Below are 55,814 nucleotides of genomic sequence, written 5' to 3'. Positions count from 1 at the left end.
GCAACCGCGGCTGCCTGGCCGACGCCGTCTACCAGTTGGGCATCGCCCAGCAGGGTTCGGGCGAACCGGCCGCCGCGGCCGAGCGCTTCCTGGAGGCGGTCGGCCTGTTCCGGGCGCAGCAGCGCCCCTCGCTGGAGGGCCCGGCGCTGGCCCGACTGGCCGACTGCCGCACCGACCTGGGCAGCCCCGCCGCGGCGGTGGTCCTCGCCGAGCAGGCCCTCGACCTGGGCAGCACCCATGACCTGCGCTACTGCCAGGCGCTCGGCCAGGCCGCGCTGGGGCGCGCCCTGCTGATGCTGGGTCAGGAGTACCGGGCCGGAGGGTGCCTGGCCGAGGCGCTGCGGATCTACGAGGAGCTGAACTCGCCCGAGGCGGCGGGGGTGCGGGTCCTGCTGGCGGGAACCGGGGCCGGTCGGGAGAGCGGAGCGGGGGCGGTCGCCGGGGCCGATCAAGGCGGTCGGCTGACCTCGTTGATCGGATATTGATCAGAGTCCGCCAGAATGGCGGTCGTGCGGGAGAGTCCGCATCGGGTGAGTCAAACAAGGAGATGCGCCATGAGCACACCGGAGGAGTCAGCAGTTCCGGCCGACCAGGACCAGACCGCTGTGGAGTCCGTCGTCACCGACGCGGACGACACGGCAGCCGACGCCTCGGCCGACGACACCCAGCCGGATGGCACGTCCGACTCGGGCGGCTCCCCGATTCGTCCCGACCACGTCCGCACCCAGCCGTAAGGGAGAAGCGGCAGGGGGCGACCGAGACCGGGGGGAATCGGGAGCCGGGGGGAGTCCCGAAACCGGGGGGAACCGGGCCGGGGGGAAACCGGGGGGAGCGGGGGAGTGGGGGAGCGCCGGAAACGGCGTTCCCCCGCCGCCGTTTCCGGCGCTTGCGGCGCTTGCGGGGCGGGGGAACGGCTGGGGGGTGACTAGCCGCCGGAGGCGTCCTCGGTGGCGAGCGCCGGGGTGTCGGGGAGCGGCGACCGCAGTGGGAAGTGGCAGGCGGCGGTGTGGCCGGTGTCGAACAGGCGCAGGGCCGGTTCCTCCTGCGCGCAGCGGTCCTGGGCCAGCGGGCAGCGGGTGCGGAAGCGGCAGCCCGAGGGCGGGTCGATCGGGCTGGGCAGTTCGCCGCTGATCCCGGTGCCGCGCTTGGCCCGTTCCAGCGCCGGATCCGGCACCGGGACGGCCTTCAACAGCCCGGCGGTGTACGGGTGGGCGGCACGCAGGTGGATGTCGTCGGCGCTGCCGACCTCGACCATCCGGCCGAGGTACATGACGCCGATCCGGTCGGCGAGGTAGCGGACCACCGCCAGGTCGTGCGAGACCACCACGTAGGACAGGCCGTGCGCGGCCTGGAGCCGGTTCATCAGATTGAGCACCTGGGCCCGGACCGACACGTCCAGTGCGGAGACCGGTTCGTCGGCGACGATCAGCTGCGGGGTGAGCGCGAGCGCTCTGGCCAGGCCGATCCGCTGGCGCTGGCCGCCGGAGAACTCGTGCGGGTACAGCTCCGCGCCGCGCTCGGGCAGGCCGACCTCGGCCAGCAACTCGGCCACCCGGGCCTTCTGCTGACGGGCCGTGCCGATGCCCTGGATCTGCAGCGGCTCGCGCAGGATGCCGCCGACCCGCATCCGGGGGTCCAGCGAGGAGAACGGGTCCTGGAACATCATCTGCAGGTCGCGCCGCCGTCGGCGCAGCTCACGGCCGCGGAGTCGGCCGAGGTCGGCGCCGTCCAGGGCGACCGTGCCGGAGTCGGGCCGGTCCAGGCCGACCAGGAGCCGGCCGAGCGTCGTCTTGCCGCAGCCCGACTCGCCGACCAGCCCGAAGGTCTCGCCGGGGGCGAGGGTCAGCGAGACGCCGGAGAGGGCGTGCACCACGCGCCGGGCGCGGCCCGGCAGACGGGTGCCGGGGATCGGGAACTCGCGCACCAGGTTCCGTGCTTCGAGCAGCGGAGGCCGGTCGGGGACGGCGGTCGTCGGCAGCGGGTGCGGCGTCGGTGAAACCTTCGGCAGGGGGAGCGGGCGGGACTCCGGTCGGATCTTCGGCAGCGGCAGCACCTTCGGGCGGGGCACGGTCGCGGTGGCGTCCGGGGGCAGTGGGCCGCTGGTGGGATGCCAGCAGGCGTACCGGTGGCCGTCCGGGCCCTCGGGGCCGGTGAGCTCCGGTTCCTCCTCGCGGCAGCGGTCGGTGGCGTAGTCGCAGCGGGCGGCGAAGCGGCATCCGCCGGGCGGGTCGGTGAGGTCGGGGGGCAGGCCGGGGATGGTGCGGAGCTGCCGGTCCGGGTCCTGGTCCAGCCGGGGCACGGAGGCCAGCAGGCTCTGCGTGTAGGGGTGGCGCATGCCGCGGAACAGCCGGTCGGTGCCGGTGCTCTCGGCGATCCGGCCCGCGTACATGACGTTGACCCGGTCGGTGTGTCCGGCGGTGACCCCCATGTCATGGGTGATCAGGATCATCGCCATGCTCAGCCGGCTGCGCAGGTCGGCCAGCAGGGCGAGGATCTGCGCCTGGATGGTGACGTCCAGGGCGGTGGTGGGCTCGTCCGCGATCAGCACCCGGGGCTCGTTGGCGAGCGCCATGGCGATCAGCACCCGCTGGCGCAGGCCGCCGGAGAGCTGGTGCGGGTAGTCCCGCAGCCGCTCGCGCGGGTGCGGCAGGCCGACCAGCCCGAGCACCTCGGCGGCCCGTTCGGCCGCCTCGGCCCTGGTGCAGCCGCGGTGCAGCAGCACGGGTTCGGCGACCTGGTGGCCGATGGTCTTGGTCGGGTCGAGGGAGGTCATCGGGTCCTGGAACACCATCGCGATGTCGTTGCCGCGCACCCGGCGCAGTTCGCGCTCCGGCAGCCCGACCAGCTCGCGCCCGTCCAGCCGCACCGAGGACCCGCCGACCAGCGCCCCGCCCGGCGGCAGCAGCCCCAGCAGGGAGAGACCGGTCATCGACTTGCCGCAACCGGATTCGCCGACCAGGCCCAGGGTCTCGCCGGCCTCCAGGGTGAAGGACACGTCGTCCACGGCGCGGACGACGCCGCGGCGGGTGGTGATGTGGGTGGTGAGGTTGCTGACCTCAAGGAGCGGTGGCACGCGGGTCCTCGGTTCTGTTGCGGCAGGCGGGGGTGCGGCGACGGGGTGCGGCAGGCAGGCAGGCAGGTCGCGGCGGGGTGGGCGGGGTGCGGGTCGCGGCGGGTCAGGGGCGTCGCAGGCGGACGTCCAGCGCGTCGTGGACGGCGTCGCCGATGAGGTTGAAGGCGACCACGGTGGTGATCAGGATCGCCGCGGGCGGATACACCAGCCACCAGTAGCCGTCGTAGAGGGAGTTGAGCCCGGCGGAGAGCATGGTGCCCCAGTCGGCGTGCGGCGGCGGCAGCCCGAGCCCGAGGAAGCTGAGCGCGGACAGGGTGAGGATCGAGTCGGCGACGGTGAAGGTGCCGCTGACGATGATCACCCCGGCCGCGTTCGGCACCAGGTGCCGCAGCACGACGCGTCCGCCGGTGCCGCCCATCATCCGCGCCGCCTGGACGAACTCCCTGGTCCGCAGGCTGAGCACCTCCCCTCGGACCAGCCGCGCGGCGCCGAGCCAGGAGAGCAGCGACAGCAGCAGCACGATGCCCCAGAGCGTCGGCGCGAACATGCTGACCATGATCAGCAGCAGCACGATGCCGGGGACGGCGAGGAAGGTGTCGACGACCCGCATCATCACCGCGTCGACCAGGCCGCCGAGGTAGCCGGCCACCGCGCCGTAGAGGCTGCCGATGACGGTCGTGGTGACGGCCACCGCGAAGCCGAGTTCCAGCGAGGACCGCCCGCCGGTCATCAGCCGCCCCAGCACGTCGTAGCCGGAGGCGTCGGTGCCGAGTGGATGCCCGCCGCCGGGCGGGAGTTGGGCCAGGTCCAGCTGGACGGTGACCTGGTCGGTCCGGTAGAGCAGCGGCCCGACGAAGCAGAACGCGGCGATCACCGCGACCAGGCACAGCCCGACCAGCGCCCGCCGGTTCCGGAGCAGTGCCGTGACCAGCAGCCGTCCGGAGCCGGGTGGCGCCGGTGCCGGTGCGTCCAGAGGCTCGGCGTGCAGGGGTTCGACGGCCGCGGGCTCAACGTCCAGGGGGTCAACGACCCTGGCCTTGGCGGCCGTCGGGTCGAAGGTCGGGGGCTCAAGCGACATAGCGGATCCGGGGGTCGAGGAGGCTGTAGGCGATGTCGGCGAGCAGGCTGCCGACCACGGTGGCCACCCCGACCACCAGGGTCGACCCGAGCATGATCGGGTAGTCCTTGCTGGTGGCGGCCTGGTAGAAGAGCAGGCCCATGCCCGGGTAGTTGAACACCGACTCGGCGATCACCGCCCCGGCCACGATGCCCGGGGCCGACAGCCCCAGCACGGTGATCACCGGTAGCAGCGAGTTCCGCAGCACGTGCCGGCGCAGCACCAGCCGCTCCGGCAGCCCCTTGGCGCGGGCGACCTGCACGTACTCCTGGGCCAGGGTGCCGATCGCCGAGGACCGCATGTAGCGGCTGAAGCCGGCCACGCTGACCAGGGTCAGTGTGACCACCGGCAGCACCAGGGCGCGCGGGTCGGCCAGGATGCCGCCGACCGACTCCGCCTGCGGCGCCTGCGACGGCAGCAGGTGCAGCTGCACCGAGAAGACCGCGACCAGCAGCAGCGCGAAGAAGAAGTCCGGCATCGAGTACAGCACGAAGGAGACCACGGTGAAGGCGTGGTCCGCCGCCCGCCCGCGCCGTACCGCCTGGTAGATCCCCATCGGCAGCGCGACCGCGAGCGCGAGCAGGGTGGAGAGCCCCAGCAGCACGGCGTCCCGCGGCAGCCGCTGCGCGATCAGCGTGGACACCGGCTGGTTGAGCGAGTAGGAGGTGCCGAAATTGCCCTCGGCGGCCTGCTTCACGAAGCTCAGGAACTGCGCCGCCAACGGCCGGTCCAGGCCGTTGGCGGCGTTGAACACGGCGATCCGCTCGGCGGTGGCCCGGGTCCCGAGGGTGGCCCTCGCCGCGTCGCCGGGGACGAGGTGGATCAGGACGAAGGTCAGCACCATGACCCCGATCACCACCACCAGCGCCTCGCCGGTCCTGCGGAGCAGGTAGCCGGTCACGAGGTGTAGGCCCAGTCCTCGTAGTCCAGTCCGCCCGAGAACGGGTTGAGCGGGACGACGCCCTGCAGGTTCTTCCGGTAGACCAGGATGCCTTCGCGCAACGGCAGCCACAGCCAGGGGAGTTGACGGGCCGCGTAGTCCTCGTAGGCGGTGAACGCCTGGGCCGAGGAGCCGTACTCGGTGGCCTTGATCAGCTGGTCCATGGTCGGGTCGGAGTAGCCGCCGGAGTTGTTGTAGCCGCCGGTGTCGAAGAACCCGGTGCCGTTGGGGTAGAGCGGGTACGGGTCGTAGCCGAACTCAGCCAGCTGCCAGCCGCAGCCGGAGGCCGGGTGGGACTTCGCGGTGCAGGCGCCGATGGTGCTGATCAGCGTGTTGAACGGCTCGGACTTGAGGTTGACGGTGATGCCCGCCTGGGCTTCGGAGGACTTGATGGCGGCGTTCTGCTCGTCCGTGGTGGCACGGCCCGAGGAGTACACCAGGTTGAAGGTCAGCGCCTGTCCCGCGGCGATCCCGGCCCCGCACTGCGCGGCTCCGGTCCCCGGGCTCTGGCAGGTCGTCGCCCCGCCCGGCACCACCTTCCAACCGTGGGCCTGCAGCAGTGCCTTGGCCTTGGCCGGGTCGTACGGGTAGGGGCCGCCGGCCTTCTCCAGCGGCGAGGCCCAGGCCCCGCTGGCCTTGACCGGCACCGGGCCGTTGCCCGGGTCCGCGTAGCCGCTGTAGACCTTGGAGACGATCTGCGGCCGGTCGATCAGCTCCTCCATCGCCTGACGGATGTACAGCTGCTGGAGCAGCGGGCCGACTTGGGCGTTGTAGAGGTTGGGTTCGATCTCCGCGACGCCGGGAGTGGGCACGCTCGCGATGGCGTATCCGCTGGACTGCAGCGCCTGCGCCTGCTTGATGTCGTTCAGCGGCAGCGCGGCGAGGTCCAGCGAACCGCCCGAGCGCAGCGCGTTGATCTCCGGGGTGTCCGTGGTGAAGGGCGTGAAGACGACCTTGTCCAGGACCGGCCGCGGGGAGCCTGAGTAGCCGGAGTTGGGCACGTAGCTGTAGTAGCCGTTGCTGCGGAACTCGGAGAGCTTCCAGGGTCCGTCGACGACCTGCCACAGCGGGTCGGTGGTGAACTCGGTGGTCTTGGCGCCCTCCTTCTGCAGGTAGGAGTACACCGCCTTGGCACCCGCGGTGGTGGTGTCGTTGTCGCCGACCGCGCCGGTCGCCGAGGTCTTGTCCCAGGCGTGCTGGGGCAGCAGCGGGATGGTGCTGAGGACGTCGTCGGTGTAGAAGTCCGGGTTGTAGGCCCGGGTGAGGTCCAGCACCACGGTGTGGGCGTCCGGGGTGGAGACCTTGGCGACGTCCTCGGGGAAGAGCCCGACGAGGTGGGCATTCCAGTTGGCGGCGTTCGCCTTCAGCAGGTTGTAGACGAAGGTGAAGTCCCGGCTGGTGATCGGCTTTCCGTCGGACCAGTTCCAGTCCTTGAGGGTGATGGTGATCCGCTTGTCGCCGTTGGAGTAGGCCAGCGAGCTGTACAGGCTCTTGGCCTTGTTCACCACCGAGTCGGCGCCGTCGCCCGTGTACACCAGGAACGGCCACAGCGGCTGGGTGAGGTTGACGTTGTAGCCGTTCTGGTTGGTCGCCGGAGCCAGCGGGAAGATGAAGTCGGGCTGCGAGCCCACCTCGGCGATGGTGACCGTCCCGCCCTGCTTCACCGCGGCCTGGCTGGCACTGGCGCTCTCGCCGTTGCCTATCGCCCCGCCGCCACCCCCTCCACCGCCGGAGCAGCCGACGGCCACCAGGGTCAGGGCCGCCGCGCCCGCGGCGAGTCTCAGTCGTTGGATAACGCGCATGCCCGTCCTCGTCTTCCTCGTCCTCACAGCGTTGCGTGCCATGGACATGTCACGTCTGTTCGCAGGGGTCTACCCGCGACCGGCGCGGTCCACGCCACCTGGATCATTGATATCAGCGGCTGACGACCGCTCACAACGCTCTGAATATTGCAGGATTACGAAATGTTCGACAGGCGCATGGCCGACGAACTGACGGGGACGGCGCGGAAAGCCGCTCGCGGCTCGGGCTCAGCCCTGTGAATCCGGTCCGGCGGCACGCACCTGCTCGACCTTGCGCATCGCCTCGCGCAGGTCGCCGAGCCAGGTCTCCGCGCGTTCGCCGACCTGCCGGACGCACCACCCCAGGGCGTCGCTGCGGCTGCGTGCGACCCCGGCGTCGACCAGGGTGTCGAGCAGGGTGCGCTCGCTCTGCCGGAGCCGGGTCATCACCGGGACGGAGAGGGTGGTGAACATCTGCGTGGTGTCGCCGCAGACGACGCCCCAGGACACCTTGCGCCCGAAGCTGTGCTCGGCCTCGGAGGCGACGGCGATGCGGGCCTCCCTGCTGCGCTCGCGGAACGCCTTGATCCGACTGGCGACCGCCACGGCACGCTCGGTCTCGGACGCCTCGGGCACGGTCGCGGGGACGGCGATCCGGCCGATGACGGTGATCTCCTCCCGGTCGACGATGATCCCGGGGGCCTCCTCGAACAACCCGTCGGGCAGCCGCCCGGCGAACCAGCCCCGCAGCTTCTCGGTCAGCTCATCTCGTGTAGTCATGTATCGATGATTACATCATTACTAGAACTGGCCAAGGGTTTGTCCGCGGCTGGCCGACCCCGGTCAGGGTGTCGCGTCGGGGGTGGTGCCGGGGCGCGGCGATCATGGGAGGGCCGATCGGCCGCGGACCGCCGCCGGGGCGAGCGAAGGGGACCTTGCTGTGTGCCACTACTGCGGATGCCGGGAGATTCCGCTGATCAAGGAGTTCATCGCCGAGCACGACGCGGTGACCGACCTGGCCGGCGCCGCTGTGCGCGCCATGGACCAGGGCGACCTGGACCGGGCCCGCGCATTGGTCGCCCCCATGGCCGAGCTGCTCCGGCTGCACTGGGCGGGCGAGGAGAACGGACTGTTCGCGGTGATGCGCGAGGACGACGAGTACGCCGACTACATTGCCGCCCTTGAGGACGAACACCGGGAGCTGGCTGCCTTCCTCGCCGCGCTGGACCTCGACGATCCGGCGCAGCGAACGGCGTTCACGCAGGCAGCCGACGAGCTGCGGCACCACATCGCCAAGGAGGAGGACGGGCTGTTCCCCGCCTCCCTGACCGCCCTCAGCGGTGAGCAGTGGAACCTCGCCATGGCTGCCTGGTCCACCGCCCACACCTCACCGACCCGCTCGCCCGCGGCACTGAGGGGTGGGCCCGTCCAGCCGGGGTAGGGCAGGCCACACCCCGGCTGGATGGCGCACCGCAGTGACCGGGGCACCGGTGCCGCGACAGGGTGATCGGCATGACAGCCGAAGGATTTCCCACGCACCGCCGTTCCGTTCACGAAGCCCCGTCCCCGCCGGGCGCGGTCGTCCCTGGTCGGGCGCTCGCCCTGCTCACGGTCCTGGCCGTGGCGCTCGGCGCCGCCTTCGTTCTCGCCCCGGCCCGGCTGGCGGCGGCGGGCACGTCGGACGGCGGCCTCGCCGATCAGCGCAACCTCGTCGGCGCCCTTCGCGCGGCGTTCGTCGACTACTGGAATTCCGGCGAGCGGGCATTGTCGCCGGACATGGCGCGGGTGGTCGACTACTGGTTCCGTTTCCATGTGGCCAAGGGTGTGATCTCGGCGGTTCTGCTGCTGGTGCTGATCGCGCTCGGAACCGTGCTCTGGAAGGCGTTTCTGAAATCCGGTGACGTCCTGGCGGCGGGCGGCAGAATCGCTCTCGCCTCGGCCGGGACCGTCGTCGCGGCGCTCGCGTTCTTCTCGCTGCTGGCGCTGATGGCGAACACCCAGGGTGCGCTGGCGCCGCTCTCGTCAGTGCTGTCGATGCTGCCCTTGGGCTCGCCCGGCGGACGCCTCGCCGACGCCGTTGATCAGGTCAGGCAGGGCCTGGCCGGGTATCCGGGCGGCGGCGCGGGCGCGGCGCCCGCCGTCGCGGTGATGGTGCGTGACTTCGGTTGGTACCACGCGGTGATGGCGGTGCTCGCCTCGGTCGTGGCGGCGGTCTTCGTCGGTGTCGGCGTGCTGGCGTGGCGGCGGCGAGGGGCCGATCGGCGAACGAGGCGGGTGCTGGGTGCGTTCGGGGTCCTTGCGGCGCTGCTGGGGCTGGCCGCGCTCGTCGTCGCGGTGGCGAACACCGCTACCGCTGCGGACCCGGCGCCGGCGCTGCTGGCCTTCTTCAAGGGCGGTTGGTGAGTATTCACTCACCGGTCACCCCGCCACCCTGCCACCCCATCGGTCAGGCGCTGAGGTAGGCGAGGACGGCCAGCACCCGGCGGTGCTGGGCGCCGTCCGGCGGTAGGCCGAGCTTGGCGAAGACATTGCCGATGTGCTTCTCCACCGCGCTGCTGGAGAGCACCAGTTGCCGGGCGATGGCGGTGTTGGAGTGCCCGGCCGCCATCAGTGCCAGCAACTCCCGTTCCCGTGCGGTCAGCGCCTCCAGCGGGTCGTCCCGGCGCTGCCCGGCCAGCAGCTGCGACACCACCTGCGGGTCGAGCACCGTTGCGCCGCGGGCGACCCGGTGCAGGGCGTCAAGGAACTCCTCGACCCGGGCGACCCGGTCCTTGAGCAGGTAGCCGACCGCGCCGGAGCCGTCCGCGAGCAGCTCGGCGGCGTAGGACAGCTCCACGTACTGGCTGAGCACCAGTACGGGGGCGCCGGGCAGCTGCGCCCGAGCGGCGATCGCCGCGCGCAGGCCCTCGTCGGTGTGGGTCGGCGGCATCCGCACATCGACCACCGACACGTCCGGACGGTGCGCGAGCACCGCCTCGACCAGGGCGGGGCCGTCGCCGACCGCGGCCACCACCTGGTGGCCGTCCTCGGTGAGCAGGCGGACCAGGCCCTCGCGCAGCAGCACCGCATCATCGGCCACCACGATCCGCAGCGGGCTGCGGGCCATCGGCTCCCGCTGCGCGTCGGGGGCGGTGCCGTTCGGGGTCAGCGGCATGGCAGCTCCGCGGTGACGGTGGTCGGGCCGCCTTCGGGGCTGGTCACCCGCAGCCTGCCGCCGACCGCGTGCAGCCGGTCGTCCAGGCCGCGCAGGCCGTGTCCCTTGGCCAGCGCCGCGCCGCCCACGCCGTCGTCGGTGACCCAGACCCGGAGCACCCCCTCGCTGTGGCGCATGCCGATGGTGCAGCGACGGGCCCGGCTGTGCTTGGCCACGTTGGTGAGGGCCTCGGCGACCACGAAGTACGCGGCCGTCTCGACCGCGGCGTCCGGCCGGGGGCGTGGGGGATCGGCGGGGTCCGGGCGAGCGGTGTCGAGCTCGACCGGGACGACGCAGCGCGCGGCCAGGTCGGCGAGCGCGGCAGGCAGGCCCCGGTCGACCAGGATCGGCGGGGCGATCCCACGGGACAGGGCGCGCAGCTCGTCCAGGGCCTCTTCCGCCTGGACGATCGCGTCGGCGAGCGCCTCCCTGGCCGCGTCCGGCCTGCTGTCGAAGTGGTGCCGTGCCCGGCCCAGTTCCATCGCCAGCCGGACCAGCCGCTGCTGGGGGCCGTCGTGGATATCGCGTTCGAGCCGGCGCAGGGCTGCCGCCTCGGCCGTCACCGCGGCGACGGTCTGCGCGCGGGCGGTGTCCCGTTCCTGCTCAAGTCCGTTGATCCTGCGGTGCAGCGCCGACAGGTCGGACAGCAGCGCCGCCCCCAGCCCGGCCTGCGCGGCCACGCAGGCACGGGTCACCAGCGGCAGGGCGCACAACGCGAGCAGGCCGACCACGACCGCGAAGGCCACCCGCTGGCCCGGCGAGGTCAGCCCCAGGCTCAGCGCGATGTGCGACTGGGAGCCGCCCAGGTAGAGGTTCATCGGCCGGAGCGACCCGGAGGTGTAGGGGTTGCGCAGCGGGGACGACAGGGTGGCCACGCCGACGAACCACCACAGCGCGGTCAGCGCCGAGGTGACCAGGACGACGGGGAGCACCAGCGCGGCATGCGCCAGGTCCAGCCACAGCCCCGGGTCCGCCCCGGCGGTGGCTGTCCCCTTCGGCGGTCGAGGGTGCACCCGCCGCCCCGCCCCGTCACCGGGGAGTACCGGGAGTACCCGGGCGATCCGCCACCGCTCCAGATCGGCAGGCCAGCGGGCCGACTCCAGGGCCGCGGCCACGGCCGACGACCTGCTCGGCAGCAGCAGGCCGACCGCAGCGACGCACAGCGCGCCGAGCACCAGCAGCAGGCCGACCAGCGCGCACACCGGCGCGGTCAGCAGGTACAGCGACTCCAGCAGCGTGCGACGCCCCAGGCGCACGGCGGACCCGGCGGACGGTCGCTGCCGCCCCGCAGAGGTGACCGCGGACGCCAACGACTCAGCCATGCGCCCAGCATAATCGGCCGCGCGCTGCGGATTCCGGCCCCGGTGGACGCACAGGTCAGAGCCAGCGTTCGGCTGCCTCGACGCTGTCGCCGCCGCTGGTGTTGAAGGCCAGCGCCGCCCCCGGCGCGTGTCGTCGGACCAGGTTCAGCACCTGCTCGAAGAACGGCAGCAGCGGCTCGGGCTTGCGAATCCCGCCGCCGATGACCACGACGTCCCACGCACGTTCGGTGAGGGCCGCGATCAGCGCGGGCTCGGCGGTGGCGTCGAGCCCGACCAGCGTCATCGCGGCGTCGATGCCGTGCTCGCCGAAGCGGGCCAGCTCCTGGTCGAGGGCCGCACGGATCGCGTCGCCGTCCATACCGGGCACGGGCACGGCGTGCGGGTCGATACCGAGGACGAGGGTGGATTTCATGTCCTGTGCAACGCCCGGCCCGACTGCCCCGGTTCCGGGCGCGTGTCACCCGTTCGGAGGACGGGGGCGGGTCCCGGGCATGGCCTCGGCACAACGGGTAGGAGTCCGTGCGAACGGTGGCGCGGATCCATGGACGGATCCCCTGGACGGAGCCACGGACCGACGGAGCACGGGCGGGGGCGGTGGACGACGATGGACGACGAGCAGACGGAACAGCAGATGCCCGCGCGGCCCGCGCCGAGCGTGCGCGTGCAGGACTGGGCCGGGGAACTGGCGGTGGTGGAACTGGGCGGGGAGCTGGACCTGCTCGCCGCGATCGCGCTCGGCTCGGCCGTGGACCAGGTCACCGGGGGCTTCTGGCCCAGGGTGGTGCTGGACCTGCGGACCGCTGACTTCATCGACGCCGGAGGCCTGGGCCTGCTGGTCCGCGCCCGGCGCCGGACGCACGCCCACGGGGGCCGGATGGCGGCGGTGGCCACCGAGCGCAGCGTCCTGCGGATACTCCACGCCAGCGGGGTCGCCAGGCTCATCCCGCTGGCCGGCTCGGTACCCGACGCCGTCGCCCGACTGACCGCGGACCGGACGGCGGACCCGACCGCGGACCGGTGAGCTTCTGCGCGGGGCGTTGCCGCGGCGCCGTCGCCGAGGCGTCTCCGCCGCGGCGCAGAAAAAGTGCCGGGAAAAGATTCCGCCCGCGTGTCGATTCGGTCGGGGCCCGTTCGACGCCCTAGGTAGGGGCTGGAAGACAGCCCGCACCGAGAGAGGACCCCGCCATGCGTTACATGATGCTGCTGCAGCTCGACCCGGCCCTGATGCCCGAGTCCGGACCCACCCCCGAGCTGATGGAGGAGATGGGCAAGCTGATCGAGGAGATGACCCGGGCGGGCGTCCTGCTCGACACCGCGGGCCTCGGCCCGCTGGAGCAGAGCACCCGGATCCACCTCGCCGGAGGCAAGCAGACCGTGACCGACGGGCCGTTCGCCGAGGCCAAGGAGTTCATCGGCGGATACCTGCTGGTCCAGGCGAAGTCGAAGGAGGAGGCGGCCGAGTGGGGGTCGCGGTTCCTGGCGATCCACGGCGACGAGTGGGAGTTCGTCATGGAGATCCGCCAGGTGATGGAGGCGTCGTAGCCGTACCGCCCGCGGCATGAGCCCAGTCGGCCGGCCGCTCAGCCGCTCAGTCGCTCAGCCGTGGGGCGTCCGTTTGGCGCGGGCGCCCCGCGGCTGCTCTGATGGGTGGTTGTGGCAGCCGACCAGGACCGGATCCGGCACACCGTCGAGGCGGTGTGGCGGATCGAGTCGCCCCGGCTCATCGCCGGGCTCACCCGGCTGATCCGCGACATCGACACCGCCGAGGAACTCGCCCAGGACGCCCTGGTCGCCGCGCTCGAACAGTGGCCGCAGTCGGGCGTCCCGCGCAATCCGGGCGCCTGGCTGATGGCCACCGCCAAGCACCGCGCCGTCGACCTGCTGCGCCGCAACGAGCGGCTCGCCCGCAAGCTCCAACTGCTGGGCCACGAGCAGGAGATCGAGCAGCGGCAGCAGCAGGACGGCCCGCCCGGCGGGGCCGACCCGGAGGACATCCAGGACGATCTGCTGCGCCTGGTGTTCACCGCCTGCCACCCGGTGCTGTCCCGGGAGGCCCGGGTGGCGCTCACGCTGCGCCTGCTCGGCGGGCTGACCACGGAGGAGATCGCTCGGGCGTTCCTGGTGCCGGAGCCCACCGTCGCCCAGCGGATCGTCCGGGCCAAGCGGACCCTGGCCAAGGAGGAGGTCCCGTTCGAGGTTCCGTACGGGCCTGAGCTGGACGAACGGCTGGGGTCCGTGCTTGAGGTGGTCTACCTGGTCTTCAACGAGGGCTACTCGGCCACCGCGGGGGACGACTGGATGCGGCCCGGCCTGTGCGAGGACGCGCTGCGGCTGGGCCGGGTCCTGGCCGGGCTGATGCCGTCGCAGCCGGAGGTGCACGGGCTGGTGGCGCTGCTGGAGATCCAGGCCTCGCGTTCCGCCGCCAGGACCGACGCGTCCGGAGCCCCGGTGCTGCTGCCCGACCAGGACCGTTCGCGCTGGGACCAGCTGCTGATCCGCCGCGGCTTCGCCGCCCTGGTCCGGGCCGAGGAGCTCTCGGCCGCGGGCGGCGGCTACGGCCCGTACACCCTGCAGGCGGCCATCGCCGCCTGCCACGCCCGCGCGCTCACCGCGGCGGAGACCGACTGGGCCCGCATCGCCGGGCTCTACGAAGCCCTTGCCGCCAGGGCGCCGTCCCCGGTGGTCGAGCTGAACCGGGCGGTCGCCGTCGCCAAGGCGTACGGTCCGGCCGCAGGGCTCGCGCTGGTCGACGCGCTGGCCGAGACCGACACGCTGAAGGGCTACCACCTGCTGCCGAGCGTCCGCGGCGACCTGCTCGCCCGGCTCGGACGGCGGGCCGAGGCGCGCAGGGAGTTCGAGCAGGCCGCCGCGCTCACCCGCAACGGCGCGGAGCGCACCCTGCTGCTGGAGCGCGCCGCCGCCTGCGGGGAGTGAGGACGCCCCTGGGTGAGTCGGCGTCAGATCTCAGGCGGGCCGGTGGGCCAGGACGCCGAACATGGTCACCGACATGTGCAGGGCACCCCTCGCGGCAGCCGCGGTGAGGTCGGCGTAGAGGGCGTCCTGCTGCTCGGCGCTGATCAGCCCGCCGCGTACCGCCCCCTCGCCGAGCATCCGCACGATCGGCCAGTTGACCTCACGGGGGTTCTGGACCAGCGCCTGCGAACCGATGTCGTCCACCAGGAGACCCGCTCCGGTCAGATTCTCCAGCAGCCGCCGACCGGCGTACGGGTTGGCCGCGGCCTTCAGCGCGCCGCCGGTCAGCGCGGCGACGACGGCGGGGTCGCCGGGGTGCAGGATCGTGGTCGCCCAGTCGGTGTCGAGCAGGGCGACCCGTCCGCCGGGCCGCAGCACCCGGGCGATCTCCGAGGCGGCCCGCTCAGGTTCGCCGAGGTGCTGGAACACCCGCTCGCACCAGACCAGGTCGACCCCGGCATCGTCCAGCGGCAGCGCCAGCGCGTCGCCGTCGACGAAGCGGGCCGTGCTGCTCGCCGCGGCGGCCCGCTGCTCGGCGACCGCGCGCAGGCCGGGGTTGGGCTCGACCCCGACCGCGTCGCCGTGCGGGCCGACCGCCGCCGCGAGCGCCAGGGTCTCCGACCCGGTGCCCGCGCCGACGTCCACCGCCCGCTCACCGGGGTTCGCCGCCAGCCCGAGGTGCGCCCACCCGCGCAGGCGCCGCACCCCCGCGCTCGCGGCCTGCGCGTCCAGCGCGCCGACCAGCCTCTCGGTCATCGCATCGGACATGTTCCCGGCATGGAACGCGGACGTCGGCCGCGGGGCGCTCATACGACCACTCTAGGACGGCGCCGTGGCGCAACCAACGGTTGCGTCGAGCGTGTCTGCCGCGTAGTGTGATGTGCAACCAAACGTTGCGGGAGGATGAGATGGAATTCGGAACCATCGAGCGCGAGGTCTACGTCGAGGCCTCGCCCGAGGTCGTCTTCGAGGTGGTGAGCAGCCCCGACCACCTCAAGCAATGGTGGCCGGACGACGCCCGGTACGAGCCGGTCCCCGGCTCCTCGGGGGAGATCGTCTTCGGTGACCGCGACGCCGACGGGATGGTGGTGGCGCTCACCGTCGTGGACGTGCGACCGCCGCGGTTGTTCTCGTTCCGCTGGACGCACCCGGCCGACCAGGTCGCGGCGGAGGGCAACTCGTTGCTGGTCACCTTCGCGCTGACGCCGTCCGGCGGCGGGACGCTGCTGAAGATGACCGAGGCCGGCTTCCGCGAGATGGGCTGGGAGGCCGCCGTCCTGGAGCAGCAGTACCAGGAGCACAGCAGCGGCTGGGACTTCTACCTGTCGCGGCTGGCGCCGTACCTCGCGACGTTGGAGCTGCGGCCGTGAGCACCGCGGTGGCCGGGCAGGTGGACGACGACCTCTGGTCCGCGATCGGGGACCCGACCCGGCGCCGGATGCTCGACCTGCTGCTGGTCGAGGGCGGCGGCACCGCGACCACGCTGAGCCGGAGCCTGCCGGTCACCCGTCAGGCGGTGGCCAAGCACCTCGGCGTCCTCGACCGGGCCGGACTGGTCCGGGCGACCCCGGCCGGGCGAGAGCGGCGCTACCAGGTGGACGATGTCCAGCTCGCCCGCGCGGTGGCCCAGTTGGCGTCGGTCGGCTCGGCCTGGGACGCCAGGCTGCAGCGGATCAAGCGGATCGCCGAGACGATCCAGCGCGCCCAGCAGGAGCAGCAGGAGCAGCAGGAGCAGGACGGAAGGGAGAACTGAGATGGCGGACATTCTGCACCGGGTCGGCATCAAGGACTCGGCTCCGGAGAAGGTGTACCAGGCGCTGACGACCGTCGACGGCCTGGCCGACTGGTGGACCGTCGACACCGAGGGGAGCGCCGGCATCGTCGGCGGCATCGTCCGGTTCCGCTTCGCGGTGGGCGGCTTCGACATGGAGGTGGTCGAGCTGCGGCCGTCCGAGCGGGTGGTCTGGCGGGTGGTCGACGGCCCGGAGGAGTGGATCGGGACGACGGTCGAGTGGAAGCTCCGCCAGGAGGGCGACTACGCGATCGTGCTGTTCGGGCATCAGGGCTGGAAGGAGCCGGTGGAGTTCATGCACCACTGCAGCACCAAGTGGGGTTCGTTCCTGATGAGTTTGAAGTCCCTGCTGGAGACTGGCGAGGGCGCTCCGGCGCCGCGGGACGTCCAGATCAGCGACTGGCACTGAGCGCCGTCCGGGCCCGACGGTGGCTGGAAACCGCCGTCGGGACGGCCGGTGGGAGGGGTTCGGGCGAAACGCCCGGGACGTGGCCTTTGGAACCCTGCGCCACCACCCGCGTCGGCCGGACTGATCCACCCGGTCGGCGCGCTCGCCGTCGGCGTCTGCCGCGGGAGCGCCGGGTCGGGGTGAGGCGGCGGGCCGGCAGTGGCCGCCCGGAGTCGATCGTCGGCAAACGAGGTGCCGCCGCCCCGGTCGTAGTGGCCGGAGCGGCGGCGGCTCCGTTGAGGAACGGGGCCGGGTCCGCCGCGCGGATCGCGTGTCGACCCCTGCCTGTTGGGGCCCTGCGCGGAACGCCCGCGAATCAGGAGCGGGCCGGGCCGCCGGATTTCGCCGAATTTCCTCGGCCGTTCCGGGCGGCCCTTTCTTCGCGTTTACTGGGGTGTGGGAAATCCAGCCGCATGCCCGCCCTGATTCCGGGGCGAAGTCCGGACGATCATCGAATATCATGCACATGACATATCTGGTGACGGACAGTCAACTCACGTGGAATGAGTGGCAAGTCAGCGGCCTGGAGCTTTTCGGACGTCCTTGATGCGGACATGTTGACGGGCCGTCAGGTGACGTGGAACTCTCTCAGCGATGTGGACGCATGCGAACACGCCTTCGCGGATCCATCACTTCGCCTTTACGTCATCTGCACCGCACCGTAATGCCGGCACCGCGCCTATCCGGCTGCGGCGTCGGGCAGAGCTCGATCGGAGCCACCAGCTCCCCAGCGACCTCCCGAAGCGTCGGGAGACTCGGGCGCGACCGCGTCCGAGCCGTGTCACACGAGCGACAAGGAGTTCACCATGAAGAAGTTCACCGTGCGCAAGGCCGGTACCGTCCGGCTGACCTCGGCCTCCACCACCTGCTACTGCGGCGGCGGCCCCGTCATCCTCGCCTGACGCATCGTCATCGGGCCGTAGGGGGATGACGTTCCGCCCCTTCGCGGCCGAGTCGGCTCAGCGAAAGGTCCGGGCCGCGCGGATAGCGGCCCGGACCCTCCTGGAGTGTATCCGCGGACGGTGAGGTGGGGGCATGGACCTGGCGGCACTGGATCTCGACAAATCCCTGAGGCTCTACCCGCTCACCTTCCTGGAGGAGGGCGAGGAAGTCACCGTCGGGCGGCCCGACATCGACTCCTACGGGCTGTTCCCGGTGGACGCGGCGGCGCTGCTGCGGCGGCTGGAGGCGGGGGACTCGCCGAACGAGGCGGCCCGCTGGTTCGGCGAGGAGTACGGCGAGCAGGTCGACATCCTGGAGTTCCTCGAAGTGCTCGACGAGTACGAGATGCTCGTCCCCGAGGGCGAACAGGTCGCCGAGGCGAAGGCGGTCCGCTGGCAGCGGCTCGGCACGGCGCTGTTCTCGCCGCCGGCCTGGGTCCTCTACGCGCTGCTGATCGGGGCCGGAATCGCGGCCATGGTGCTCGACCGCCATGTGGCGCCCCGCTACCAGAACATCTTCTTCACCAGCTCGTCGCTGGTCGCGCTGACCCTCGGCAATGTGATCGGCCAGGCCCCGTGGATCCTGCTGCACGAGGGCGCGCACGCCGTGGCCGGGCGGCGGCTCGGGCTCAACTCCACGCTGCGGATCGGCCGCCGGTTCTACTACCTGGTGTTCGTCACCTCGCTGGACGGGCTGGTCGCCGTCCCCCGGCGGAAGCGCTACCTGCCGATGCTGGCCGGAATCCTGGTCGACCTGCTGGTGGCGTGCGCGCTGACGCTCGCCGCGATCCCGCTGGTGCGGCAGCCCGGGGCGGCCGGGCTGATCGGGCGGCTGTTCCTGGCCATGGCGTTCGGCACGCTGATGCGCTTCGCCTGGCAGTTCTACTTCTTCCTGCGCACCGACCTGTACTTCCTGGCCACCACCGTGCTGGGCTGCAACGACCTGCAGACCGTCGCCCGGCAGACGCTGCAGAACCGCTTCTGGAGCCTGCTCGGACGGCGGGAGAGGCTGGTGGACCCGGAGGGCTGGACGCCGCGGGACCGCAGCGTGGCCCGCTGGTACGTCTGGCTGATGGTCGCCGGATACACCCTGATGACCGCGCTGCTGGTGATCGCGGTGATCCCGACCGCGGTGCGGATCACCGAGCTGGCCGTGCACAAGCTGGTGGCCGATCCCACGCCGCTGAACGTCACCGACACCTGCGTCTTCCTGGTGCTGAACTTCGGCGAGCTGGCCATCGCCGGTGTGCTCGCGATCCGCGGCTGGCAGCGGCGGGGCGGCCGGGCGACCCGCGCCGCGGTCGCCGAGGAGATCGCGGGCTGATCCCCGGACTGGTCTCCGGGTCGATCGACCCCTACCGGGCTTCTCTTGCAAGGAGGTTGGGATGAACGAGTTTCTCCGCACCCATCACTGGCTGCGCGGCGGCCTGCGCGCCGACCGGGCACTGAGCCTGCGCGAACTGAGCGAGCAGAGCGGCGTCGGCGGTGACGTCGGTGGCGGTGACGTCGGCGGCGGCGTCCTGGTGCTGGACGCACACCGCCGCCTGCGCGGCCCCTACACCGCGGCGGGCCGCCTGGTCAGCGCACTGGTGCCGCGGGTGCTGCCGCTCGACCCGGATCTCGTGCACCGCTACGACATCGAACTGCTCTCCGCCGCGCCGGAGTTGAGCGCCATCGTGCCCAGCTCGCGGGAGACCCTGACCTCGATGGCGATTCCGGCGGAGCGCACCCGCTACTACGCCCGGCTGCGGACCGTGCGGATCGGCAACGGCCTGGTGGAGTTCGTCCGGGACAGCCCGGCCGAGGTCGGGCCGCGGGTGCTGGTGGTGGAGAACGTCGACCAGGCCGACCCGACCGACCTGGAGTTCCTCGGCTCACTGCTGCGCCGGGTCCCCGCGGAGCGGCTGTGCGTCGTGGTCTGCACCCCGGACGTCGACCCGCGCGACGACGCCCTGCTGGCCGTGCTGCGGAGCAGCGCCCGGACCACCCCGGTCGTCGGCTCGACGCCCGGTGCCGCGCCCGGTGCCGCGACCACTGCGGACGCCGACGAGGAGCTGGCCTGGAGCCATATCGCCGCCGACTGCACCGGTGACGACCCGGCCCTGCTCGCCGCCTACGCCGCGCTGGACCCCGCCGTCCGGGCCGGGCTGCACGACCGCAGGGCCGCCGAGATCGAGGCGCTGGACCAGGAGTCGTTGCGGATCGGGGCGCTCGCGCACCACCGCGAGCACGGGACCGACCCGGCGGACGCGGGCGTCCTCGCCGTCTTCCACGCCATGGACCACTGCCTCTGCCTGGGCTTCTACGAGGCCTGTGTCGAGTACGGCGCCCGCGGGATCGCCCTGGTCGACCCCGGGACCGAGCACGACCGCTGGTGGGCCTTCGTCAAGGGGACCACGCTGGCCCTGTCGATCCTCGGCCGCACCGAGGAGGCCGAGCTGATGGACGACCAGGCGCGGCTGAACTCGGTGAAACCGGGCGTGCACACCAACGCCGCGTACTCGACCGCCATGCTCTACACCCGCCACAAGGACCCCGAGCAGCGCGACCAGCGCAAGGCCAAGTCCTGGCTGAACGCCGCCATCGCCACCGCCTCCCTGATCGCGGACCCGCACGAGCGCGCCTTCCAGAGCGCCTTCTACCGCAACGGCCTGGCTCTGGTGGAGGCGAACCTGGGCCAGCCGGGGGAGGCGCTGCGGCTGGTGGACGAGTGCATCGAGAGCCTGGACCGGCTGCTGCCGCCGGGCGACCACCTGCTGCACCGCTCGGTGCTGAAGAACAACCGGGCCAGGGTCTACCTGGCCCTCGGCCGGCTCCAGGACGCGCTGGCCGACTACGCCGTGGTGATCGAGCAGGACCCGAACCACGCCGAGCACTACCTGGAGCGCGGCAACATCCTGCGGCAACTGGGCCGTCCCGAGGAGGCCGCGGCGGACTACGCGACGGCGATGCGGCTGTCGCCGCCGTTCCCCGAGATCTACTACAACCGGGGCGACCTGCGGTTCGGCGAGGGCGACACGGACGGTGCGCTGGCCGACTTCAGCTACGTGCTGGAGCTGTCGCCGGACTTCGTCGACGCCTACGTCAACCGGGCTGGCCTCTACCTGGAGCAGGGCGACTGGGACGCCGCGCGCGACGACGCCCTGCACGGCCTCGAACACGACCCGGAGAACCCCTATCTGCACGCGGTGCTCGGCCAGGTGTTCGCCGAGGCGGAGGACTTCGCCGCCGCCAGGGCCGCCTTCGACCGGGCCCTGAAGGCGGACCCGGACCTGGTCTCCGGACTGGTCGGACGCGCCGTGCTGGCGTACTCGACCGGCGACCTGGCCACCGCCGCCGACGACCTGGACCGCGCGGTCGGGCTGGACCCCGACGACCCTGCCCTGCACTACAACCGGGCCCTGGTGCACCGCGACTGCGGCCGCACCGACCAGGCGCTCGCCGATCTGGAGGCCGCCGCGGCGCTGGCCCCCGACGACCCCGACGTCCGGGAGGAACTGGCCCGGCTCTCCGGTGGCTCCTGACCCATCCAGTAAATGATGGCTTATCAGGATTTACCAACATTATGCGCAATTCACAGTTACCCGGGCATCGCGCGCTCGTCAATCAAGGTGGAATTCGGCACCTGACTGACGAGAGCGCGGAACGTGAAACCCGAGAACGTCCCCGCGGCGACGCTGCCGCAACCGCGGGCCGGTTGGCCCGCGGCTCCGGCGGCCCCCGCCCGGACCCTGGTCGACATCCTGCGAGCCGCGGTGCGGGACACCCCCGACGCACCCGCGCTGGACGCGGACGGCGCGGTGCTCGACTACCAGGGCCTGTGGGCGGCGGCGGGCGCGGTCGCCGCGCGGCTCACCGGGCTCGGGATCGGCCGCGGCGACCGGGTCGGTGTCCGGATCCCGTCCGGGACGGCCGAGTTGTACACCTCGATCCTCGGCGTGCTGGCGGCCGGCGCGGCGTACGTCCCGGTGGACGTGGACGACCCGGACCAGCGGGCCGAGCTGATCTGGCAGGACGCCGGGGTGCGCGCGGTGCTGGGTGCGGGGGGAACGGTGCGGCTCGCGCCGGGGCTTGCGGCGGACCCCGGGTCGGACCCGCTGGCTGACCCGCCGGCGGGAGTGGGAGCGGCGCCGGCGCCGGGTGGCGAGGGCCGGGCGCGGGGCTGGGACGGCGGGCCCGTGCCGGGGGACGACGCGTGGGTGATCTTCACCTCGGGAACCACCGGGCGTCCCAAGGGCGTCGCGGTCACCCACCGCTCGGCCGCCGCCTTCGTCGACGCCGAGGCCGGGCTGTTCCTGCGGGACGCCCCGCTGGGCCGCGGCGACCGGGTGCTGGCCGGGCTCTCGGTGGCCTTCGACGCCTCCTGCGAGGAGATGTGGCTGGCCTGGCGGCACGGCGCCTGCCTGGTCCCGGCCCCGCGCTCGCTGGTCCGGGCCGGCGCTGAACTCGCGCCCTGGCTGGTGGAGCAGGGCATCACCGCGCTGTCCACGGTCCCGACGCTGGCTGCGCTGTGGCCGGTGGCGGCGCTGGACGCGGTCCGGCTGGTGATCGTCGGCGGCGAGGCCTGTCCCGCCGAACTGGTCACCCGGCTGGACCGGCCGCACCGGGAGTTCTGGAACACCTACGGGCCGACCGAGACCACCGTGGTCGCCTGCGCGGCGCTGCTGCGGGCGGGGCGGGAGGTGCGGATCGGCACTCCGCTGGACGGCTGGGAGATCGCCGTCGTGGACCCGGACGGCGACCCGGTCGGCTGGGGCGAGACCGGTGAGCTGATGATCGGCGGGGTCGGCGCGGCCCGCTACCTCGACCCGCTCAAGGACGCGGAGCGGTTCGGCCCGCACCCGGCCCTGTCCGGCGACCGGGTCTACCGCAGCGGGGACCTGGTCCGCGCCGACCCGGCCGGGCTGGTGTTCGTCGGCCGGGCCGACGAGCAGGTCAAGCTGGGCGGACGCCGGGTGGAGCTGGGCGAGGTGGACGCCGCGCTGGCCGGGCTGCCGGGGGTGCGGGCGGCGGCAGCGGCGGTCCGGGACACCGCGAGCGGGGGACAGGTGCTGGTCGGCTACCTGGTGCCGGAGCTGGGGGCCGAGACCGAACCGGCTGCGCTGCGACGGCTGCTGCTGGAGCGGCTCCCCGCGGCCCTGGTGCCGGTGCTCGCGGTGCTGCCGGAGCTGCCGACCCGCACCTCGGGGAAGGTGGACCGGGCCGCCCTGCCCTGGCCGCTGCCGTCCACCCTGCCGCCCGCGGTGCCCGCGCAGGCGGGCGGGGCGGACAGCACGGGGCCGGGCGGCGGGAGTGGGCTGCGCGGGACGGCGGCGCGGTTGGCCGAGCAGTGGCGTGACCTGCTCGGCGTCAGCGTCGACGCCGACGCGGACTTCTTCGCCCTCGGCGGTACCAGCCTGGCCGCCGCCCAACTCGTCTCCGCGCTACGGGAACGGCACCCCGGCCTGTCGGTGGCCGACCTCTACCGGCAGCCCCGGCTCGGCGACCTTGCCGCCCACCTGGAACTGACCGCCCCGCTGGGCAGCTCCGCCCACCCGGACCGGGCCGAAGCGGCTCCGGCCCCCTCGTCGCCGCTGCCGCTGCCGCCGTCCGAGCGGCGCCGCAGCGCGCCCGTACCCCGGGTGAGTGAACGTTCACTACGCTGGAGCGGCCTCTGTCAGGCGCTGGTGCTGATCATGCTTCAGATCGTCGGCGCGGCCCGCTGGGTGCTGGTGCTGGCCGCGCTCAACAATCTGCTCAGGGACGACCTGCTCGGCCTCGGCGCCCTCGGCGGCCACGGCTTCGCGCAGTTGCCGAGCTGGACCCAGCCCACCTCCTGGTGGGCCATCGGCGCGGGCTGGCTGCTGCTCAGCAGCGCCCTGGGCCGGACCCTCCTCGGCGCGGCCTGCGCCCGGCTGCTCACGCTGGGGCTGCGCCCGGGGGCCTACCGCCGCGGCGGTCGGGTGCACCTGCGGCTGTGGACCGCGGAACGGCTGGTCGCCGCCTTCAATGTGGCCGCCGTCGTCGGCACCCCGCTGGCCCGTCGCTATGCGCGGCTGCTCGGCTGCACCGTGGGCCCGGACGCCGACCTGCACACCATGCCGCCGGTCACCGGCCTGGCCGAGTTCGGCGCGGGCTGCTCGCTGGAACCCGAGGTGGACGCGGCCGGCTGGTGGCTGGACGGCGACCTGCTGCGGCTGGGCACGATCACCGTCGGCGCCGGGGCCAGGGTCGGCACCCGGGCGATGCTGATGCCCGGCGCGGAGATCGGTCCGGGCGCGGAGGTCGCCCCCGGCAGTTGCGTCACCGGCAGCGTCCCGGCCGGAACCCGCGCCCACGGCTCCCCGGCCCGCCCGATCCCGACCCCGCCGCTGACCGTCCCGGCCCCGACGACCGCCGAGACCCCGACAGCCACCTCGGCCCCGAAGACGGTCCCGGCCCCGCCGGTCACCGCGGCCTGGCCCGCGCAGCGCCTGCACCGCTCGCGCATTCGCGACCGGGCCTGGGACCTGGTGTACGGGCTGTCGCTGCCCGCGCTGCAGCTGCTGCCGCTGCTCGCCGCGGCGCCCGCGCTGCTCGCGCTCTACGCCCTGCTCGGCCGCGATCCCAGCGCCGGGCAGGCCTTCGCCCGGCTGCTGCTGGCCTCGCTGCCGCTGGCGCTGCTCAGCCGGGTGCTCTACGCCCTGCTGCTGGCAGTACTGGTCCGGCTCGGCTCACGGAGCGTCAGGGCGGGCCTGCACCCGGCGCACGGACGCGTCGGCTGGTCGGTCTGGCTGGTGCACCAGCTGATGGGGACCGCCCGCGCACAGCTCTTTCCGCTCTACGCCTCGCTGGCCACCCCGCACTGGCTGCGGCTGCTCGGGGCAAGGATCGGCCGCCGGGTCGAGGCCTCGACCGCGCTGATGCTGCCCGGCCTGACCACGGTCGAGGACTTCGCGTTCCTCGCCGACGACACCCTGCTCGCCCCGTTCGAGCTGTCCGGGGGCTGGCTGGGGCTGGGCCCGGCCTCGGGCGGGCGGCGCTCCTTCGTCGGCAACTCGGCGATCGTCGGCCCCGGCCGCGGCCGGGCCGACGACTCGCTGGTCGGCGTCCTCTCCGACGCCCCGCCGGAGGCCGTGCCCGGCAGCTCCTGGCTCGGACGGCCCGGCTTCCCGATGCAGCGGGTCGCCGAGACCGGCGACACCACCCGCACCTACGACCCGCCCCGGCGGCTGGTCCTGGCCAGGGCCGCGGTCGAGCTGTGCCGGCTCGCGCCGACGGTGTGCGCGGTGCTGCTCGCGGACCTGGCCGCGGTCGGGCTGCAGGCGCTGCTGCTGCGGCAGGGACCGCTGGCGTCGCTGCTGCCGGCCGGACTGATCCTGCTGCTCTGCGGCGTCGCCGCCTGCGCCCTCACCACCGCTGCCAAGTGGCTGCTGATCGGACGCTTCCGCAGCGGCGTGCAGCCGCTGTGGAGCTCGTTCGTCTGGCGCAACGAACTCTTCGACACCTTCGTGGAGGAACTGGCGATGCCGATGCTGGGCAGCAGCCTGGTCGGCACGCCGTTCCTCACCCTGTGGCTGCGCAGCCTGGGCGCGCGGATCGGGCACGGGGTGTGGTGCGAGACGCACTGGCTGCCGGAGACCGACCTGGTCGAGCTGGGCGACGGCTGCACCCTGAACCGGGGCGTGGTGGTGCAGACGCACCTGTTCCACGACCGGCTGATGCGGATGGACCGGATCAGGGTCGGGGCCGGGGCCACCGTGGGACCGCACTCGATCGTGCTGCTCGGCGCGGCGGTCGGCGACGCGGCGGCGGTCGGCCCGTCCTCGCTGGTGATGCGCGGCGAGTCGATCCCGGAGCGGAGCCGCTGGCTCGGCAACCCGGTCACCGCCTGGGACTGACCCCGAACCGACGCGGCGTCAGCGCGCCGGTGCCGTCAGGGCCTTGGCGCGGCGCGGTCCGGCGCGGGGACCAGGCCGTCGGCGACGAGGCCGGCCAGGACCGCTTCGCCGAGGGCGTGTACCGCGGACTGGGGGCGCACCATCACGGTGAACTCCTTGATCCGCCCGTCCTGGTCGAAGTGCAGCAGGTCGATGCCGTGGATCTGCTTGCCGTTGACGGTGGCCCGGAACAGCAGGACCTCCGCGGGCGCCTCGGCGCCGTCGGCGGAGGTCTCGGTGGCGCCGGTCAGGTCGCCGATGTAGCGGAAGTCCTGGAAGGTGCGCAGCAGCACCCCGAACAGGCCCAGCACCATCGGCTTGCCCTCGAACGGGGGGAACTTGACCGGGCTGTAGAACCGGACGTCCTCGGTGAACAGGTCGTCCAGGGCGGCGAGGTCGCTGCTCTCGACGGCGGCGCGGAAGCGGTCTGCGGTGGTGGTCATGGCTGCCTGCCCTGGATAGTCATCGATGTTACTAGTCAGTTTCATGACTATCATGGCGGCAGGGTCCGTGAACAGAGCGGGGAGGTGTTCCGATGGCTTTGCGCCACGCCGTACTGGCGGCGCTGCTGGACGAGGAGCTGAGCGGCTACCAGCTGGCCAAGGCGTTCGACCTGGGGGTGGCGAACTTCTGGCACGCGCTGCCGCAGCAGCTCTACGCCGAGCTGGCCAAGCTGGAGAAGGAGGGGCTGGTCGCCGGACGCGAGGTGGTCCAGGACACCCGGCCCAACAAGCGCCTGTTCCAGGTCACCGACGCCGGTCTGGCCGAGTTGCAGCGGTTCGCGGCGACGGCCGCCAAGCCCTCGTTCATCCGCGACGACCTGCTCGTCGCGGTCCAGGCCGCCGACCACCTCGACCCCGGGGTCGTGGTCGCGCAGCTCACCGAGCGGGCCGCCTTCGCCGAGGCCAAGGTCGAACTGTTCGGCGCGCTGCTGCGCGGGATGCGCGGCGACCGCGGCGAGGAGGAGTTCCTGCTGCGCGGCGCGCGGATCGGGCCCTATCTGACCTGTCGGCGCGGCCTGGACTTCGAACGGGCCAACCGGGACTGGTGCCGGCGCACCGCGGCGGTCCTGCTGGAGCGTCAGGCGGCGGCCCGCGCCGAGGGGTGAGCCCCGCCGGGCCGGACAACGCGACATGCCCGCCGACGTCGGGTTCGACGTCGGCGGGCACGCGCGGAAGTGCGGGGACCTGGCGCTGGCTACAGCAGCCGGGCTCAGTAACCGGACTTGGTGTAGGCGATGTTGGTGAAGTCGCCGTAGGTGGCGTTCGCGTAGCGGACACCGGCGATGATCGAGTCCACCGGGTTCATGATGTTCTTGTGGCCCGGCAGCGAGTAGGTCTGGAAGGTCGGCTCGATGGTCTGCAGCAGACCGTAGGTGCCGCCGTACAGGGCCTGGTTGGAGTCCCAGTGGTTCTCGGCGTTGGGGTTGCCCGAGGACTCCGTCATCGCACGGGCCCGGATCGCGTCCGCGGACGGGACCTTGTCGCCGTGGGCGGCCAGCACCGCGCGGGCCTGGGCGATCCAGCCGTCCAGGTTGTTGGCGTAGGTCGGGGTCGCGGCGGCGGCGCGCGCCTTGGCGGCGGCAGCCGCGGCTGCGGCGGCCTTTGCCTTCGCCTCGGCCTGGGCCTTCGCCTGGGCGGCGGCCTGGGCCTGGGCGGCGGCCTGGGCCTTCGCCTTGGCCTCGGCCTGTGCCTTGGCCTGGGCGGCGGCAGCAGCGGCCTTCGCCTTGGCGTCGGCGGCGGCCTTCGCGGCGGCCTGGGCCTTGGCCTCGGCCTGTGCCTTGGCCTGGGCGGCAGCGGCGGCGGCCTTCGCCTTGGCGTCCGCCGCGGCCTTCGCGGCGGCCTGGGCGTCCAGGGCCGTCCGCTGCTCGGAGCGGCTCGCGGCGTCGCTGGAGGCGCGGGCGTCGGCCTGGGCGCTCACCGAGGAGGAGGCGGCGGCGGTGGGGGTCGAGTCCGAGCCGCCGGTGAGGGCGACGGCGGTACCGGTGGCGGCGCCCGTGAGGACCAGGGCGGCACCGATGCCGGCGGTGATGCGCTTGTTGAGGCGCACCGCGGAAAGGCGCTCGTTGAGACGGACGTAGGACGGGTGGGTACGGAAGCTCATGTAATTCCAATGTCGAGGGATCTGCCCCAGGCCGTGGACGCACTGGACCCAGCGGTCGCCCTAGGGGCATCGCTTCTACGGGGTCGCACGCCCGGTGGCCTTCGGGACCGGCCCGACCGAGCAGGGGAGCTTTTCAACGGAGTCGGTAGGCCGCTCCGCGCGCCGTTCGGCGAGCTCCCTGCAGGTTCTCTGTCTGCCTGCTTCGTGAACCGTCACACGGTCCACACAAAAGAGGCAAGAAATACCCCCGGTAACGTGCGGCACACCACAAAGGGGCCGTGACCTGGGTCTCAGTGAATTCCGGCGGAAATCAAAAGAGCCCTTTGCGGGCCCGGATTTCGGCGTCGAAAGCAGGCTCAGCCGTCGGGCAGCCGCCGCGCGGCGAGGGCGAGCCCGGCCCGCATCGGTCCGGCGGGCCGGGGTGAGGTCGATGCCCAGGTCGTGCCGATCCGTTCGAGTGGGCGGGCGATGCTGCTGTGGTGGGGGTGGAGCAGCTCGGCGGCCCGGCGGCCGGGCAGACCAGGCCGCCGACCTGGTCGAGCGGAAGCCGGGTGCGCCTTGCGCCGGGCGATGGCCGACTGAGCCCGCGGCCGCGGCGTGAAGCGGCGTCAGGTTCTGCCCTCGCGATGCTGGGCGTCCCGCAGGGCGGTCGACTCCGAGCCGTAGGTGCTGGCCCAGTGCGCGCGGACGACCCGGAAGCCCGCGCGCCGGGCCGCGTCGCAGACCAGTGCGTCGTCGTCCACGAGCATCCGGACCTCCCGGTTCCGGCCGAGGCCGCGCAGTGCCTCCAGCTTGGTGGTCCGGGCCGGGCGGCGGTCGTCGTCGCCGCGCATCAGCAGGCGCCCCTGCGGCAGGCCGTGCTGGAGCAGCCAGGCCAGGGTGTCCCGGCGGCAGCGCTCCGGACGGCCGGTGAGGTAGACGACCTCGCAGGTGGCGGCGGCCTCCAGGGCCAGCCGCACGCCCTCGGGCAACGGCGGGTCCTGCCGCGCCGCGGCGAAGAAGCCGTTCCAGTCCCGGGGCTGCCGCTCCAGGAAGTACTGCCGGTGGGCGGTCTCGGCCAGCGTTCCGTCCAGGTCGAACACCGCCAGGGGGAGGCCGTTCTCGGTCGTTCGGGTCACCCGGCAAGCCTAGGGGGAACGGGGTTGAAGGAAAGTTACCGAAGTAGCTCAGCCCGTATTGCTTTTTAACATCGGCTTCGCCATGCTCTCCTCAAGCGCGCGCGGCTCGGCCGGATCCCGGCTCTCGGAGACCGGTTTCGGCAAAAAGCAACTCTCACCCGGAGGGACACGTGGCCCGATCACACTCAGCAGCGCCCCCGCAACGTGAGCACGGAACCCGCCTCGCGGTCGCGGGCAGCCTCTGCGCCGCGGCCCTGCTCGGCCTCGGCGCGCTGCCGCCGGCCCAGGCCGCCGCGGCAACTGCGCCGCACACCGTCACGGCCGGCACCGCGAGCGCCGCCGACCGCGCCGCCCTGGCCCAGGCCTACGCCGAGGGCCGGCACATCCCGCAGAGCGCCGTGGGCGCCCCGCGCGGCGCCGAGCAGGTCGCCACGGACGCCGCGACCGGGACCCAGTGGGCCCTGGCCCGCTTCCTCCCCTCGGCGAGCGCCGGGAGCCGACTGACCGTCAACTTCCAGGACGGCGCCGGACAAGGACTGTTCCAGAGGGTCCGCGGCGGCGACTGGAAACTGATCCCCACCCCGACCGAGGCGTCCTGCGCCGCCGCCGTGCCCGCCGCGGTGAAGACCGCGCTCGGTCTGACCGGCGCCGCGGTGGACTGCGCCGCGTCCGCGGCCCGCCCGTCGGCCGCGGTCAAGGCCGCCGCCGCGTCCGCCGCTACGAGCGCCGCCACGCGCGCGGCCAAGACCGCTGCCGGGTCCGGTGCCGACTCCGGTGCCGCCGGTGCCGCAGCCTCCGCCAGCCTCGGCGCGAAGGTCGCCAGCATCGCGCTCGGCCAGGTCGGCCTGGCCACCACCCCCGCCGAGACCAGCTTCAACGGCGTGGACTGCGACCCGTTCAGCACCCTCGACGCCGCCTTCTCGCCGAACGCCGACGGCTGCGGCCCCGACGCCACGCACAAGGTGGAGAACCAGAACGAGGAGTGGTGCTCCGACTTCGCCAAGTGGGCCTGGGCCCAGGCCGGGGTCACCGCCGACATGAACACCCTGAACGCGGGCGCCAGCTCCTTCTACACCTGGGCGCTGGACAACGGGCAGACCCCGGTCGCCGACTCCGGCACCCCCGCCCCCGGCGACGCGGTGCTGTTCTACTCGCCCGGCGCGGTCACCGCCACCAGGTACGCCGACCACGTCGGCCTGGTGACCTCGGTCAACGCCGACGGCACGGTGAACATGGTGAACGGCGACTTCCTCGGCTCGGCCGGCATCACTGTCGAGTACGACCAGAATCTCGACCTGACCCCGTGGGCCGGGGCGACCTGGGGCGCCGGGGAGCAGTGGGTGCTGGTCACCCCGCCGACCGCGGCCCAGAAGCCGAACCCGACCGCGACGGTGGTCGCCCCGACCACCGCAGTGGCCGGCACCACGGTGAACCTCTCCGCCGTCGCCGCCGAGCCGGGCGGCTCGATCAGCCAGTACTACTGGACCTTCAACGACGGCCGGAACAACAACGTCACCGGACAGAAGGCCGGCCACGTCTTCCAGCGCGCCGGGATGTACACGGTGACGATGAGCGCCACCTCGAACTTCGGCACGGTCACCACCAAGACCTGGAACATCGGCGTCAGCGCGCCCTCGTCCACGGTCTCCTCGGCGCCGAACAACTCGGTCTGGTACACCACCGAGCCGGTGATGCAGTACGCGTTCGCCCCGGGCAGCGGCGGCACCCTCGCCGTGGACAGCTGGGACGGCGCGGCCTGGCTGCAGCAGACCGAGCCGGGGCAGCTCGCCGACGGCTCCGGGCTGACCGGGCTGACCTACTCGGACGGCGACTCCGGCTACGCCACCGTCCCGCACGCCTACTACCGGACCGCGGGCGGCACGCTCGGCGAGACCTCGATCGGCGCCGACGGCGGCTGGACCTCCGCCGCGCTGCCGGGCACGCCCGCCGCGCACAGCGCCGTCGCGGCGCTCGCCGCCGACCCGGTCTCCGGGCTCTCCCCGGCGCTGGACGTCACCCCGTCGGTGTTCTTCTTCGACGCCTCCGGCAGGCTGAACGCCAGCACGGAGTCGGGCGGAGCCTGGTCCACCGCGGCGCTGCCCGCACCGGCCACGGCCACCCCCGGCTCGCTGGCCACCGCGGTCTCCGGCAGCCCGCTGGCGGTCGAGTACGCGTTCTCGCTCGACCACTCGGGCAAGCTGACCGCGGTGATGAACCCCGGCGGCGGCTGGACGTCGATACCGGTCCCGAACAAGCTCGGGGTGCTGGCGGGCAGTCAGCTCTCGGCCGCCACCACGGACTCCGGCGTCGACGTGTTCTTCACCGACGCCGCCGGGAAGCTCGCCGTGGCCAGTGCCAAGGCCCCGGGCGCGTTCAAGGTCGCCGAGATCCCGGGCGCGGTCGCCGCGGGCGGCGGCCTCACCGCGACCAATGTGCTCTCCGCCACCGGCGCGGTGCGGGACGAGGTCTTCTACCCGACCGCCTCCGGCGCCCCCGGCGTCACCGTGTGGGACGGCACCTCCTGGCAGGCCTCGACGCTCCCCGGCAGCGCCGACGCGATCACCGGCGTCAGCTCGAACACCGTGCCCGGCCAGCCCGAGCAGGTGTTCACCGCGGACGGCGCGGCCCGGAACGTCGACACCGCCACCGCCCCCGGCGCCGCCTGGACCACCGGCGAGCTGCCGAACACGCCGACGGCCTACCCCGGCACCGTGCTGCTGTACGCGGCCACCCCCGCCGACGACGCCACCGCGCTCGCGGCGGCGGCCTTCGCCGGGCTGCCGGCCAGTCAGACCACCACGGACTTCAACACCGCCTGGGCGGCCACGCTCAGCGGGAACTACCTGGTGATCGCGATCGGCGCGGCGGCGAACAGCGCTCTCTACGACAACCCCTGCGGCTGGGCCAACCCGTCCCAGGACGACCCGGGCTCCACGCCCTTCTACAACGTCGAGCGGCCGTTGAACCTCCCTCTCACCAACCTGTTCCTGGTCGGTGAGGCGGCCACCGCCGCACAGACCCCGCAGGTCGCCGACGACATGGCGTACTTCGCCGTGCACGGCGCGCTGCCCAGCGGGGCCACCCTGCCGACGCTCGCCTACCCGGGCCACACCTGCCTGGGCACCGCGAGCTGAAGCCGGGCGGCAGCCCCTGGCACCACCGGCACCACCTGTTCCACCGGCGTTACCCGTACTGCCGGCGTCACCCGCACCACCCGTTCTACCCGCACCACCACCGTTGTTGTGCTCATCCGCCGGGCGGCGGCCCGGACGCCCCGGGCCGCCGCACCCCGACCCACAGGTGAGGACCCCATGGACACCACCGTTCGCCCCGGCCTGCGCACCTCGTTCGCCGCCGCGTCGATCACCGTCGCCGCGTTAGCCCTGTCCGCCCTCTCGGCGGGCACCGCGTCCGCCGCCCCGACCCCGTCCACCACCGGCACGCCGAGCTACGCGCGCGCCATGAACGGCCAGATGGTGGCGGTCAGCAACTACCGCCCGAACACCCCGGTCCACCCGGAGGCGATCACCCACCCCGGGCTCGACTCCATGGGCTCGACCGTCGCGGCCCACGAGACGTCCCTCGCCCCCGCGGCCGTCACCCCCGCGGCGGTGCCGCAGCTGCCCGGCATCGACGTCAGCTCCTACCAGGGCAACATCAACTGGACCGCGGTCGCCCCGCACATCGACTTCTCCTACGCCAAGGCGAGCGAGGGGACGTACAACACCAACCCCGACTTCACCAACCAGTACAACGGCCCGTACAACGCCGGGGTGATCCGCGGCTCGTACCACTTCGCGATCCCGAACAACTCCTCCGGCTCGGTCCAGGCCGACTACTTCATCGCCCACGGCGGCGGCTGGTCGGGCGACGGCAAGACCCTGCCGGGCGCGCTGGACATCGAGTACAACCCGTACGGCGCGGAGTGCTACGGCCTGTCGCAGGCCTCGATGGTCAGCTGGATCTGGAGCTTCGTCAACGAGTACGCGGCCAGGGAGCACGCGTACCCGGTGATCTACACCACCACGAACTGGTGGTCCACCTGCACCGGCAACAACAGCGGCTTCGCTGCCTACGACCCGCTGTGGATCGCCAACTACTCGGCCAGCGGCGGCGGCACGCTGCCGAGCGGCTGGGGCTACTACACGTTCTGGCAGTACGCGGACTCCGGTTCGCAGCCCGGTGACCAGGACGTCTTCAACGGCGCCTACACCCAGCTCCAGGCCATAGCGGCCAAGGGCTGACCTCCCCGCTCCGCGAACGGACGTGCCCGGTGGCCGACGGCGACCACCGGGCACGTCCTCGTTCCCCGGCCCGGCCCGACTCGGTGGATCCTGGGTGCAACTGGCAGCTGGTCGGAGCGCGTCAGGGTCTGTGTGGCGACGCCAGAAGCCGTCGCCCGTCGAGAGGACCGGAGCCGTTCTTCGCATGTCGGATGACCTCACCACTGCTGTGCCCGCCGTCGCCTGGCCGCCTGCCCCGATCCGGACCGAGCGGCTGCTGCTCCGCGAGTCCGAGGCCCGGGACCGCCCGGTCTACGTCGAGCTGTTCGCCTCGCCGGAGGTGGGCACCTACATCGGCGGCTCCCGACCGCGGGACGAGCTCGAACGCGCGATGTCCGAAGTGCCGGGGCGGCGCCCCGGTTCCTTCGCGGTCGAACTCGACGGAACGATGATCGGCCTGATCACCCTCGATCCGCGCGGCGCGGAACGTCCGGGCCACGTCCGCCCGGACGCCGGGGAGGCCGAACTCGGCTACATGTTCCTGCCGGAGGCGTGGGGACGCGGCTACGCCGCCGAGGCCTGCGCGGCGGCGCTCGACTGGTTCGGCCGCGCACGGCCCGGCGAGCCGGTGGTCCTCAGCGCCCAGACCGCCAACGAACGCTCACTGCGCGTCGCCGCGAAGCTGGGCTTCACCGAGCTGGAGCGCTTCGAGGAGTACGGCGCCGAGCAGTGGTTCGGCGTACGGCCTCCGGATTCCGAACTGCCCTCTATCACTTGCTAGTTGATTAGACGTAAGGCATGACGGCCGGGCCCCGTACCTGCTTTCCTGGCAGCACCCACCCCAGGAAGGCAGGTCTCGCATGCCCCGCAAAGAGTTGGACGGGCGTACCGCGCTGGTCACCGGCGGCACCCGCGGCATCGGCAGGGCGACGGCGCAGCTACTGGCCGAGGCCGGCGCGAGCGTCCTGCTGACCGGGCGGGACGAGCGGGCCGCGCGGGCCGCGGCGGAGGCGGTCACAGCGGCGTCCGGGGTCCCCGCCACCGGCCTGGTGCTGGACCTGGCCGACCCCGGCTCCGTCGACGCGCTGTTGGACCGGGTCGCCGAACAGCACCCGGACCTCGACATCCTGGTGGCGAACGCCGGGATCATGGGCACCGGCCAGCTCGGCGGCATCCCGGCCGCGGAGGTACGCGCCGTGGTCGAGGTCAATGTGCTCGGGACGTTCGCCGTGCTGCAGGGCGCGGCCCGGATCATGATTCCGCGCGGAAGCGGCTCGATCGTGCTGCTGACCTCGCTGGTCGCCGCGCGCGGCGTCCCCGGGATGGCGGCCTACGCCGCGAGCAAGGGCGCCATCGCGGCGATGACGCTCAGCGCGGCCGAGGAGCTGAGCCCGCAGGGCATCCGGGTCAACGCCGTCGCCCCGGGCCTGGTCGAGACGGAGATGCTCTCCCCCTCCCCCCGCGAGGTCCTGGACGCCGAGGCGGCCCGCACCCCGCTGGGCCGCCTCGGCACCCCCGAGGACATCGCCTCGGCCGTCCTGTTCCTGGCCGGCGACGGCGCCTCGTTCATCACCGGCCACATCCTGGCCGTCGACGGCGGCCTGCTGGCCTAGACGACTGATGAGGTGCTGGGTTCTGGCTCTTTGTGGTGACGGGTGACAGGGCCTGCCTGACAATTCCCGTCCGGCGCTCACCACGGGTGCCGGTCGGCGGCGCTGGTCCAGGCGCGCGGGGGCCGGAACGCGGTGGTGCCGGCCGGCAGCCGGACCCGGCGCGGACCCGGCCGCTCCGGTCGGCGGCCGAGCCGCAGCCGCAGGGCCCTGACGACGGCCTCCCGCTCCTCCGCGGTGACCTGCGGGGTGAGGACGACCAACTCCTGTTCGATGCGGTCGCGCCGGTCGGTGCTCCGGGTTCCTGTCGGCATGGCTGCCTCTCGTCACAGGGGGAAGATGCTGTGCTTGCGGTAGGCGGCGGGGGCGTTCTTGGCCTGCAGGTCGGTGAGGGCCTCGGCCAGCAGGCGGCGGGTGTCGCGGGGGTCGATAACGTCGTCGACGTAGCCGTGCTCGGCGGCGTGCAGCGGGTGCATGAGCTCGGCGCGGTAGCGCTCGGTGTACGCGGCGCGGGCGGCCGGCGGGTCGTCCGCGCCCGCGATGTCGCGGCGGAAGATCACCTCGGCGGCGGCCTGCGGACCCATCACCGCGATCTCGTTGGTCGGCCAGGCGTAGGACAGGTCGCAGCCGATGGCGGGTGAGTCCATCACGATGTAGGCGCCGCCGTAGGCCTTGCGGACGATGACCTGGATCCGCGGGACGGTGGCGGCGCAGTAGGCGTGCATCAGCTTGGCGCCGTGGCGGATGACGCCGCCGCGCTCCTGGTCGCTGCCCGGCAGGAAGCCGGGGACGTCGACCAGGGTGAGCAGCGGGATGCCGAACGCGTCGCACAGCCGCACGAAGCGGGCGGCCTTCTCGGAGGCGTGGATGTCGAGCACCCCGGCCAGGTGGGCGGGCTGGTTGGCGACCACGCCGAGGGTCTGGCCGCCGACCCGGGCCAGTCCGCACAGGACGTTGCGGGCCCAGGTCTCGTGGACCTGCATGAAGTCCTGGTCGTCGACGATCTCCTCGATCACCTGGAGCATGTCGTAGCTGCGGTTGGGGTCGGCGGGCACCAGGTCGAGCAGCCGGTCGTTGGGCCGGTCCACCGGGTCCTGGCAGCGGTAGTCCGGTGGCGGGCTCTGGTTGTTGTAGGGGAGGAAGGACAGCAGGCGGCGGACCTCGGCCAGGGACTCGGCCTCGTCGTCGTGGACGAACTGGGCCAGACCGGAGACGGTGCCGTGCATGTCCGCGCCGCCCAGGTCCTCCACCGAGACCCGCTCGCCGGTGACGGCCTGGACCACGTCGGGTCCGGTGAGGAACATCTGGCCGACCCCGCGGACCATGAAGACCGCGTCGGTCAGCGCCGGCGCGTAGGCGGCCCCGCCCGCGCAGGGCCCCAGCACCACGCTGATCTGCGGGATCACACCCGAGCTGCGGACATTGCGCCGGAAGATCCCGCCGTAGCCGTTGAGCGCGGCCACCCCTTCCTGGATCCGGGCGCCGGCCCCGTCGTTGAGGCTGATCAGCGGGGCGCCGGCGGACTCGGCCAGGTCCATCACCTTGTGGATCTTCGCCGCGTGGGTGGCCCCCAGAGAGCCGCCCATGATCCGGAAGTCGTGGGCGTACACGTAGACGGTGCGGCCGTCGACGGTGCCGCGTCCGGTGACCACGCCGTCGGTGCGGGGGCGGTTCCGCTCCAGGCCGAAGCCGGTGGCCTGGTGCCGGCGCAGGGCCTGGATCTCCCGGAAGGAGCCCTTGTCCAGGAGCAGGTCCAGGCGCTGGTGGACGGTCAGCTTTCCGCGCTCGCCCTGGCGCCGGGAGGCGTCCGGATCCCCTTCGCGGACCCGGAGTTTGACCGCGGCCAAGGCCTCGGCCCGGACCGCGGCCGAGGGGTCGGCCAGGGCGGGATCACACTCCGCCGCCGGGTGGGAGGGCCGCGGGGCGGGGGACGACTGCGGGGGGAACTGTTCGGATTCGGGCACCGCTGGACCCCTTTGCGTCAGGTTTGCGTCAGGTGAGGCGTCTGCATCAGGTGATGCGCTGCTGGGAGGGAACCGGTTCGGGCCGGGGCCAGGGAAGCCGGCCCCGACTGGCGGGCAGCCCGGGTCCGGGGGACCGGGCGTCGGCGTACAGCCAGGCACTACACGCTGGCACAACGGGATGGTTCGTGCACCTTCACCCCGGTCGTCCGGGTCGGACAGCCCCCGCCGGGCCGGTCCCGGCCGGCCGTGTCATCCGTTCGGCCCACGCGGGGTGGCGCGGGGTGGACCGGGTGCCGAGTGTGGTGGACGGCGACTGCCCCGGCCCGTCCGGCCCCGGCCGTCCTGCTGAGTACCTCGCCCGCCTGAGGGGCGCTTCCGTCGCCCCACTGTGCGGCACCGCCCCGGTCCGGGGCCCTGCCGGCGACGACGACATCCGAGGGAAGGTTCACGATGCCAGTTCTGTGCCGTCCTGCTGTGGCCGTACCCGAGCACGTCATCACCCTGGAGGACACCCTGGAGCTCGCGGCGCGGCTGCACGCCGACCACCGCGAACTGCCCCTGGCGCTGCGCCTGATCACCAACACCGGGGTGCGCACCCGGCACCTGGTGCAGCCGATCGAGGACACCCTGCGCCATCCCGGGTTCGAGGAACGCAACCTGATGTACGCGATGGAGGCCAAGAACCGCCTCCCGGCCGTCATCGACCAGGCGCTCGCCAGCGCCGGACGGCCGCCGACGAGATCGACGCGATCATCTACGTCTCGTGCACCGGCTTCATGATGCCCTCGCTGACCGCCTGGATGATCAACAAGCTGGGCTTCCGGTACGACACCCGCCAGCTGCCGATCGCCCAACTCGGCTGCGCCGCGGGCGGAGCGGCCATCAACCGGGCCCATGACTTCTGCCTGGCCCACCCCGGAGCCAACGTCCTGATCGTGGCCTGCGAGTTCTGCTCGCTGTGCTACCAGCCCACCGACCTGACGGTGGGCAACCTCCTCTGCAACGGCCTGTTCGGCGACGCGGTGGCCGCCGCCGTGGTGCGCTCGGAGGGCGGCAGCGGGGTCAGCCTGGAGCACAACGGGGCGCACCTGGTCCCCGACACCGAGGAGTGGATCGCCTACGCGGTCAAGGCCACCGGCTTCCACTTCCTGCTCGACCGGCGCGTCCCCGGCACCATGGAGCAGCTCGCCCCGGCCCTGTGCCAGGTCGCGGCCGAGCACCACTGGGACGCCGCCGACCTGGACTTCTACGTCATCCACGCCGGCGGCCCGCGGATCCTGGACGACCTGTCCCACTTCCTGGGTGTCGCACCGCACATGTTCGCCCACAGCCGCGCCACCCTGACCGAGCACGGCAACATCTCCGCCGCGGTCGTCCTGGACGCCCTGCGCCGCCAGTACGACTCCGGCACGGTGCCGGACGGAGCCCGCGGCCTGATCGCCGGCTTCGGCCCCGGCATCACCGCCGAGATCACCCTCGGCAGCTGGACCACCGACCACAGCGCCGCGCGCGCCACCGCCACGGGAGAGGACATCGCCGCATGAACACCACCACTGACCCGACCGTGCCCGCCACCATCACCCTGGGCGGCGACCTGACCGTCGGCCGCCTGGGCTACGGCGCCATGCACCTGACCGGCCCCGGCATGTGGGGCGAGTACCCGGACCCCGAGGGCGCCGTCGCCCTGCTGCGCCGGGCCGTCGAACTGGGCGTCACCTTCATCGACACCGCCGACTCCTACGGCCCCGCCACCAACGAGCAGATGATCCGCCGCGCCCTGCACCCGTACCCGGAGGACCTGGTCATCTCCACCAAGGGCGGAATGCTGCGCTCCGGTCCGACCGACTGGACCCGCGAGGGCGACCCCTACATCGTCCCGCTGGGGCGGCCCGCCTACCTGCGCCAGCAGGTCGAGGTCAGCCTGATGAACCTGGGTCTGGACTGCCTGCCCCTCTACCAGCTCCACAGCATCGACCCCGCGGTCCCGCTGGCTGAGCAGGTCGGTGTGCTGACGGACCTTCAGCGGCAGGGAAAGATCCGCCACATCGGCCTGTCCGGCCAGCCCGGCGTCACCGTCGACCAGCTGACCCAGGCCCGTGCCTTCGCCGACATCGCCGCCGTCGAGAACCTCTACAACCTCGGCGACCGCACCGACGAGGAGGTGCTGCGCCACGCCGAGGAGCACGCGGTGGCCTTCATCCCTTGGTTCCCGCTCGGCCACGGCGGACTGGTCGGACCGGACGGACCGCTGGTCCGGATCGCCCCCGACTACGGCGCCACCCCCTCCCAACTGGCCCTGGCCTGGCTGCTGCACCGGTCGCCGGCCACCCTGCTGATCCCCGGCACCACCTCGATCGACCACCTCGAACAGAACCTCAAGGCCGCCGACCTGCACCTGAGCGCCGACGACATGGCGGCGATCACCCGCGCCGTCGACGCCGCCGCGGCCCCGCTGTGGCGCCCCGTGCCGGTCGCGGCCCACTGAGAGGCCCCGTCGGCCTTCCGCCAACCACCGAGGAGACGAGGAGACAGAGCATGGACAGCGCCCACCCCAACGCGGCACTGCTGCGCACCCTGTACGCGGACCTGACCCGCATCGCCGAGTACGCCGCCGACGACATCGTCTACCACCCGGCCGAACGGGACACCCCGGAGGGCGCTCCGGACCTGCACGGCAAGGCCGCGGTCACGGCCAAGGAACAGGCGCTGGCCCGCGCCACCGAGGGCACCCTGCGCGCCGACATCGAGAGCGTGGTCGCCAACGACCACTTCGGCGCGGTCCTGGGCGTCTTCCACGCCCGCCCCGGCGATCAGGTCATCGCCATGCCCTTCTGCGGCCTCTGGCGCTTCCGCGACGGACGGGTCACCGACCACTGGCAGAACGCCTACGACCCCAGTGCGATGGTGCGGGCGCTGACCCGGGCCACGGCGACCCGCTCCTGAACGGCGGGGCGGCGCGGGCCCGGTGTGCTCACCGGGCCCGCGCCGCGGCCGGCTCCAGCGGGGTTCCCGGGCCGGGCGCGGCGCCGGGCCGGGGACTCAGGATTCCGGCCGCGCAGGCGACGGCCGCGCAGAGGGCGACGGGGAGCAGGAACGCGACGTTGAGCGGGATCAGCCGGGTGAGTGCGCCGATGATCGCCGGGCCGGCCAGCATGCCGAGGTAGCCGAGCCCGGCGACGCGGGAGACGTTGGCGCCCGCGGCCTCCCGGTCGGCGTGCCCGGCGGCGCTGAACAACTGGGGGACGCAGCCGGAGAGTCCGGCCCCGAAGACCGCCCAGCCGACCAGCGTGAGCGGGACCGTGGCGGAGAGCGCGGCGCAGGCCAGGCCGACCGCCGCGACGGCCGCGCCGTGGCGCAGGACCGCGACCGGGCCCAGCCGTGCGGCGACCCGGTCGGCGAACAGCCGACCCACCGTCATGGCCGCGGCGAAGGCCCCGTAGCCGAAGGCCGAGGTGGCGTCGGAGGCGTGCAGGACGGTGTGCAGTTGGAGCGTGCTCCAGTCGTTGGCGACGCCCTCGCAGAGCATGACCATCAGGGCGAGGGCGGCGAGCGCCCAGATCCGCCGGGGCGTGGGACGCCTGGTCGTGGGACGCCTGGTCCGAGCCCCGGCGAGGGCAGTCTCCCCGGCGCCCCCCGCTGAGGCTCCGTCAGGACGCGGCTCAGGACCGGGGTGGGGCTCGTGGCGCGGATCGGGGCGCAGCAGCGCGGGTGCGGTGGCCGCGGCGGCGACGATCCCGAGCAGCGCCACCGCGCCCAGCGTCGCGGCCGGGCTCCAATCCCAGCTCAGAGTGCGGGCGCCGATCAGTGCGGCGATGACGCCGCCGATCGAGAACGTGGCGTGGAAGGCGGACATCACCGGTCGCCGGTAGCCGTGCTCGACCTGGACGGCGTGGGCGTTCATGCTGACGTCCAGGCAGCCGTTGCCGATCCCCAGCGCGAGCAGCGCCCCGGCGAGCGTCCAGGCCTGGGTGGCCAGCCCCGGCAGGACCACGGCGGCGCTGCACAGCGCCGCGCTGCCCGGCACCACCCGGCGGGCGCCGTAGCGGTCGGTGAGCGTGCCCGCGAGCTGCATCCCGGCGAAGGCCCCTCCGCCCAGCACCAGCAGCAGCCAGCCGAACGAGGCGGTGCCGACCCCGGTACGGTGCTCGATCGCCGGGATGTGGACCACCCACATGCCCAGCACGAAGCCGTTGAGGGCGAAGTAGCCGAAGGTGGCCAGCCGTCCGGCGCGCAGCGATCGTTCCATGGATCGAACATATCGCACAGAAAAGCTGTGCGAAAGATTGAGATGCGAACAGACATGGTGTTCAATCGCACTATGGCGACAACGGGCACGACGGGCACGACGGGCACGGGCAGACTCGGCCGGATCGCCGAGGCGGTGCGCGAGGCGGGCAGCATCGGCGTCGCGGAACTGGCGGCGCTCACCGGAGCCTCGGAGATGACCATCCGCCGCGACCTGGAGGCGCTCGCCGAGCAGGGAGTGCTGGAGCGCTACCGCGGCGGGGCCAGAAGCCTGCTGCTGCGCGGTGAGGAACCGCCGTTCGCGCTGCGCGCGGGGGAGGGCGCGCAGGCCAAGCGGCGGATCGCCGAAGAGGTGGCGGGACTGCTCGCCGACGGCGAGGCCGTCGTCCTCGACAGCGGCACCACCTGCCTGGAGGTGGCCCGTGCGATCAAGGGTCGCCGGGTGACGGTGATGCCGCTGTCCCTGCACGCCGTCAACGCGCTGATCGGGGCGCCGCAGCTGACCCTGCTGGTGCCCGGTGGCCTGCCGCGGCCCGGTGAGCTGGCCCTCACCGGGCCGCTGACCGTGGCGTCGCTCGCCGCGCTGCGCTTCGACACCGCGGTCATCGGCTGCTGCGGGCTCAACGCACGGGACGGTCTGACCGCCTACGACCTGGAGGACGCCGCGGTCAAGCGCGCCGCGATCGCGTCCTCGCGCCGCGTCATCGCGGTGACCGAGGGGGCCAAGCTCGCGCACACCGCGCTCGCCTTCGTCGCTCCCGCCGACGCCCTGCACACCGTCGTCACCGACGGCTCCGCGCCGGGGGAGGAGCTGGACGCGCTGACCGCGGCCGGGGTCGGCGTCCGCACCGTCTGATCCGCACCGTCTGACCGGTGAGCCGCCGCCGTGCCCGCTCAGGGCGACTTGAGCAGCAGTTCGGACAGGCCCATCGCGCTGAGGGTGCGCCGCAGCCCGGGTCCGGCCTGGGCCAGCTGGAGCGGGACGCCGAAGTTGGCCGCCAGGTGGTGCGCCCGGAGCAGGGTGGTCAGGCCGCCGAAGTCGCAGGACTCCACCAGGGCGACGTCGATGTCGATGTGCCGGATCCGCGGGTCGACCAGCAGCTGCGCCAGGGCGTCGTCCAGCGCGTGGTCCGTCGCCCGGTCGACACCCCCGACCAGCATGATCTCCGCGGTGCCCTGGCCGTCCCAAACGAGCAGTGTGGTGCTCGGGCCGTCGCCCATGGAGTTCCCCGATGTGTCCCAATGGCGCGGTGGCAGGAGTCAGCCACCGGTTGCACCTGGATCTGCCGGAGTCCTACCCCGCCGCGGGCCCCGCCGAACGTCGGACCCGGGCGCTCCCGGCGGGGCGGCCGGCGCGCAGCAGGCAGGCCGTCGCCGCGGCGGTCACCAGCACCAGGCCGACGGCCACCCAGAGCGCGTCCCTGGCCCCGGCCATGGCCGCGGTGCGCGCAGGAACACCGTCCCCAGCACGGCCACGCCCAGCGTCCCGCCGAGCTGCTGCACGGCGTTGAGGAGTCCCGCCGCGGAGCCGGTGGCCTGGGCCCCGACCCGTCCCAGCGCGGTGCTGAAGAACGGCACCGTGTAGAGGCCGAGCCCGAGGCCGCAGACCGCCAGCGCGGGCAGCAGCGCCCACGGGTAGGCGGTGGGCGAGGCGGTGCTGTAGACGGCGACCGCGCCCAGGGCGCCGACCAGCAGCAGGCCCAGGCCCGCGAACATCACCCGCGGTCCGAACCACGGCACCAGGACCGCCCCGGCCAGCCAGGACGACACCGCCAGTCCGCAGGACCACGGCAGCAGGCTGAGCCCGGCGTTGAGGACGTCCTCGTGCAGGCCGAGCTGCAGTTGCAGCACCACCACCAGCATCAGGCCGTTCATCACCGAGAAGAACAGGGTGGAACTGAGCAGCGCGGCGGGAAGCCGTGGTCGCGGAACAGGCTGCCGTCGACCAGCGGGCTGCGTCCGCGCCGGCAGCAGGCGGAACTGGCCGTCGCGCTGCCCGAGGGCTCGGCGGACGGGGGCGACCCCGGTCACCGGCCTGCTTCGGGGGCACCGTCCCGCCTCCGGTCACCGTCCCGGGCCCGCCGACTCCGCGCTGTTCGCCGCGCTGGCGCAGGACGGGCGAGCGGGGCAGGCCGAGCTGGCCGCGGCCACCGGTTGGGCGCCGGGCACCGTCGCCCGCCGGCTCGCGGAACTGCGGGCGAGCGGCGCGCTGTTCTTCGACGTGGAGATCGACCCGGCGCTGCTCGGCGGCGTCACCGCCGCCCTGCACCGCTACCTGGTCGGCCGGATCGGGGCGCTGGACGCGATCCACGCGTTGGAGACCGCGCCGGTGCTGCGCACGGTCAAGTCCTCGGGGCCGTCGGCCGGTCGCGGTCCCAGGGCTTGAGTTGACGCTGTGTCAGCCGTCGGTGTCCGGTGCGGCGTTGGCCAAGACGGCCAGGATCTCCGGGCGGCTGGCGGCGATCCAGCTCCCGTCCCCGGTGCAGGGGAGTGCGGCGACCCGGTCCACCGCACCCTGGAGCACCTGTCCGGCGTACCGGTCCAGTGCGGCTCGGGCGTCCTCCGGGGTGAAGCCCAGGTTCACCAGGCCCGTCCGCACCAGCGACTCGACGATCGCGGTCTCGCCCTCGTCCGCCAGGTCGGGTACCCGCTCGGGCCGTCTGGCCCCCGGCTCGACCCTGCGGCGTTCCAGACCCATGGACCGACTCCCTCCCACTGCCAAAACCGCCGGGTGCGGCCCAGCCGTCTTGATGCCCGCTCCGAACGCCGGGAACCGTCCGTGGGGGCTCCGGCCAGCTCCGGAGACTGTCCTGTTCGATCTTCGTGAATCCCCGCAAGTCGCGGCCGACGTTGCGTCGCTGAGATGCCGTCAGGACTCCAGGCGGTCGAGCGTATTTGAACCGCGGCGGACCGGGTAAGGGGAGGTGGTGGAGACTACAGCGCAGTTCACCCAGTGGCTGAGGTGGGATCCGGCGGAGTTGCGGCGGGTGTCGCCGGGTGATGCGCGGGCGATGTCGAAGGTGTTGTTCGCCTGGATGGCCGAGTTGGATGAGGGGACGCACGAGTACCAGTACGTGCGGAACACCCTGGTGGAGCTGAACATGGCGCTGGTGCGGTTCGCCGCGCGGCGGTTCCGCACCCGCAGTGAGCCGGTGGAGGACATCGTCCAGGTCGGCACGATCGGCCTGATCAAGGCGATCGACCGGTTCGACCTGGAGCAGGGGAACGAGTTCCCGACGTTCGCGATGCCGACCATCATCGGGGAGATCAAGCGGTTCTTCCGGGACACCAGCTGGGCCGTGCACGTTCCGCGCCGGTTGCAGGAACTGCGGCTGGCCCTGGCCGGTGCCACCGACGCGTTGACCTGTGAGTTGGGCCGCGCCCCCGCTGTCGCCGAGTTGGCCGACCGGCTGGAGCTGAGCGAGGCCGAGGTCCGCGAGGGCCTGGTCGCGGCCAACGGCTACTCGGTCTCCTCGATCGACGCGGGCAACCCCTCCGGCGACGGCGACGACCAGGGCTCGTCCTTCGTCGCCCACTTGGGCGAGGCGGACCCCGGCCTTGACGCCGTGGAGAACCTGATCTGCCTCAAGCCGCTGCTGGCGGGGCTCGGCGAGCGCGACCGGCAGATCATCTCGATGCGCTTCGGCGCGGAGATGACGCAGTCCGAGATCGGCGACGAACTGGGCATCTCGCAGATGCACGTCTCCCGGCTGCTCTCCCGCGCGTTGGGGACGCTGCGCAGCCAGCTCCTGACGGAGAGCTGAGCCGACCCCGCCCGGTCAGTCGGCCGCCGCTGCCGAGGCGGCGGCCGCGGTCAGGTCGGCGGTCTGCGCGGCGGGCGGCGGGGTCACCGTCACCGGGGCGCCGAAGTCGCTCATCCGCAGATCGGTGGTGCTGGTCACGCTCTGCGTGGCGGCGGTCGCCGAGGGGCTCGCCGACCCGGAGGAACCGGAGGCCGCAGAAGACCCGGAGCCGGACGCGCTGACGGTCAGCACCAGCCGCTCCTCCCGGATGTGCTGCTGGGCGTCGACCCAGACGTCGATCGGAATGCTGGTGGGCAGCGACACCCCGAGCATGCCGGTGCCTGCCTTGGGGAGCGCGGCCTGGAGCCGGTAGTGGGTGGTGCTGGTCCCGTCGACGGTCTCGGTGCCCACGGTGGTGACGTCCTGGGCGTACTGGAGGTAGCCCAGGCTCTGCGAGACGTCGGGCGCGCTGACCGTGCCGTAACTGCCCGCGCTCGCCTTGGCGGTGTCGATCCTGACCCAGGGCTTCCCACCGGGGACGGCGGACCGCGCGGCGGGCGGCAGCAGTTCGTAGAGCACCGTGCCGACCACCCGGAGCTGGATGCTCTCGCCGTCGGCGTCCAGGGCCAGTTGACCGTTCCCGCCGCTGCTCAGCTCGGTGCTGCCGGTGCCCTTGACGGTGTAGGACTTCCCGCCGCCCTGCACGGTCTCGTCCAGGGTCAGTCGCGCGGAGCCGCTGGCGACGGTCGCCGCCGCGGCGGCCCGCAGCGCGGCGGCGTCGGGGCCGCTGCTCGCCGGACCGCTGCTCGCGGCGGCCGAGCCGCCGACCGTGGGGCTGCCGGTGGCCGGGCCCGCACCCACCGTGATCGTGCCCGTGCTGGCGCAGCCCGCCAGCGCGAGGGCCCCGGCCAGGGTCGTCAGCGCCAGCGTCCTGCGGGCCGGTGCGGTGGTGCTCATCTGCTGCCTCCTGGGAGATGTCGGCCTTCTGACGTGTCCTCACCGGGCGGCTACCCGTGGGGCGGCACGGCATTCCCGGGGGCGGAAAATGGCAGGGCTGCGTCAAAACGGGCACGGTGAGGAGGGATTCGGGCAGTCAGGCCGTGCCCGGAAAGGCCCGATCATGGACGTGAGGTGCGGTCTTGCAGTGATCGAAACGGTCGGAAAGCGGGTTTGTTTCGGTCGGTTGCGGGCGGCTGTGAGCCACCCGGGGGAAGGTATAACTCTGTTGCGGGCAGGAATCGGGCGCTCGATGCCCGAACGGGCGGAGGCGACGGAAGAGAACGGGGCGGACCATGCGGGCAGAGGAGCGGAAGCACCGGATCCTCCTGCTGGCCCGGCAGGAGGGCCGGGTGGACGTGGCCGCCGCGGCGGCGGAGTTCAAGGTCGCGCCGGAGACCATCCGGCGGGACCTCGGTGAACTCCAGCGCCGCGGGCTGGTCCGCAGGACCCACGGCGGCGCCTACCCGGTCGAGAGCCCCGGCTTCGAGACCGGACTTGCCCAGCGGATCAACCGCAACGTGGAGAACAAGCGGCGGATAGCCGCCGAGGCGGTGAAGCTGCTCGGGGACGCGGAGACGGTCTTCGTCGACGAGGGCTACACCCCGCAGATCCTGGCCGCGCTGCTGCCCACCGACCGTCCGCTCACCATGGTCACCGCCTCGCTCACCACCGCGGCGGCGGTCGCCGACTCGGCCAACCTCACCGTGCTGCTGCTCGGCGGCAGAGTACGCGCCAGAACCCTGGCCACGGTGGGCTCGTGGGCCTGTTCGATGCTCAACGGATTCGCCATCGACCTGGCGATCCTCGGTTCCAACGGCATCTCCAGGGAGCACGGGCTGACCACGCCCGACCCCGTGGTGGCCGACGTCAAGGCGAAGGCCATCGAGGTCTCCCGCAGGCGGGTCTTCATGGGGGACCACAGCAAGTTCGGCGTGAGCACCTTCTGCCGGTTCGCCGGCATCGACCAGTTCGAGGCGATCGTGACCGACACCGGGCTGTCCAGCGCCGAGGCCCGTCGCTACTCGCTGATGGGGCCCAGCGTCATCCGCGTCTGACGCACGCCCGGCGCCCCACTTCGCGGTCCTGCGACCGATCCGCCCCACCACCTGTTTTGTCATGCCCCCGGCGGTTCCCACCTGGGCCGCCGGCCACCGATCCGGGAAAGAAGGACGACATGACCGGCAGAAACACCCTGATCCGCGGTACCGCCCCGATCTGCGCCCTGGTGCTGAGCGCCGCGCTGCTGACCGCCTGCGGCGGGGCCGGCGGCGGCAGCACCGGCGGGGGCTCCAGCTCGCACTCCATCAACGTGCTGATGGTGAACAACCCGCAGATGGAGGACCTGCAGCAGCTCACCGCCAAGTACTTCACCAAGTCCACCGGGATCACCGTGCACTTCACCGTGCTGCCGGAGGACGACGTCCGCGACAAGATCACCCAGGACTTCTCCAGCCAGGCCGGGCAGTACGACGTGGCGACCATCAGCAACTACGAGACGCCCTTCTTCGCCAAGAACGGCTGGCTGTCCTCGCTCTCCGCCGACGCCAAGGCCGACACGGCCTTCGACCAGGGCGACATCCTGCCCACCATCCAGAAGTCGCTGACCGTCAACGGGCAGATCTACGCCGAGCCCTTCTACGGCGAGTCGTCGTTCCTGATGTACCGCAAGGACGTCTTCGCGGCCAAGCACCTGACCATGCCCGCCAACCCGACCTGGGAGCAGGTCGCCGACCTGGCTGCCAAGGCCGACGGCGCCGAGCCCGGGATGAAGGGCATCTGCCTGCGCGGCCAGCCGGGCTGGGGCGAGCTGATCGCCCCGCTGACCACGGTGGTCAACACCATGGGCGGCACCTGGTTCACCCAGGACTGGAAGGCCCAGCTGGACAGCCCCGCCTTCACCAAGGCCACCGACTTCTACGTCAACCTGGTGCGGGCCCACGGCGAGGCCGGCGCGTCCCAGTCCGGCTTCACCGAGTGCCTCAACGACCTGGAGCAGAGCAAGGTCGCCATGTGGTACGACGCCACCTCAGCGGCCGGTTCGCTGGAGGGCAGCGGCTCGCCGGTCGCCGGGAAGCTGGGCTACGTCCCCGCGCCGGTCGACCAGACCAAGAGCTCCGGCTGGCTCTACACCTGGGCCTGGGGGCTGCAGAAGGCCAGCAAGCACCAGGACGACGCCTGGAAGTTCATCTCCTGGGCCTCCGGCAAGCAGTACGAGCAGCTGGTCGGCAGCACGCTCGGCTGGTCCAGGGTCCCGGCGGGCAAGCGCACCTCGACCTACTCCAACCCCGGCTACACCGCCGCGGCCTCGGCCTTCGCCCAGCCCACGCTGACCGCGCTGGACTCCGCCGACCCGGCGAACCCCGGGGTGCAGCCGCGGCCCGCGCCCGGCATCCAGTTCGTCGGCATCCCCGAGTTCGAGGACCTGGGCACCCAGGTCTCCCAGCAGATCAGCGCCGCGATCAGCGGGAAGACCAGCGTGGCGCAGGCCCTGAAGACGAGTCAGTCGCTCGCCGCCAAGGTCGCCGCCGCGCACGCCGGTCAGTGACCGTACCCGCCCCGGCGAATCGGAGAGACCCATGAGCACCCCCTCGATCACCACCCCCCGCGGCGCACCCAGAGCCGCCTCGCGCGCGACGGCAGCCAAGGCGCCCCGTCCGCGTGGGGCGTGGGCCCGCCGGGCGCCGCTGCTGCCCGCCCTGGTCTTCATGATCGTGGTCACCCAACTGCCGTTCGTCGGCACCCTGGTGATCTCCTTCATGCGCTGGAACGCGCTGGACCCGGGGGACCGCGGCTTCGGCGGCGTGGAGAACTACCGCAACGCCTTCACCGACCCCACCCTGCGCTCGGCGATCGTCACCACGGTCGTGCTGACCGCGTCGGTGGTGCTGGTGAGCCTGCTGCTCGGGCTCGGGCTCGCCCTGCTGCTGGACCGGAAGTTCCTCGGCCGCGGCATCGTCCGCACCATGCTGATCACCCCGTTCCTGGTGGTGCCGGTCGCCTCCGCGCTGCTGTGGAAGCACGCGATCTACAACGCCACCTACGGACTCCTCAACGGCACCCTGACCTGGCTCTGGAGCCTGTTCGGCAGCCACAGCGCGCCGCAGCCGGACTGGCTGTCCTCGATCCCGCTGATCTCGGTCGAGGCCTCGCTGGTCTGGCAGTGGACCCCGTTCATGATGCTGATCCTGCTGGCCGGCCTGCAGAGCCGTCCCAGCGACGTGGTCGAGGCCGCGCGGGTGGACGGGGCCGGCACCTGGCAGGTGTTCCGCTACCTGACCTTCCCGCACCTGCGCCGCTACCTGGAGCTGGCCGCGCTGCTCGGCAGCATCTACGTGGTGCAGAACTTCGACGCCGTCTTCACCATCACCTCCGGCGGCCTCGGCACCGCCAACCTCCCCTACGCCGTCTACCAGACCTTCTACTCCGGCCACGACTACGGCCAAGCCTCCGCCGAGGGCGTCATCGTCGTGGTCTGCTCCATCCTCATCGCCACCCTGGCGCTGCGGACCGTCTCGTCGCTGTTCCGGGAGGAGTCACTGTGACCAGCACCGCGATCCCCTCCCGCTCCACCCGTTCCACTCGCTCCGTCCGTTCCACCCGCTCTGCCCGGTCCCGTCGCGGCGGCTCGGTGCTGGGCCTGCTGGCCTGGCTGTGCGGGCTGCTGTTCTTCCTGCCGTTCGCCTGGATGGTGCTCACCTCGCTGCACAGCGAGCAGAGCGCGGCGACCAATCCGCCGAGCCTCGGCGCCGGGCTGACCCTGCACGGCTACCAGGAGTTCTTCGGCTCCGGCACCGGGGTCAGCCCCTGGCCGCCGCTGATCAACTCGCTGACCGCGAGCGTCGCCTCGACCCTGCTGGTGCTGGCGCTGTCGATCCCGGCCGCCTACGCGCTGTCGATCAAGCCGGTGCGCAAGTGGACCGACGTGATGTTCTTCTTCCTCTCCACCAAGATGCTGCCGGCCGTGGCCGGACTGCTGCCGGTGTACCTGATCGCCCAGCACACCGGGATGCTGGACGACATCTGGCTGCTCGTCATCCTCTACACCTCGATGAACCTGCCGATCGCGGTCTGGATGATGCGGTCGTTCCTGGCCGAGGTGCCCAAGGAGATGCTGGAGGCCGCCTCGCTGGACGGGGCCGGCCTGCTGACCACGCTGATCAGGATCGTCGCCCCGGTGGCCGCCCCCGGCATCGCGGCCACCGCGCTGATCTCGTTCATCTTCAGCTGGAACGAGCTCCTCTTCGCCCGGGTGCTGACCGGCGTCGTCGCCGGGACCGCGCCCGTCTTCCTCACCGGCTTCGTCACCAGCCAGGGCCTGTTCCTGGCCAAGGTGTGCGCCGCCGCCGTCTGCATCTCCGTACCGGTGCTCATCGCCGGTTTCGCCGCCCAGGACAAGCTGGTCCAGGGCCTTTCGCTGGGAGCCGTCAAGTGAAGGCAGCCGTCATCAGTGCCCCCGGAGTGGTCGACGTCGCAAGCGTGGACGACCCCACCCCCGGGCCCGAGGACGTCGTCGTCGAGGTCGCCGCCTGCGGGCTGTGCGGAACCGATCTGCACATCCTGGAGGGCGAGTTCGCGCCCACCCTGCCGATCGTGCCCGGCCACGAGTTCGCCGGGCGGATCGTGGCCGCGGGCAAGGGCGTGGTCGGGCTCGCGGTCGGCGACCGGGTCGCCGTGGACCCCTCGCTGTACTGCCACGCCTGCCACTACTGCCGCCAGGGCCGCGGCAACCTCTGCGAGCGCTGGAACGCGATCGGGGTCACCCGGCCCGGCGGCGCGGCCGAGTTCGCGCTCGCCCCGGCGGCCAACTGCGTCCGACTGCCCGACCACGTCCGCACCGAGGACGCCGCGCTGATCGAACCGCTCTCCTGCGCGGTGCGCGGCTACGACGTGCTGCGCAGCCGGATGGGCAGCCGGGTGCTGATCTACGGCTCGGGAACCATGGGCCTGATGATGCTGGAGCTGGCCAAGCGGACCGGCGCGGCGAGCGTCGACATGGTCGACCTCAACCCGGACCGGCTGGCCACGGCGCGGCAGCTGGGCTGCAGCCGGGCAGCCGCCTCCCCGGACGAGCTGGAGCAGCCGCGCGGCTGGGACGTGGTGATCGACGCCACCGGCAACGAGCGGGCCATCCAGGACGCGCTGGGCCGGGTCGGCAAGGGCGGCACCTACCTGCAGTTCGGCGTGGCCGACTACGCGGCGCGGGCCACCATCGACCCCTACCGGATCTACAACCAGGAGATCACCATCACCGGGTCGATGGCGGTGCTGCACAGCTACGAGCGGGCGGCCGACCTGTTCGCCGCCGGGGTGCTGGATCCGGAGGTCTTCATCAGCGACCGGCTGCCGCTGACCGCGTACCCCGAGGCGCTGCAGCAGTTCCGGGCCGGCCGGGGCCGGAAGATCCTGGTCACCCCGTGAGCCCGGGGGAGCGGCGGACGACCGGGCCGGGTCGGCCGACGGCCGGGCCGGACCGGCCGACCCTGGTGGTCGGCGAGGCCCTGGTGGACGTGCTGACGGACGGTCAGGGCGGGCGGCGGGCCAGCCCCGGCGGCAGCCCCGCCAATGTGGCCCTCGGGCTGGCTCGGCTCGGCCTGCCGGTGCGGCTGGCCACCAGGACCGGCGACGACGTGTTCGGCGAGCTGGTCCGCCGGCACCTGTGGCGCGACGGCGTCGAGCTGGTCGGCGGCGTCGCCGACGGGCGCACCGCCACCGCCACGGTCACCCTGGACCCGCACGGCAACGCCGACTACGCCTTCGACCTGCACTGGGAGCTGCCGGACGACACCGTCGCGCTGCTGCGGGAGCAGCCGCGGCGGCACGCGCACCTGCACACCGGCTCGCTGGCGGCCACGTTGCCGCCGGGCGCGGAACAGGTGCTGGCCGCGGTCCTGGCGGCCCGGCCGCAGGCCACCGTCTCCTACGATCCCAACCTGCGGCCGGTGCTGCTCGGCGAGCCCGCGGCGGAGCGGGCCGGGATCGAGGCGCTGGTCGCCGCGGCGGACCTGGTCAAGGCCAGCGAGGAGGACCTGGCCTGGCTCTACCCGGAGCTGGGCGCGGAGCGGGCCGCCGCGGAGTGGGTGCGGCGGGGCCCGGCCCTGGTGGTGCTCACCCGGGGCGGCGACGGTGCGAAGGCGCTCTGGCGCCACGGGAGTTGCGAGGTCGCGGCGCTGCCGGTGACGGTGCTGGACACGGTCGGCGCGGGGGACGCCTTCATGGCCGGGCTGCTGGCGGGGCTGCTGGGCGCGGGGCTGCTCGGCGACGGCGCGGGCGGGGGCGGCGGCGAGCGCGGGGGCGGCGGTGAGGGCGGTGGGCTGCTCGGCGGTGGTGGTGGCGGCAGCGGCGGCGGTGTCGGTGACGGCGGCTCACCGCCCTCCGGACGGACCGCGCTGCTGGCTGCGACCAGTGGGTCCGAGCCCTCACCGCAGCTCACCGCCGCCCTCGCGCTCGCCGCGCGGGCCGCGGCGGCGACCTGTGGCCGACTCGGCGCGGACCCGCCGACCAGGGCCGAACTGGACGCGCTGGGCACGTCGGACGGCGGGGTCGGCAAGGGCGACGGGGACGGCAGCGACGGCAAGAGCGGCAGCGACGGCGCGGGCGGTAGGGGTGGTAGGGGCGTTCTGCCGGTCGGCCGGGGCTGAGTAAGAGTAAGGAACGCCGGGATCCTCGGGAGGGTGGACGGTGACGGAGAACGGTCGGCTGCGGGTGGAGACCCTCGGGCCGCTGCGGGTGTTCGCGGGCGCGCGGGAACTGACGCTCGGGCCGCCCAAGCAGCGGACGGTCCTCGCCGTGCTCGCGCTGAGCGGAGACAGCCCGGTCTCGCGGGACGACCTGATCGACCACCTCTGGGGCTCCGCCCCGCCCGCCACCGCGGCGGGCAGCGTGCACACCTATGTCTCCGGCCTGCGCCGGGTGCTGGCCGAACCGCTGACCGGCTCCGGCGCGGGCTACGCGCTGCCACTGGCCCCGGACGGGCTCGACGTCCGGGTGGTCGAACGGCTGGCGGCGCGGGCGCGGGCCGACCAGGGGCGGGCCCCGGCCGCCGCGGTCGACGCCTACGACGCTGCGTTGGCCCACTGGCGCTCCGGCACGGTGCTGGCCGGACTGCCGGGCCCGTTCGCGGTCGAGTACCGGGCCTGGGCCTCGGACCTGCGGCTGCGGCTGCTGATGGAGCGCGCCGAACTGCTGCTCGGCCTGGACCGGCCGACCGGGGTGGCCGAGGAGCTGCGGGCGCACGTCGCCACCCACCCCTACGACGAGCGGCTGCGCGCCCTGCTGATGACGGCGCTGAGCCGCAGCGGCCGGACCGCGGACGCGCTGGCCCAGTACCGGGAGCTGCGGACACTGCTGGCCGAGGACCTCGGCATCGACCCCTCGACCGAGTTGCGCGAGCTCAACTCCTCGATCCTGACCGAGAACGGGCGCGGCTCGGGGGTGCCCGCGCCTGTCCCCGCCCCCGCTTCGGCGCCCGTCCCCGCTCCCGCTTCGCCGCTCCGGCCTGCCCAACTGCCGCACGGCGTCGGCGCGTTCGTCGGCCGTCGGGAGCAGGTCGAGCAGGTGCTGACGGCGGCCGGGCAGGCGGACCCGCCGGGGATCGTGATGGTGGTCGGGGTCGGCGGGGTGGGCAAGACCGCGCTGGCCGTGCACTGCGCGCACCGGTTGGCGGACGCCTACCCGGACGGCCAGCTGTACCTGAACCTGTGCGGCTTCGACCCCAAGCAGCCGGCCCGTTCGGCCGCGGACAGCCTGCACCACCTGCTGGCCTCGCTGAACGTGACCGACATCCCGGCCGACCACGGGCAGCGGGTGGCGCTGTGGCGCAGCACGGTACGGGACAAGCGGCTGCTGATCGTGCTGGACAACGCCGACTCCGCCGAGCGGGTCGAGGAACTGCTGCCCGGCGCGGGCCCCTCCTGCACCATCGTGACCAGCCGGAACCGGCTCAGCGGGCTTGCCGTGCGCTACTCGGCCCGGCGGGTGACCCTGCCGCCGTTCAGCGCGGGGGAGTCGCTGGAACTGCTCGCCGCCTCGGTCGGCCCGGCCCGGGTGGGCGCGGAGCCGCTGGCCGCGCGCCGGTTGGCCGAACTGTGCGACGGGCTGCCGCTGGCGCTGCGGATCGCCTCGGAGCAGGTCACCGCCGGGCCCTCGGCCCGGATCGCGGACCTGGTGGCCGACCTGGAGGACGTACGGTACCGGCTGGACGCGCTGCAGATCCCGGACGACGAGCTGTACTCGGTGCGCGGGGTGCTCTCCTGGTCCTACGCCAGGCTCGACCCCGGGGCCGCCCGCGCCGGTGGCCCACGCCGCGGGCACGCCGCGGGCGACCGCGACGGCCCCCGCCTCCCCGCCGGTGACCGCCCCGGCCGGGGCCCCGGCCACTTCCGCCGCCGGCACGGCGTCAGCGTCCGCCGCGGGCACGGCCGCTGCCACGGCGTCAGCCCCCGCCGCCGCGGGCGGAACCGGCGCGTCGCTGAAGAACCCGGCCACCGGCAAGTGCCTCAGCGCCGGTCCCGGCACCGACGGCACCCCGCTGGTGCTGGCCGGCTGCGACGGCGCCCCGGACCAGGCCTGGCACGCCGCCCCCGACGGCACCATCCAGAGCCAGGGCCTGTGCATGGACGCCGCCTGGGGCGCGGTCACCCCGGGCACGGTGGTGCAGGTCGCCCGGTGCAGCGGCAACCCGGCCCAGCAGTTCTCGCTCCGCGACGGCACCGTCTACTCCCAGCAGGTCAAGCTGTGCGTCGGCCAGGTCAACGGCGGCGCCGCGATCCGGCTGGCCGCCTGCACCGGCCCGGCCACCGTCCTCAAGCAGTTCTGAGTCACCCGGCGACAGGCGGCCGCAGGCCGTCGCGGACCACCGCGCGGGCGCGGGCCGCGGATGCCGGGTGGCCGTCCAGGTGTTCCAGCATCCGGGCGGTGCCCACCAGGATCGCGATCAGTTCCGGGACCTCCAGGTCCTTCCGCACCGCGCCTGCGCGCTGGGCGCCGCTGAGCAGTTCGCTGAGCACGGCGTGCAGCGCGTGTCCGGCCTCGGCGGCCGCGGCTCCGACGTCGACCCCCGCGTCGGCGAGCGCCGCGGCGAAGGCGTTCTTGACCGGGGACGCCTCCACGATCAGGTCGAACAGGGCGAACAGCGCCTCCGTGGGACCGCTCTCGGCCAGCAGTCGCCGTCCCTCCTCGGCCAACTGCTCGAGCCGCCGGATCAGCACCGCTTCCAGCAGCGCCTCCTTGGTCGGGAAGTGCCGGAACACGGTGGCGATGCCGACGTTCGCCCTTCGCGCGACCTCCTCGGTGGACGCGCCGGTGCCCTGCTCGGCGAAGACCGCCTCGGCGACCTCCAGCAGCCGGGCGCGGTTCCGCCGCGCGTCGGCACGCAGCGGCTTCGGACCCGGTACGGGCGGAGTCTGCTCTGTCGTCAACTGGTCCTCGCCTTGCTTGGACAAACCTGCCTGGACAAACGGAGTCGTCTATCCGTATCGTTGGAAACGAAGTCGCCTATCCGATTGTAGGCGGCCAGGACCCGGAGGTCAGCCATGCCCGCATCCGTCACCCCGCGCGAGGTCTTCGAGCAGCTGATCGGCCGCATCGCGGCCGGGAAGTGGGGCGACATCGCCGAGCTCTACGCCGAGGACGCCGACGTGGAGGTCGTCTTCGCGCCGGTCCCCCCGCGGCGCGTCCACGGACGCGCCGAACTCCGGGAGCGCTTCGTCGAACTGGGCGGCGGCGACGCGATCCGGCTGAACGCCGAGGACGTCCACGTGCACGCCACCGACGACCCGGAGGTGGTAATCGCCGAGTTCGTCTACCAGGGCCTGTTCCCGGCCACCGGCCGCAGCTTCCGCACCGCCAACATCCAGGTGCTGCGGGTCAGGGACGGCCTGATCGTCGAGACCCGCGACTACCACGACCACCTCGCCCTCGCCGTCGCGGGCGGGGGAGCGGACCGGCTGCTCGCCGCGCTGGACCAGGACGCGTTGAACCAGGACGCATCGGACCAGCAGGGGTGACCGCCCGGTTCCTGTGAGCCGTGGTCACAGGATGATCGCCTGTCTGGTTGACCGCCCGGACCTGCCGACAGCATGGACCGGCCGGACGGCCCCCGCTCCCGACGGAGCCGCGACCCGCCGTCCGGCGCTGGCCCCTCGCGGTCCGGCCGCGGCTCCGCACGGACGCGCTGACGCGCGAAAGGGTTGTGGTTCGCTTGGGCACCGTCTCCGAGGTGGAGGCCCACCCGGCCGCCGACGCCGGGGCGTTCGACCGGCTGCGCTACGCCGGGGTGTTCGCCCTGCTGTTCCTCTTCGGCACCGAGACCTTCCTGGTCTCGCCGCTGCTGC

General features: G+C 73.1%; 52 protein-coding genes and 2 pseudogenes (2 of these 54 only partly in view). 34 read left to right on the top strand and 20 right to left on the bottom strand.

Annotated elements, in window-relative coordinates; all coding sequences use genetic code 11:
- On the top strand, positions 1 to 485 hold the 3' portion of the coding sequence (locus tag ACEZDE_RS02900; RefSeq protein ID WP_380531593.1) for an AfsR/SARP family transcriptional regulator. 2,608 nt of this gene lie to the left of the window's left edge; 485 of the gene's 3,093 nt are visible here — the last part of the coding sequence; its start codon lies beyond the left edge, outside the window; its stop codon occupies positions 483 to 485.
- A gap of 69 nt (positions 486 to 554) precedes the next feature.
- Positions 555 to 734: a hypothetical protein gene (locus ACEZDE_RS02895; RefSeq protein WP_380531590.1), complete on the top strand. Its 180-nt coding sequence runs from the start codon at positions 555 to 557 to the stop codon at positions 732 to 734.
- Positions 735 to 925: 191 nt separating this feature from the next.
- On the opposite strand, the gene ACEZDE_RS02890 is transcribed toward ACEZDE_RS02895, so the two are convergent.
- The 5 genes from ACEZDE_RS02890 to ACEZDE_RS02870 all read right to left on the bottom strand — a co-directional run bounded on the left by ACEZDE_RS02890 (position 926) and on the right by ACEZDE_RS02870 (position 7,691).
- Positions 926 to 3,073 (bottom strand): dipeptide ABC transporter ATP-binding protein, encoded by a 2,148-nt coding sequence (locus ACEZDE_RS02890; protein ID WP_380531588.1) that lies wholly within the window; start codon positions 3,071 to 3,073, stop codon positions 926 to 928.
- Positions 3,074 to 3,176: 103 nt separating this feature from the next.
- Positions 3,177 to 4,151 (bottom strand): ABC transporter permease, encoded by a 975-nt coding sequence (locus ACEZDE_RS02885; protein ID WP_380531585.1) that lies wholly within the window; start codon positions 4,149 to 4,151, stop codon positions 3,177 to 3,179.
- A complete protein-coding gene (locus tag ACEZDE_RS02880) occupies positions 4,141 to 5,091 on the bottom strand; it encodes an ABC transporter permease (protein WP_380531582.1) in 951 nt (316 codons plus the stop codon). Before ACEZDE_RS02880 ends, ACEZDE_RS02885 begins: the two co-directional genes overlap by 11 nt.
- Entirely contained in the window at positions 5,088 to 6,932 is a 1,845-nt protein-coding gene (locus tag ACEZDE_RS02875; RefSeq protein ID WP_380531579.1) for a peptide ABC transporter substrate-binding protein, read from the bottom strand. Before ACEZDE_RS02875 ends, ACEZDE_RS02880 begins: the two co-directional genes overlap by 4 nt.
- Before the next feature lie 228 nt (positions 6,933 to 7,160).
- Complete coding sequence (locus ACEZDE_RS02870; protein WP_380531576.1) at positions 7,161 to 7,691, bottom strand: hypothetical protein; 531 nt, start codon at positions 7,689 to 7,691, stop codon at positions 7,161 to 7,163.
- A 160-nt stretch (positions 7,692 to 7,851) separates the two neighbouring features.
- On the opposite strand from ACEZDE_RS02870, the gene ACEZDE_RS02865 reads away from it, so the two are divergent.
- Positions 7,852 to 8,352 (top strand): hemerythrin domain-containing protein, encoded by a 501-nt coding sequence (locus ACEZDE_RS02865; protein ID WP_380531573.1) that lies wholly within the window; start codon positions 7,852 to 7,854, stop codon positions 8,350 to 8,352.
- A gap of 71 nt (positions 8,353 to 8,423) precedes the next feature.
- A complete protein-coding gene (locus ACEZDE_RS02860; protein WP_380531571.1) occupies positions 8,424 to 9,314 on the top strand; it encodes a hypothetical protein in 891 nt (296 codons plus the stop codon).
- Between the two features lie 43 nt (positions 9,315 to 9,357).
- Here ACEZDE_RS02860 and ACEZDE_RS02855 read toward each other — a convergent pair whose 3' ends face one another.
- The 3 genes from ACEZDE_RS02855 to ACEZDE_RS02845 are packed head-to-tail and all read right to left on the bottom strand — an operon-like array spanning position 9,358 to position 11,838.
- A complete protein-coding gene (locus tag ACEZDE_RS02855) occupies positions 9,358 to 10,002 on the bottom strand; it encodes a response regulator transcription factor (RefSeq protein WP_380532327.1) in 645 nt (214 codons plus the stop codon).
- A 53-nt stretch (positions 10,003 to 10,055) separates the two neighbouring features.
- Positions 10,056 to 11,426, bottom strand: coding sequence for a sensor histidine kinase (locus tag ACEZDE_RS02850; RefSeq protein ID WP_380531568.1), 1,371 nt, complete (start codon positions 11,424 to 11,426; stop codon positions 10,056 to 10,058).
- 55 nt (positions 11,427 to 11,481) lie between these two features.
- The gene (locus ACEZDE_RS02845; RefSeq protein ID WP_380531565.1) at positions 11,482 to 11,838 is read right to left on the bottom strand and encodes a hypothetical protein; all 357 of its coding nucleotides are present in this window, start codon (positions 11,836 to 11,838) and stop codon (positions 11,482 to 11,484) included.
- A gap of 192 nt (positions 11,839 to 12,030) precedes the next feature.
- Here ACEZDE_RS02845 and ACEZDE_RS02840 point away from each other — a divergent pair, with 192 nt between their 5' ends.
- The 3 genes from ACEZDE_RS02840 (at position 12,031) to ACEZDE_RS02830 (ending at position 14,360) form a co-directional block, all read left to right on the top strand.
- Positions 12,031 to 12,447, top strand: coding sequence for an STAS domain-containing protein (locus ACEZDE_RS02840; protein ID WP_380531562.1), 417 nt, complete (start codon positions 12,031 to 12,033; stop codon positions 12,445 to 12,447).
- Positions 12,448 to 12,611: 164 nt separating this feature from the next.
- Positions 12,612 to 12,968, top strand: a complete 357-nt coding sequence (locus tag ACEZDE_RS02835) for a YciI family protein (protein ID WP_380531559.1) — start codon at positions 12,612 to 12,614, stop codon at positions 12,966 to 12,968.
- A 105-nt stretch (positions 12,969 to 13,073) separates the two neighbouring features.
- On the top strand, positions 13,074 to 14,360 hold the full coding sequence (locus ACEZDE_RS02830; RefSeq protein ID WP_380531556.1) for an RNA polymerase sigma factor: 1,287 nt from the start codon (positions 13,074 to 13,076) through the stop codon (positions 14,358 to 14,360).
- Positions 14,361 to 14,390: 30 nt separating this feature from the next.
- Here the strand turns inward: ACEZDE_RS02830 and ACEZDE_RS02825 are convergent, their stop codons facing one another.
- A complete protein-coding gene (locus ACEZDE_RS02825; protein ID WP_380531553.1) occupies positions 14,391 to 15,209 on the bottom strand; it encodes a methyltransferase domain-containing protein in 819 nt (272 codons plus the stop codon).
- 98 nt (positions 15,210 to 15,307) lie between these two features.
- Here ACEZDE_RS02825 and ACEZDE_RS02820 point away from each other — a divergent pair, with 98 nt between their 5' ends.
- From ACEZDE_RS02820 to ACEZDE_RS02795, 6 genes are all read left to right on the top strand, one after another.
- Positions 15,308 to 15,769, top strand: coding sequence for an SRPBCC family protein (locus ACEZDE_RS02820; RefSeq protein ID WP_380531550.1), 462 nt, complete (start codon positions 15,308 to 15,310; stop codon positions 15,767 to 15,769).
- Positions 15,766 to 16,152 (top strand): ArsR/SmtB family transcription factor, encoded by a 387-nt coding sequence (locus ACEZDE_RS02815; protein ID WP_380531547.1) that lies wholly within the window; start codon positions 15,766 to 15,768, stop codon positions 16,150 to 16,152. Before ACEZDE_RS02820 ends, ACEZDE_RS02815 begins: the two co-directional genes overlap by 4 nt.
- Before the next feature lies 1 nt (position 16,153).
- Positions 16,154 to 16,600: an SRPBCC family protein gene (locus ACEZDE_RS02810; RefSeq protein WP_380531544.1), complete on the top strand. Its 447-nt coding sequence runs from the start codon at positions 16,154 to 16,156 to the stop codon at positions 16,598 to 16,600.
- 1,074 nt (positions 16,601 to 17,674) lie between these two features.
- Entirely contained in the window at positions 17,675 to 18,904 is a 1,230-nt protein-coding gene (locus tag ACEZDE_RS02805) for a hypothetical protein (protein WP_380531541.1), read from the top strand.
- Between the two features lie 61 nt (positions 18,905 to 18,965).
- Positions 18,966 to 21,104, top strand: a complete 2,139-nt coding sequence (locus tag ACEZDE_RS02800; RefSeq protein ID WP_380531540.1) for a tetratricopeptide repeat protein — start codon at positions 18,966 to 18,968, stop codon at positions 21,102 to 21,104.
- Positions 21,105 to 21,227: 123 nt separating this feature from the next.
- A complete protein-coding gene (locus ACEZDE_RS02795) occupies positions 21,228 to 25,439 on the top strand; it encodes a Pls/PosA family non-ribosomal peptide synthetase (RefSeq protein WP_380531537.1) in 4,212 nt (1,403 codons plus the stop codon).
- Between the two features lie 35 nt (positions 25,440 to 25,474).
- Here the strand turns inward: ACEZDE_RS02795 and ACEZDE_RS02790 are convergent, their stop codons facing one another.
- Positions 25,475 to 25,921: a nuclear transport factor 2 family protein gene (locus ACEZDE_RS02790; RefSeq protein ID WP_380531534.1), complete on the bottom strand. Its 447-nt coding sequence runs from the start codon at positions 25,919 to 25,921 to the stop codon at positions 25,475 to 25,477.
- 92 nt (positions 25,922 to 26,013) lie between these two features.
- On the opposite strand from ACEZDE_RS02790, the gene ACEZDE_RS02785 reads away from it, so the two are divergent.
- On the top strand, positions 26,014 to 26,586 hold the full coding sequence (locus ACEZDE_RS02785; RefSeq protein WP_380531531.1) for a PadR family transcriptional regulator: 573 nt from the start codon (positions 26,014 to 26,016) through the stop codon (positions 26,584 to 26,586).
- Positions 26,587 to 26,690: 104 nt separating this feature from the next.
- On the opposite strand, the gene ACEZDE_RS02780 is transcribed toward ACEZDE_RS02785, so the two are convergent.
- Positions 26,691 to 27,581 (bottom strand): lytic transglycosylase, encoded by an 891-nt coding sequence (locus tag ACEZDE_RS02780; protein ID WP_380531528.1) that lies wholly within the window; start codon positions 27,579 to 27,581, stop codon positions 26,691 to 26,693.
- Between the two features lie 608 nt (positions 27,582 to 28,189).
- On the bottom strand, positions 28,190 to 28,699 hold the full coding sequence (locus ACEZDE_RS02775; protein ID WP_380531526.1) for a phosphatase domain-containing protein: 510 nt from the start codon (positions 28,697 to 28,699) through the stop codon (positions 28,190 to 28,192).
- A 170-nt stretch (positions 28,700 to 28,869) separates the two neighbouring features.
- Here ACEZDE_RS02775 and ACEZDE_RS02770 point away from each other — a divergent pair, with 170 nt between their 5' ends.
- From ACEZDE_RS02770 to ACEZDE_RS02755, 4 genes are all read left to right on the top strand, one after another.
- Entirely contained in the window at positions 28,870 to 31,833 is a 2,964-nt protein-coding gene (locus tag ACEZDE_RS02770) for a PKD domain-containing protein (protein WP_380531523.1), read from the top strand.
- 177 nt (positions 31,834 to 32,010) lie between these two features.
- Positions 32,011 to 32,943: a GH25 family lysozyme gene (locus tag ACEZDE_RS02765; RefSeq protein ID WP_380531521.1), complete on the top strand. Its 933-nt coding sequence runs from the start codon at positions 32,011 to 32,013 to the stop codon at positions 32,941 to 32,943.
- A 184-nt stretch (positions 32,944 to 33,127) separates the two neighbouring features.
- A complete protein-coding gene (locus ACEZDE_RS02760; protein WP_380531518.1) occupies positions 33,128 to 33,703 on the top strand; it encodes a GNAT family N-acetyltransferase in 576 nt (191 codons plus the stop codon).
- Positions 33,704 to 33,782: 79 nt separating this feature from the next.
- Complete coding sequence (locus tag ACEZDE_RS02755) at positions 33,783 to 34,535, top strand: SDR family NAD(P)-dependent oxidoreductase (RefSeq protein WP_380531515.1); 753 nt, start codon at positions 33,783 to 33,785, stop codon at positions 34,533 to 34,535.
- Between the two features lie 77 nt (positions 34,536 to 34,612).
- On the opposite strand, the gene ACEZDE_RS02750 is transcribed toward ACEZDE_RS02755, so the two are convergent.
- Positions 34,613 to 34,846: a hypothetical protein gene (locus tag ACEZDE_RS02750; RefSeq protein ID WP_380531512.1), complete on the bottom strand. Its 234-nt coding sequence runs from the start codon at positions 34,844 to 34,846 to the stop codon at positions 34,613 to 34,615.
- 12 nt (positions 34,847 to 34,858) lie between these two features.
- A complete protein-coding gene (locus ACEZDE_RS02745) occupies positions 34,859 to 36,415 on the bottom strand; it encodes an acyl-CoA carboxylase subunit beta (protein ID WP_380532324.1) in 1,557 nt (518 codons plus the stop codon).
- A gap of 531 nt (positions 36,416 to 36,946) precedes the next feature.
- Between ACEZDE_RS02745 and ACEZDE_RS02740 the strand changes: the two are divergent.
- The 3 genes and pseudogenes from ACEZDE_RS02740 (at position 36,947) to ACEZDE_RS02730 (ending at position 39,439) form a co-directional block, all read left to right on the top strand.
- Positions 36,947 to 38,040: pseudogene (locus ACEZDE_RS02740) on the top strand (type III polyketide synthase).
- Positions 38,037 to 38,981: an aldo/keto reductase gene (locus tag ACEZDE_RS02735; protein WP_380531509.1), complete on the top strand. Its 945-nt coding sequence runs from the start codon at positions 38,037 to 38,039 to the stop codon at positions 38,979 to 38,981. Before ACEZDE_RS02740 ends, ACEZDE_RS02735 begins: the two are co-directional and overlap by 4 nt.
- Before the next feature lie 50 nt (positions 38,982 to 39,031).
- Positions 39,032 to 39,439, top strand: coding sequence for a nuclear transport factor 2 family protein (locus ACEZDE_RS02730; protein WP_380531507.1), 408 nt, complete (start codon positions 39,032 to 39,034; stop codon positions 39,437 to 39,439).
- Between the two features lie 28 nt (positions 39,440 to 39,467).
- On the opposite strand, the gene ACEZDE_RS02725 is transcribed toward ACEZDE_RS02730, so the two are convergent.
- Positions 39,468 to 40,742, bottom strand: a complete 1,275-nt coding sequence (locus ACEZDE_RS02725) for an MFS transporter (protein ID WP_380531505.1) — start codon at positions 40,740 to 40,742, stop codon at positions 39,468 to 39,470.
- A gap of 72 nt (positions 40,743 to 40,814) precedes the next feature.
- Between ACEZDE_RS02725 and ACEZDE_RS02720 the strand changes: the two genes are divergently transcribed.
- Positions 40,815 to 41,597, top strand: coding sequence for a DeoR/GlpR family DNA-binding transcription regulator (locus tag ACEZDE_RS02720; RefSeq protein WP_380531502.1), 783 nt, complete (start codon positions 40,815 to 40,817; stop codon positions 41,595 to 41,597).
- A 38-nt stretch (positions 41,598 to 41,635) separates the two neighbouring features.
- Here ACEZDE_RS02720 and ACEZDE_RS02715 read toward each other — a convergent pair whose 3' ends face one another.
- Both ACEZDE_RS02715 and ACEZDE_RS02710 read right to left on the bottom strand, forming a co-directional pair.
- Positions 41,636 to 41,962: an STAS domain-containing protein gene (locus tag ACEZDE_RS02715; protein ID WP_380531499.1), complete on the bottom strand. Its 327-nt coding sequence runs from the start codon at positions 41,960 to 41,962 to the stop codon at positions 41,636 to 41,638.
- 162 nt (positions 41,963 to 42,124) lie between these two features.
- Positions 42,125 to 42,631 carry an MFS transporter gene (locus tag ACEZDE_RS02710; RefSeq protein WP_380532321.1) on the bottom strand — a complete coding sequence of 169 codons (507 nt, stop codon included), beginning with the start codon at positions 42,629 to 42,631 and terminating at the stop codon, positions 42,125 to 42,127.
- 1 nt (position 42,632) lies between these two features.
- On the opposite strand from ACEZDE_RS02710, the gene ACEZDE_RS02705 reads away from it, so the two are divergent.
- Positions 42,633 to 43,127, top strand: coding sequence for an AsnC family transcriptional regulator (locus ACEZDE_RS02705; RefSeq protein WP_380531496.1), 495 nt, complete (start codon positions 42,633 to 42,635; stop codon positions 43,125 to 43,127).
- Positions 43,128 to 43,139: 12 nt separating this feature from the next.
- Here the strand turns inward: ACEZDE_RS02705 and ACEZDE_RS02700 are convergent, their stop codons facing one another.
- Positions 43,140 to 43,439 carry a hypothetical protein gene (locus tag ACEZDE_RS02700; protein WP_380531493.1) on the bottom strand — a complete coding sequence of 100 codons (300 nt, stop codon included), beginning with the start codon at positions 43,437 to 43,439 and terminating at the stop codon, positions 43,140 to 43,142.
- A 259-nt stretch (positions 43,440 to 43,698) separates the two neighbouring features.
- On the opposite strand from ACEZDE_RS02700, the gene ACEZDE_RS02695 reads away from it, so the two are divergent.
- Positions 43,699 to 44,505: an RNA polymerase sigma factor SigF gene (locus tag ACEZDE_RS02695; protein ID WP_380532318.1), complete on the top strand. Its 807-nt coding sequence runs from the start codon at positions 43,699 to 43,701 to the stop codon at positions 44,503 to 44,505.
- A gap of 15 nt (positions 44,506 to 44,520) precedes the next feature.
- On the opposite strand, the gene ACEZDE_RS02690 is transcribed toward ACEZDE_RS02695, so the two are convergent.
- A complete protein-coding gene (locus ACEZDE_RS02690) occupies positions 44,521 to 45,441 on the bottom strand; it encodes a hypothetical protein (protein ID WP_380531490.1) in 921 nt (306 codons plus the stop codon).
- A 335-nt stretch (positions 45,442 to 45,776) separates the two neighbouring features.
- Between ACEZDE_RS02690 and ACEZDE_RS02685 the strand changes: the two genes are divergently transcribed.
- From ACEZDE_RS02685 to ACEZDE_RS02650, 8 genes and pseudogenes are all read left to right on the top strand, one after another.
- Complete coding sequence (locus ACEZDE_RS02685) at positions 45,777 to 46,538, top strand: DeoR/GlpR family DNA-binding transcription regulator (RefSeq protein WP_380531487.1); 762 nt, start codon at positions 45,777 to 45,779, stop codon at positions 46,536 to 46,538.
- Positions 46,539 to 46,657: 119 nt separating this feature from the next.
- Positions 46,658 to 48,028 (top strand): ABC transporter substrate-binding protein, encoded by a 1,371-nt coding sequence (locus ACEZDE_RS02680; RefSeq protein WP_380531484.1) that lies wholly within the window; start codon positions 46,658 to 46,660, stop codon positions 48,026 to 48,028.
- 31 nt (positions 48,029 to 48,059) lie between these two features.
- A complete protein-coding gene (locus tag ACEZDE_RS02675; protein WP_380531481.1) occupies positions 48,060 to 49,025 on the top strand; it encodes a carbohydrate ABC transporter permease in 966 nt (321 codons plus the stop codon).
- A gap of 86 nt (positions 49,026 to 49,111) precedes the next feature.
- Positions 49,112 to 49,915, top strand: a complete 804-nt coding sequence (locus tag ACEZDE_RS02670) for a carbohydrate ABC transporter permease (RefSeq protein ID WP_380532315.1) — start codon at positions 49,112 to 49,114, stop codon at positions 49,913 to 49,915.
- Complete coding sequence (locus tag ACEZDE_RS02665; RefSeq protein WP_380531478.1) at positions 49,912 to 50,901, top strand: zinc-dependent alcohol dehydrogenase family protein; 990 nt, start codon at positions 49,912 to 49,914, stop codon at positions 50,899 to 50,901. Before ACEZDE_RS02670 ends, ACEZDE_RS02665 begins: the two co-directional genes overlap by 4 nt.
- Positions 50,898 to 52,121, top strand: coding sequence for a carbohydrate kinase family protein (locus ACEZDE_RS02660; RefSeq protein ID WP_380531475.1), 1,224 nt, complete (start codon positions 50,898 to 50,900; stop codon positions 52,119 to 52,121). The genes ACEZDE_RS02665 and ACEZDE_RS02660 overlap by 4 nt, the downstream gene beginning before the upstream one ends.
- Before the next feature lie 40 nt (positions 52,122 to 52,161).
- Positions 52,162 to 53,682 (top strand): annotated as a pseudogene (locus ACEZDE_RS02655) (BTAD domain-containing putative transcriptional regulator); the annotation flags it as partial.
- 91 nt (positions 53,683 to 53,773) lie between these two features.
- A complete protein-coding gene (locus tag ACEZDE_RS02650) occupies positions 53,774 to 54,298 on the top strand; it encodes a ricin-type beta-trefoil lectin domain protein (protein ID WP_380531472.1) in 525 nt (174 codons plus the stop codon).
- A gap of 1 nt (position 54,299) precedes the next feature.
- Here ACEZDE_RS02650 and ACEZDE_RS02645 read toward each other — a convergent pair whose 3' ends face one another.
- The gene (locus ACEZDE_RS02645) at positions 54,300 to 54,899 is read right to left on the bottom strand and encodes a TetR/AcrR family transcriptional regulator (RefSeq protein ID WP_380531469.1); all 600 of its coding nucleotides are present in this window, start codon (positions 54,897 to 54,899) and stop codon (positions 54,300 to 54,302) included.
- A 114-nt stretch (positions 54,900 to 55,013) separates the two neighbouring features.
- Between ACEZDE_RS02645 and ACEZDE_RS02640 the strand changes: the two genes are divergently transcribed.
- The gene (locus ACEZDE_RS02640) at positions 55,014 to 55,487 is read left to right on the top strand and encodes a nuclear transport factor 2 family protein (RefSeq protein ID WP_380531466.1); all 474 of its coding nucleotides are present in this window, start codon (positions 55,014 to 55,016) and stop codon (positions 55,485 to 55,487) included.
- A gap of 194 nt (positions 55,488 to 55,681) precedes the next feature.
- Positions 55,682 to 55,814, top strand: partial view of an MFS transporter gene (locus tag ACEZDE_RS02635; RefSeq protein WP_380531463.1) — the beginning only. It continues 1,124 nt past the right edge of the window; only the first 133 of its 1,257 coding nucleotides appear in the window; the start codon lies at positions 55,682 to 55,684; its stop codon lies beyond the right edge, outside the window.

The organism is Streptacidiphilus cavernicola, from assembly GCF_042510955.1.
GTDB classification, from domain to species: Bacteria; Actinomycetota; Actinomycetes; order Streptomycetales; family Streptomycetaceae; genus Streptacidiphilus; species Streptacidiphilus cavernicola.
Note: the sequence above shows the minus strand (reverse complement) of the source record. Positions and strands in the feature narration are given on the sequence as shown.

What these genes read in the sequence shown, in the direction of transcription:
- ACEZDE_RS02765 (WP_380531521.1), top strand. Translation starts at nt 32,011, where the DNA reads ATGGACACCACCGTTCGCCCCGGCCTGCGCACCTCGTTCGCCGCCGCG.
- ACEZDE_RS02680 (WP_380531484.1), top strand. Translation starts at nt 46,658, where the DNA reads ATGACCGGCAGAAACACCCTGATCCGCGGTACCGCCCCGATCTGCGCC.
- ACEZDE_RS02735 (WP_380531509.1), top strand. Translation starts at nt 38,037, where the DNA reads ATGAACACCACCACTGACCCGACCGTGCCCGCCACCATCACCCTGGGC.
- ACEZDE_RS02640 (WP_380531466.1), top strand. Translation starts at nt 55,014, where the DNA reads ATGCCCGCATCCGTCACCCCGCGCGAGGTCTTCGAGCAGCTGATCGGC.
- ACEZDE_RS02720 (WP_380531502.1), top strand. Translation starts at nt 40,815, where the DNA reads ATGGCGACAACGGGCACGACGGGCACGACGGGCACGGGCAGACTCGGC.
- ACEZDE_RS02785 (WP_380531531.1), top strand. Translation starts at nt 26,014, where the DNA reads ATGGCTTTGCGCCACGCCGTACTGGCGGCGCTGCTGGACGAGGAGCTG.
- ACEZDE_RS02715 (WP_380531499.1), bottom strand. Translation starts at nt 41,962, where the DNA reads ATGGGCGACGGCCCGAGCACCACACTGCTCGTTTGGGACGGCCAGGGC.
- ACEZDE_RS02895 (WP_380531590.1), top strand. Translation starts at nt 555, where the DNA reads ATGAGCACACCGGAGGAGTCAGCAGTTCCGGCCGACCAGGACCAGACC.
- ACEZDE_RS02805 (WP_380531541.1), top strand. Translation starts at nt 17,675, where the DNA reads ATGGACCTGGCGGCACTGGATCTCGACAAATCCCTGAGGCTCTACCCG.
- ACEZDE_RS02780 (WP_380531528.1), bottom strand. Translation starts at nt 27,581, where the DNA reads ATGAGCTTCCGTACCCACCCGTCCTACGTCCGTCTCAACGAGCGCCTT.
- ACEZDE_RS02885 (WP_380531585.1), bottom strand. Translation starts at nt 4,151, where the DNA reads ATGTCGCTTGAGCCCCCGACCTTCGACCCGACGGCCGCCAAGGCCAGG.
- ACEZDE_RS02875 (WP_380531579.1), bottom strand. Translation starts at nt 6,932, where the DNA reads ATGCGCGTTATCCAACGACTGAGACTCGCCGCGGGCGCGGCGGCCCTG.
- ACEZDE_RS02675 (WP_380531481.1), top strand. Translation starts at nt 48,060, where the DNA reads ATGAGCACCCCCTCGATCACCACCCCCCGCGGCGCACCCAGAGCCGCC.
- ACEZDE_RS02840 (WP_380531562.1), top strand. Translation starts at nt 12,031, where the DNA reads ATGGACGACGAGCAGACGGAACAGCAGATGCCCGCGCGGCCCGCGCCG.
- ACEZDE_RS02730 (WP_380531507.1), top strand. Translation starts at nt 39,032, where the DNA reads ATGGACAGCGCCCACCCCAACGCGGCACTGCTGCGCACCCTGTACGCG.
- ACEZDE_RS02860 (WP_380531571.1), top strand. Translation starts at nt 8,424, where the DNA reads ATGACAGCCGAAGGATTTCCCACGCACCGCCGTTCCGTTCACGAAGCC.
- ACEZDE_RS02835 (WP_380531559.1), top strand. Translation starts at nt 12,612, where the DNA reads ATGCGTTACATGATGCTGCTGCAGCTCGACCCGGCCCTGATGCCCGAG.
- ACEZDE_RS02750 (WP_380531512.1), bottom strand. Translation starts at nt 34,846, where the DNA reads ATGCCGACAGGAACCCGGAGCACCGACCGGCGCGACCGCATCGAACAG.
- ACEZDE_RS02685 (WP_380531487.1), top strand. Translation starts at nt 45,777, where the DNA reads ATGCGGGCAGAGGAGCGGAAGCACCGGATCCTCCTGCTGGCCCGGCAG.
- ACEZDE_RS02690 (WP_380531490.1), bottom strand. Translation starts at nt 45,441, where the DNA reads ATGAGCACCACCGCACCGGCCCGCAGGACGCTGGCGCTGACGACCCTG.
- ACEZDE_RS02870 (WP_380531576.1), bottom strand. Translation starts at nt 7,691, where the DNA reads ATGACTACACGAGATGAGCTGACCGAGAAGCTGCGGGGCTGGTTCGCC.
- ACEZDE_RS02700 (WP_380531493.1), bottom strand. Translation starts at nt 43,439, where the DNA reads ATGGGTCTGGAACGCCGCAGGGTCGAGCCGGGGGCCAGACGGCCCGAG.
- ACEZDE_RS02760 (WP_380531518.1), top strand. Translation starts at nt 33,128, where the DNA reads ATGTCGGATGACCTCACCACTGCTGTGCCCGCCGTCGCCTGGCCGCCT.
- ACEZDE_RS02800 (WP_380531540.1), top strand. Translation starts at nt 18,966, where the DNA reads ATGAACGAGTTTCTCCGCACCCATCACTGGCTGCGCGGCGGCCTGCGC.
- ACEZDE_RS02725 (WP_380531505.1), bottom strand. Translation starts at nt 40,742, where the DNA reads ATGGAACGATCGCTGCGCGCCGGACGGCTGGCCACCTTCGGCTACTTC.
- ACEZDE_RS02825 (WP_380531553.1), bottom strand. Translation starts at nt 15,209, where the DNA reads ATGAGCGCCCCGCGGCCGACGTCCGCGTTCCATGCCGGGAACATGTCC.
- ACEZDE_RS02790 (WP_380531534.1), bottom strand. Translation starts at nt 25,921, where the DNA reads ATGACCACCACCGCAGACCGCTTCCGCGCCGCCGTCGAGAGCAGCGAC.
- ACEZDE_RS02820 (WP_380531550.1), top strand. Translation starts at nt 15,308, where the DNA reads ATGGAATTCGGAACCATCGAGCGCGAGGTCTACGTCGAGGCCTCGCCC.
- ACEZDE_RS02755 (WP_380531515.1), top strand. Translation starts at nt 33,783, where the DNA reads ATGCCCCGCAAAGAGTTGGACGGGCGTACCGCGCTGGTCACCGGCGGC.
- ACEZDE_RS02810 (WP_380531544.1), top strand. Translation starts at nt 16,154, where the DNA reads ATGGCGGACATTCTGCACCGGGTCGGCATCAAGGACTCGGCTCCGGAG.
- ACEZDE_RS02850 (WP_380531568.1), bottom strand. Translation starts at nt 11,426, where the DNA reads ATGGCTGAGTCGTTGGCGTCCGCGGTCACCTCTGCGGGGCGGCAGCGA.
- ACEZDE_RS02845 (WP_380531565.1), bottom strand. Translation starts at nt 11,838, where the DNA reads ATGAAATCCACCCTCGTCCTCGGTATCGACCCGCACGCCGTGCCCGTG.